The organism is Pontibacter locisalis (assembly GCF_042684605.1).
GTDB lineage: Bacteria > Bacteroidota > Bacteroidia > Cytophagales > Hymenobacteraceae > Pontibacter > Pontibacter locisalis.
On sequence record NZ_JBHULU010000009.1, the window covers coordinates 128,303 to 185,973 of the forward strand.

The following is a 57,671-nucleotide window of genomic DNA, read 5'->3' on the forward strand; positions in this document are numbered from 1 at the left end:
AGTAGTAGCGGCTGCTTCACTCGCTTCACAACTGTTGGTATATCAAGCCGGTATTTGTTCTCGATGAAGTTTTCCACTATCTGATAATACAGCGGCATCTCGATGCCAGTGCGGGCATTCTGCACGTACTGAACTCCTCTTTCCTTCCACTCATCCATCTGGAGCTCATCCCAACGGTTGTCATACCTGTTCACGGCCGCCCAGGTGGCTACGGCCTTTACCCGAGGCTCCTCAGCGGCCTTTAATATTACAGCACCTCCACCACGGCTATGTCCAACAAGGTAGATCCGGTTTAAATCTAGTTCCTGCTTTTCAATGGGAGGATTGTCGGAGTGAAGTAGCTCAATCAGCGCCTGCATGTCATCTAGCTCCAGGCTGAAGTTGTTTTGCCCGAACGCTTCTATGTCATGCATGTCAGAATAATTATCTACAGAAGTACCGTTGTAGGCGAAATTAAATTTAATGAAAACGAATCCTTGTTTAGCGAAGTAAGTAGCCAGGTGGTTAAAGTGCCCCCAGTCTTTAAACCCCTTGAAGCCATGGGCAAAGATTACGATGGGTTTTGAATTACTATCGGGCCAATAGGTAGCATCAGCAGTAAAAGGGCGTCCATGGTCTGGATATACTACAAAGTCTACTTTCATCTGTATGATGGTTATGGGTATAAGTAGCTAAAGAATTTAATGTAAGTAAGGTTTACTGTTTACCAAAACGGGCAGTAAAGAAAAAATGATGAACAATTTTAGCGAACAGCAATTTAATAATTAAACGCGGTTTTGCTAACACACGTTTGGAAACCACTTTTGCAGGCTGTAATATTGTAGACTTAACACATGAGCATCAGCCTAAAGGATATACAAGCACCCATTGCGCCCGAGATGGAGCTGTTCGAAAAGAAGTTCAGGGCCTCGATGAAAACGAGAGTTTTGCTTCTGGATCGGATCATGAGCTATATCGTGAAGCGCAAAGGAAAGCAGATGCGTCCGATGTTCGTGTTTTTTACTGCCAAGCTCTTCCACGAGAAAATCGACGAGCCTACTTATAGGGGGGCTGCACTTATCGAACTACTGCACACTGCCACGCTGGTTCATGATGATGTGGTGGATGATGCCAACTACCGTCGTGGGTTCTTCTCTGTAAATGCTCTCTGGAAAAATAAGATCGCTGTTCTGGTAGGTGATTACCTGCTTTCCAAGGGATTGCTCCTCTCATTGCAGAATGATGATTACGAGCTGCTTAAGATCGTGTCTAATGCAGTGAAGGAAATGAGTGAGGGAGAGCTGCTGCAGATTGAGAAAGCCCGAAAGCTGGATATTAACGAAAGCATCTATTTTGACATTATCCGTCAGAAAACCGCTTCCCTGATTGCTTCCTGTTGTGCGGTTGGAGCAGCCTCTGCAGGTGCTTCTAAAGAAGATATAGAGAAGGCCCGTTTATTTGGCGAAAAGGTTGGAATTGCTTTTCAGATCAAAGACGATCTTTTTGACTATGGCACAGCCGAGATTGGTAAGCCTTTAGGAATTGATATCAAAGAGAAGAAAATGACCCTGCCGCTTATCCATGCCCTTCGCGAGGCTGACTGGATAACGAAGCGCCGTGTAATTTATAATGTAAAGAACAACAACGGGGATAATAAGCGGGTGCAGCAGGTAATTGAATTTGTAAAAAGCTCCGGCGGTATTGATTATACGATTGAGCTTATGAACCGGTACCATGCCGAGGCCCTGGCCATTCTACATACTTTCCCGGAGTCCCCTTCACGCACCTCCCTGGAGCAACTCATTGCCTATACTATTGAGCGGGAGAAATAGCACCTAATAGTATTTCATCATTTTTCAAGGAGGCTAAGTCAGTATTAAATGCCTTTCTCTCGCTTGGAGAGCAAGTTTTTGATTGTAGCAGAAGTTAGAAAAGTTGTAAACCTAAACCAGAATTTTGTAATGCAGTAGACAAGTGCAGAAGGTAGTTTTGCTCAACCAAAATAACTATGAAATGAGCCTGAACACGAACACCTGGAACCGCTTGCGGTATACATTGTACCTACCCGTTTACGACCTGATTGCAGATCGCGTCTTTCGTAAATACCGTAAACGCTCCGTTGATCTTTTAGCCGCCAAACCCGCCGATGCCATACTTTTACTTGGCGCCGGAACCGGTTTGGATCTACCTTATCTAAAAGGCTACACGAACCTTACTGCCATTGATATTACACCCGGCATGATTGCCAGGCTGAAGGAGAGGGCAGAGGAGTTACAGGTGCCTGTTAACGCACAGGTGATGAACGGCCAGCAACTTGTATTTGCGGACAACAGTTTCGATGCGGTTATACTTCACCTTATACTTGCCGTTATTCCGGACCCAGTAGCCTGTATAAAAGAGGTGGAACGGGTGCTAAAGCCAGGTGGCACTGTGATGGTGTTCGATAAGTTTTTACCCGATGGACAGAAGCCTTCGCTGCTTCGCCGTTTTTTGAATCAGATTGCCAGCACCCTCTTTTCCGATATTAACCGTAGCATCGGCAGCATTATCAGTCACACCTCGCTACGGCAGGAATTAAATGAGCCAGCAGCACTAGGAGGTACATTTAGGTTAATCAGGTTAAGGAAGAGGGAAGAGTAAGAATTTTACTGTAGTCCTGGTTGCACTCATTGCTGCAAACAAAGAAGCCGTTACTTCTTCAGTAGCGGCTTCTGCTTTGTCTAGCATGTAACAACTTATGTTACTTCTCCGCCAGCAGCTGCTCCATGGTTTTGTTAAAATCAGCTACCCACTCTTCGTAATACTTACCAGTGCCGGGGCCAGAGAAACCAGTGTGTATCTTGCGTACTTTCCCGTCACGGCCAATGAAGATGGTAGTCGGGAAAGAGAGTACGTGATTGAGTGCTGGCAGGGCTTTAGCGGCCACTTCTTTATCCGCTATACCACCATAAAGCAAGTCATACTCAATGTTGAAACGTTCCTGCATTTTCTTCAGTCTTGGCACAGCCTGTTCGTATCCTGGGGTTCTTTCGAAGCCTAAGCCAATTATCTCCAGGCCTCGGTCCTTGTTCTTTGTATAGTAAGGCGCCAGGAATTTAGTTTCGTCCATGCAATTAGGGCACCATGAGCCTAGCAGCTGCACCAGTACTACTTTACCCTTATACTTTTCATCCGAAAGCGATACCTGCTTACCGTTCACATCAGGGAAGGTAAACGACAGCGACTCATAACCCGGCTTCAGGTAAGTCAGCTCATCCGCCTTGGCCAGTTCAGCATTCTCGTTGCGTTTAGCAGTCCAGGTTTCATGGTCGTAGAGGCCGGCAAAGTACTCGCCTTTTATTGTGTTCTCCTCACTCGGTGAAGCCGTGAAAAGGTAATCGTGGTTGCCATCAAAAGTAGATAGTTTGAGTTGGTTGCCTTCTACTTGTCCCTCCAGGTAACGATAATCGCCGGTTTCAGTAAGGAAAGTGCCTGTTACGTAATTGTCTTTTTGCTTGAACACGCCAATAGCAGGGTAAGTTTTGCCGTCTTTTTTCGTGAAGGCTACTTCCCACTTTCCATCAAAATTATAAGTGGCTGGGTCCGGGTTTTCCTTAAAGCGATTGCTTTTGCCATGCTCCGCCGTAAAAGGGACAGAGTAGCGCTTGTCCAGGTCATTGCGGGTAAAGCGCCCGGCCATCTTGTCGCCGCTTACTTTCGCTATCAAATCGGCATCAAAAATATGTAGTCTGATCTTTACCGAATCGCTTTCCGTTTTGATGTCATCCACCAGAATGCGCTCTTCGCCATTTATCAGGTATAAAACGGTACTGTCGCCTTTTGCTTCGGCTTCCATGATAAATGGAATTTCCTGGCCCTGAGCCTGCAAAGCTACACGCCAAGGTCCCGGCTTGATTGTATGATTAGTGGATGTGGAAGAAGTACAGGAAGTTATAACTTGCGTTAATGCCAACGCCAACAACAAAATTAGCCTGGCAGGGGTATTAAATAAATATCTGTTCATAAGGCAAAGTTAGGACAAAGCGTATGCAAAAGCTACTTTCAGCGAAAGACTGCGCTTTTGAATTAGACATACAGTATATTCATCCTGACGAATGTTGTTCAAAATACCTTATATTTCGTACATTTGTGAACTTTATAAAGAAGAGTTTAAAACACTAACAATAGCAAAACTATGGCATTTGATTTAGAAATGATCAAGGCAGTTTATGCCGGCATGGAAGAGCGTGTGTCTGCTGCACGTACAAAAGTTGGCAGGCCGCTTACCCTGACAGAAAAGATCCTGTACTCACACCTTTATGAGGGTCCTGCCAGAGGAGCACATGAGCGTGGCCAGTCTTACGTAGACTTCGCACCGGACAGGGTAGCCATGCAGGATGCCACGGCACAAATGGCCTTGCTTCAGTTCATGCAAGCTGGTAAAGCCCAAGCGGCTGTACCTTCTACTGTGCATTGCGATCACCTGATCCAGGCGCGCGTAGGTGCTGATTCTGACCTGCAGGACGCATACACTGAAAACAAAGAGGTATATGATTTCCTTGCTTCAGTTTCAAACAAATATGGTATCGGCTTCTGGAAGCCAGGTGCGGGTATTATACACCAGGTAGTTCTGGAGAACTATGCGTTCCCGGGCGGTATGATGATCGGTACTGACTCGCACACACCAAATGCTGGTGGTCTGGGTATGGTAGCGATTGGTGTTGGTGGTGCTGATGCCGTAGACGTGATGGCAGGTATGCCTTGGGAGCTAAAATTCCCGAAAGTGATCGGTGTAAAGCTGACCGGTAAAATGAGCGGATGGACCTCACCTAAGGACGTAATCCTGAAAGTGGCTGGTATCCTTACAGTAAAAGGTGGTACTGGTGCTATTGTGGAGTATTTTGGGGAAGGTGCTGAGTCTATGTCTTGTACTGGTAAAGGTACAATTTGTAACATGGGTGCTGAGATCGGTGCGACTACATCTGTTTTCGCTTATGACAACAGCATGCGTGCTTATCTGAACTCAACCAAGCGTGAGGAAGTAGTAGAACTGGCTGACGAAGTTGCGCAACATCTGCGTGCCGATGATGAAGTGTACGCTGACCCTGCTTCATTCTATGATCAGCTGATTGAGATCGATCTGTCTACACTGGAGCCACACGTAAACGGACCATTCACACCAGATGCAGCCTGGCCAATTTCTCAGTTTGCTGCTGTAGTTAAAGAGCACAACTGGCCAGCAAAACTGGAGGTAGGTTTGATCGGTTCTTGTACAAACTCTTCTTACGAGGATATCACACGTGCTGCTTCTATTGCAAAGCAAGCTGTTGATAAGAACCTGACTGCCCAAGCAGAATTCACGATCACGCCTGGCTCTGAAATGGTACGCTACACAACTGCCCGCGATGGCTTGCTAGATACTTTTGCTGAGATGGGTGGTGTGGTGTTGGCAAACGCTTGCGGTCCGTGTATCGGTCAGTGGGCTCGTCACACAGATGATCCAACGCGTAAGAACTCTATCATCACTTCATTCAACCGTAACTTTGCAAAGCGTAATGATGGTAACCCGAACACACATGCGTTCGTGGCATCACCGGAAATTGTAACTGCTTTCGCTATTGCCGGTGATCTGACCTTTAACCCATTGACAGATACGCTTACTACCAAAGATGGCCAGCAGGTAAAACTGGATGAGCCAAGAGGTGTTGAGCTGCCAGCTAAAGGTTTTGCGGTTGAGGATGCTGGTTATATTGCTCCGGCAGAAGACGGTAGTAAAGTAGAGGTTGCTGTTGATCCGAAGTCTGACCGTCTGCAGTTACTGGAGGGCTTTAAGCCTTGGGAAGGTACTGATCTGAAAGGCTTGAAGCTGCTGATCAAAGCGCAGGGCAAATGTACAACTGACCACATTTCTATGGCTGGTCCGTGGTTAAAGTACCGTGGTCACCTGGATAACATTTCTAATAACATGTTGATCGGTGCTATCAACGCTTTCAACGGTGAGTCTAACAGCGTGTATAACGATATGACCCGTGGTTACGATGCAGTACCAGCTACAGCACGTACCTACAAGGCTGCTAATATCGGTACAGTGGTAGTAGGTGACGAAAACTATGGCGAGGGTTCATCTCGTGAGCATGCTGCCATGGAACCACGCCATTTAGGTGTTCGTGCGGTTATTGTGAAGTCTTTCGCGCGTATCCACGAAACTAACCTGAAGAAGCAAGGTATGTTAGCCCTTACATTCGCAAACAAAGCGGATTATGACCTGATTGAGGAGACAGATACATTTGATATCCTTGGTCTTGAAGACTTCCAGGAGGGTAAGCCACTTAAAGTTGTGTTAACGCACAAAGATGGCAGCCAGGATAGCTTTACAGTAAACCATACTTACAACCAAGGACAAATTGCCTGGTTTAAAGCTGGTTCAGCCCTTAACCTGATCCGTTTACAGCAGAAGCAAGCAGCTAACGCTTAACAATTAGCTGAATAAAATAAAAAGGGCCTTTCCATTCGGAGAGGCCCTTTTTATTTAGATACTTAAAGATTATCACTGCCGTAAACAATGATCGGTTTTATTTCTTTGTTACTATGATTCGTTTGATGAACGAGGTGTTATTATACGAAATCTTTGCCAGGTACACTCCTGCAGGCAACACAGACAGATCAGCTACTAATTCACCACTCTTTTGCTCCAGCCTTGGTTTAATATTTCTACCTGTTATGTCTAATATAGAAACCTGCGGCATTGCTTGCGGAGTCAAATGGTTATTTCCTGTATAGCGGATGTAAAGCTGCCCGGAAGTTGGATTAGGGTATAATACAAAATACGGGTCTTCTGTACCTGTCACTCCTGTTGGAGAGGCAGCCTTTACCTCAACCACCTTTGTTACAGAAGCTTCTGTACAGCCAAATCTGTCTACTACAGTTAAACTGACCGGGTAAGAACCTGGTTCATTAAAAGTATAATCAAAGTTCTTTTCAGTAAAAGGTGTTACACCTCCATAGTCCCAGCGCCATTCTTTGCTATTTGTGCTGTTGTTTATGAAGGCAACAGGTTGGCCTGCAAAAATTTCTGTTGGCTCATAAGTGAAGTCAGCTGCAGGAGCCAATGGTAAAGAAAAAGTAGCAGGTGCTGCAGCACTTTCAAATACAGAGTCTATACCTGCGGCGTAAATTGTTGTTTGCTGTGAAAAGTTTTCCAGCGTGTAAGACGGGCCAGTGGCTAATAAGGTCTGCTTCTGCGAATCAGCATAGAAATTGAATCTGGTGCCCCTTTCCGGAGTCCAGGTGACGTTTGTGCCTGCACAGGCAGTGTCAGCTAGTGCTACAGGCGTTTGACTGGTTCTGAAGCTGATATATTTTTGTTGTGCAGCAGCAGCATTCTGTTTCAACGCTGGCAAGTTATCCGCAACAAGCATGGCAAAGGCCACTATTTTTGTTTCACCGGGAGCCAGGTTATTAACGGTGGCACCAACTACATGCGAAACATTATTTCCACCCTGAATTCCTGCTGTTTTGCGCCTTATACCATTGGCTAGCGTCCTGTATTTCTCAGCTGTAGTGAAATCATCTTCTATCACAAGATTATCATCGTTTGCTCCCAGGTTATCGATAGCGTAATAGCTCGGACTGTCGTTAGTAAGGAGCTTAAAGCCGGCATAAGGAAGCGGTCTCGAAACATGATGTACATAACCCAATCTGTTTTCGTCATCCCAATTCGCGACATTTAAATTATGTTCGCCAATGTCCCAATCTGCAAACACACCAGCGTGAAGGTTTTGAAAAGGAGTATCGGTAGTGTTCTTTATATGATACTCCAGAATAACGAAGTTCTGGTTTGCCGCATCTTGCCACGCATAGGAAATCTGCTTGACCTGCACACCTACTTTAGCCTCATCAGGTGAAGTATGTCCATCATGCATAAGCGATCTAATTTCCTGCGTAGCAAGAGGGGTGTTGAGGTGGCGCTTAGCAATACTTACAGGAATAAAATCCTCGTCATTCTTCCACATTTGTGAACGAAGATTATCAGACACCTGTGTAGCTGATGTAGAGATCATCAACCCACCTTCAAACAGGAGAGGGTTACCTTTTTTATATTTTATACCTTCACCCTGTGTAAAGTTAAATCCATTGTATCCAAAGTTTCCTTTGCTGTTAACAGTTACCTCCAGGTTATTGGCATCAAGCGCAACATAATCCGGGTTTACCATTACTACAAAGTACTGAAAGTCCTCATAGGTACCATCTTTATAAGACAGGCGGAATGGTATCAGGGTGTTGGCAGGTGTGTTTTCTGCTACGCTAAAAGTAAACAGAGAACCTGTGTTAGCTTTGCTTGACATCGTGCCCATGCTACCAGCGGCAAGTCTGTTTTGTGTTATAGTAACATAAGGAGAGGAACTTGTAAGGGTAATAGCTAAATTGGAAACAGGATCAAGGTAATTTTTAAAAATAGCGTTTATAGACGCCTGTGAACCGGCAGGAGGGGCATATTTACTTTCAAGTTCAAAAGAAATGCACCTAACGGACTTCAGCTGCTGTTGCTTTAATGCTCTTTTTATGTTCACGCGTCCCCGACCAAGCATCTCAAAGTACTGCTGATTACCTGCCAGACCGTAAATGTTATCAGTGGTAACCCGCAGGCGTTCGATTACCTGCCAGGCATTAAGTTCGGGATACTTTGATCTAACTAAAGCAGCGCAGGCTGCTACAATTGGAGAGCCAAAGGATGTCCCATTGGCGTTTCCATACCCTGCATCGCCAGCTGGTGAAGCTGTGTAGACACTCCTGCTTGGAGCGGCCAAATCTATATTATAACTGTGGGTGTAACCAGAGTGTTTTACATCTTTTGAATCTGTACCTCCAACGGAAAGCACATTAGCATAAGAAGCAGGATAAATGTCTACATAACCAGGTGTATTGCCACCTGCGGCAACAATAACTGCATCTTTTTCTAATACCGCATAATTTATTATATCCTGCTCATACTGAGAGAATCCTTGACCACCCCAGGATAGATTGATGACCTTACATCCTTTGTCAGCGGCATAGACAATCGCTTCGTAGCCGCCAAAGCCACCCTGTGGAGTCGAATTGAAAACTTTTAGTGGTAAGAACTTAATGTTATAGCCAACACCTGCCATACCAACTGAGTTATTAGCCGCCGCCGCCGCCGCTGCCGCCACACTTGTGCCATGGCCGCCATATAATTGGTTATCAACCACATCATTGTCCCAGTCGCCAAAGTCCCATCCGGCGAAGTTATCAACGTATCCATCGCCATCATTGTCCAGGCCATCAATAGGATCTCTATAATTTCTCTTGACTTTGGTATCAAGATCCTGATGAGTCAGGCGAAATCCAGTGTCCAATACGCCTATTACTACGTTTGTGTCTCCTTTTTCAACTCCCCAAGCTTCATATGCGCCTATCAGCTTAAGGTAAAACTGGGTAGTCAAGGTAGAATCAGCGGCTGGGTCATTGGGCTGGTGCAAGGGAACACGCTCATAAAGCGGCTCCACGTAGTCCACCTGGCCAGTAGCAAGCAGTAAGTTCTTTACTTTTTCAAAACTTAGCTGAGGAGAATATTTTAGCTCATAAATTCTGCTTAGCTCAGGACTGCCAGCTCTTCGGGCATTTTGAGATACATTTACATGCGGAAACTTTCTTTTTACACCTGCTGCCCCAACTCTCTGGAGAGTCAGTTGCAAAGCCTCACTGGAAGTGCGCTGGTGTTCATCCTGTTGCTTTAGTTTATAAACAACGGTGTATGGTTTTGTTGCTGTTCCTACGCCTTTGGCTTTTTGGGCAAATAAGAAAGGTGCATGTAAAAGAAGGGCAAAGAAGAGATATAGAAACCGCCTCAGCATCGTTCTGTCTGTAAACATTTAATCAGTGGCTCGTAAAGTTTTGAGTTAGACCATTTGATGGAGGCTTTTGATGGCAAAAAGATGCCAACTAATCTCAAAGATAAATTGAAATTCAATAGCAGCTCCCGAAAATTTTAGTTTTTTTACGTAACTTTCAGGGACAAAGTCGAAAAATATAGGAAAATAATTATATAAAACTGGAACTATGAAATTAGACTTGCTTAACAAGCACCAGGACGCAATCAACACAGCTGTGAAAGCTATACACGAGAGAACGTTCTTCGCCCATTACCCTGAAAATCCTTCTCCTGAAATTTATGGAGAAAACGCCGATAAAGAAGGCCGTGAAAAGTACAAGGCTCACCTGAACAGTAAGTTTGATGAGTTGCTGCAGAAAGACCCTGAGCAATGGGTAGGCCAGGAGGAGTCTCCTTACGAGCAGCAGGCCCTGAACGTTAAATACCCTTTCTTCTCACCTGAAACATTAGTAAACAGAGCAGAAGAAGCTTACCATCAGTGGCGCAAAGTAAAGCCTGCTGATCGTGCAGCGCTACTTGTGGAATCGTTGGAGAGGGTAAAGACTCGTTTCTTTGAAGTGGCCTATGCCACCATGCATACAACGGGACAGGCTTACATGATGTCTTTCCAGGCATCCGGTCCTCATGCGGCTGACAGGGCCTTGGAGGCTATAGCAGCCGGTTTTGAGGAGCAGACCCGTTTTCCGGAGGCAACGGAGTGGGAGAAGCCAATGGGCAAATATAACCTGAAGCTGAATAAAACATGGAAAGCAGTTCCGAAAGGTGTAGCGCTTGTGATTGGCTGCTCTACTTTCCCTACCTGGAATTCGGTGCCGGGAATGTACGCCAGCCTGGTTACAGGTAACCCTGTGATTGTGAAGCCGCATCCAAAAGCAGTATTGCCGATTGCCATTTTCGTGGCAGAAGTTCAGAAAGTGTTGGAGGAGAATGGTCTGAACCCGAACATTTGCCAGTTGGCAGTTGATGCAGATGATCGCCTGATCACTAAAGACCTGGCAGAGCATCCGAAAGTAAAATTGATTGACTACACGGGAGGTACTGAGTTTGGTAACTACGTGGAAGGCCTGAAAGGGAAAACTGTGTTTACAGAGAAAACTGGAGTTAACTCTATTATCCTGGACTCTGTGGAGGATCTGGATAAAGTGGCGCAGAATTTGGCTTTCTCCGTAAGCTTGTACTCCGGACAGATGTGTACGGCTCCTCAAAACTTCTTTATTCCTGAAAGAGGTATCAAAGTAGGTGGTGAGCAGGTACCTTTCGATGATGTAGTAAAGAAATTAACTGATGCCGTGACAGGTTTGGTTAACAATCCTAAAGCTGCTCCACACATTTTAGGTGCTATACAAAATCCGGCTACAGCAGAGCGTGTAAAAAGTGCGTCTTCTGTAAAGGGTAAAGAGGTGCTTAGTACCTGCGACTTTGACCACCCGATGTTTGCCAATGCCCGCACTTGCACACCAGTTGTGTATGAAGTAGATGCTTCTGAAAAAGAGAGCTATAGCAGGGAATTATTCGGTCCAATCATGTTGATCATCAAAACAAAAGATACAGATCAGTCCATTGAGCTGGCAAAGGAGATGGCTATGGAGTATGGCGCAATTTCCTGCGGAGCTTATACTACAAACTCTGAAGTGAAGGAGAAAATAATGGATGAAATGAGTTTGGCTGGTACACCGGTATCTTTCAACCTGACAGGTGGAATCTATGTGAATCAGAATGCTAGTTTCTCCGATTTCCATGTTACAGGTGGTAATCCGGCAGGTAATGCTTCTTTTACAAACCCTGAATTTGTAATTAAAAGGTTTACGTGGGTAGGCTTTAGAGAGCCTGCACTTGGTTAATACTGAAACAGAAACAAAAATCCCGGTCCATTAAATGGCCCGGGATTTTTGTTTCCTAAATATCTTCTGATTTTTACTTTATGATATTGTCCGCATCGTTGTGCAGGTTGTTAATATTGTTGTGCAGGTCCTGCCACTTTTGCTGCGTATCATCGGACTCATTCATTTTGCTGGCGATAAGTTCGCGCTTTCTTTCAAGAGCAGCAATGTGTTCGTGGTAGGTATTGTTAGAGTCCGCAGTAGTAGCGTTGATACGGCCACGCAACGTTTTGATTTTACTATCCAGTTCTTCCAGGCTTTTCTGTACCTCTTCACGGGTAAGGTGATTTGGAGCCCTCATGTTTTCAGGTTTCAAATTATAAGTATCCATAGGTGTTGTATTAAATCAAACTTTTTCAAAAAGCTTCTTTTTGTTTAGATACATGAAATTGTATCAAAAGGATTTAAGCTTCAACCCTATAGTATCTTTGGGTGAGTAAAACAGAACCTGCTCAATTAGTTAAAGATGCAACTAGGGCGATACCTTACAGTTGTTTAGGTGCAGATTTAATAATGATGGGAAGCTATTGTTTGTTTATAACAAAAGACGATATTTGTACTATCAAACAAGAAGAGGGTACAATTTTATACCCATTTTAAAAGAGTCAGGAAGAAAAGGATGGATGTTTACAATGAACCCCTGGAACTGGTGATGTTAGTAGATGATGATAACACTACTAATTATCTGAATGAACGGTTGCTGCGGGAAATGAAAGTAGCGAAGAAGTTCGTAATAGTGAAGAATGGGAGGGAGGCTATAGATTATCTTAAATCGGCTGCTGCTGGTACAGAAGGTGTTATCTCTCCGAACTTGATCTTTCTGGATATTAAAATGCCAGTGATGGATGGCTTTTCTTTTTTGGATGAGTATCAGAAAGAGGGTCTTGATGCATCTGATCAGGTGATTATCCTCATGCTTACTTCTTCAGCAAGTTTCTATGATCTGGAGAGACTCAGAAATTATAAGAAGGTGAAAAAGCACTATTCAAAAGCACTCACAAAACACGATGTTCGTGAATTAATGGAAACTTACTTTTCCTCTAAAAAATAAAAAAGAAGGGCTGGAACACAGCCCTTCTTTTTTATTCTTCATTGTCTTTTACCAGATCATCCGCCGGCCAGGTAAATAAGAACCTGCTGCCACGACCATTCGATTCTACCCACACGTTGCCCCCTTTTTCTGTCACGATCTTCTTCACGATCGACAGTCCCAAACCTGTGCTACCCGCTAGTCCGTTGTTGATTCCCCGCTCAAACATATTAAATATTTGAGGCTGGTATTCATCTCCAATGCCAGGCCCATTGTCTTCCACCGAAAATAAAAGACGGTCAGGGTGTCGCTCATAATTGATAGTAATGTTCCCCTGCTCCGGAGCATCATGATACTTCACAGCATTTCCGATTAAGTTACCTAGCACCTGTTCCATGTAAATTGCCTGGGTGTACAGGTTTGGTAAATCAGATTGAACTTCAACATGAAATCCTGGAGGAAGCTTAAGGGAAGCTATAACCTGCTGAAGCAACGTGTTCATTTCTACAAATCTTCGTTGGATATCATGGTGGCCAGCTAAAGAATAGGTTAGTATGCCTGTTATAAGCTTGTCCATTTTATCTGTTTGTTCACGCAGCATGGGCAGCAGCACATTTACTTCATCCGCCTGATTTGAAAGTATGCTGGTTTCTAACGCTGCACTTATCCCATCAATGTTCTGTAGCGGCGCCCGGAGGTCATGTGACACTGTGTGTGCAAAAGCATCTAATTCATCATTGATTTTTTGCAGGAGGCGGTTCTTTTCATTCCGTTCATCCAACAACTTGCTGACCTCTGTGTTTGACTGTTGTAGTTTTATGTTCAGCCTTTTAATTTCCTGCAATTGCTGCTCTGCTTCCAGGTTCCGGATACGAAGTTGCTCCAGCAGTTCCAATAATTGCATGTTCTGTTTTTTTAGTTCGGCATAAGGCGAAATATTGGTCTCCTGCTCAAACTCATATGTCCATTGGTCTAGTACAGCTTTGGTTACAAGTGTCGCTTTAGCAGGAATCTTACGGCGTAGGATAACCTTAGTGCCTTTTTCAGACTCTGTTTCTATATGAAACTGATCAACAAGTTTTTTTGAATTAATAATGCCTGATCCACGGCTGTTACCAAACTTGTTGGTTTGTTTGAGAATAAGATCAAGATTACCGATGCCACGCCCTCTATCGCTGATAACAGCTTCAAGAAAATTGACACCTGCTTCTTCTAAAAAGTTAAAATGAATGATGCCACTGCCTACATACTCCACTACATTGCGACATATCTCAGAAACGGCTGTTGCAAATTTAGTTTGATTGCCAAGAGCAACCCCCAGCCTTTCAGATAACTGTATTGCCCTCTTGTAAGCAAGCACAACGTCTAGTTCATTATTAATATTTATTTTAAGAATGTTCCGTAGCATAGCTAACTACAATTTTGCTTTACACACTACTACAAGGGTATCATCGGTATGGCGGCTGTGATCTAAATAAAGTACGGATGCAATGGTTGTAGGGTGGTGCCGTAGTAGGTTTGTATATTTATTTAAGTCCCAACGCGACTTAATACCATCTGAGTGCAGCACCAGCGTTTTGTTTCGTACCCACTCCAGTTGCTGATTGTTTAGCGTTGTGGGTATGTTATGACCAAGTATACCGTTATAAGAAATTATGTTTTTATACTGTGCACCCAACAAGGAGGCCTCCATTGTAAAAAGCTTACCGCTGATATTGCCAATACCGCAATACTCTATTGTATTATTGTGAATAGTTGCTGCAAGCCCGACAGCACCACGCGTCTTTTTAATGCTATTATGGATTGCACGCATTCTATTAGCAGGATCCAGGCTTAGATGTTCTCTAAAAGCTTTTGTAGCCTGTTGAGATGCTTCATGAGCATGAGCGCCGTGTCCAAGTCCGTCCAATACCAAAAGGTCGGTGCGGGTGTTAGATATAGAAATATCAAAACCATCTCCACAAAAGATTTCTTTGGACAAAGGAACCATGATAAAGCCAACCTCCAACTTCGGAGACGGCTGTACAATTTTTGTTGCAGGCTTGCCTTTGGATATATGAACAAGTACTACTGTGCCAAATCCTGGAAGTGTATATAGGTCAAACAGGGAAGACTGCCTTTTTATAGCACCCAAACCCTCGCCAGCAGAACCATAAGTGGAAACACCATCTTCCTGCATCCGCACTGGTTCATCCATTCCAGGTCCTTTATCCAGACTTATTATTTCAAGCGTGTCTATTGGTTGCCCTATTGGCCGTACAAGAATTTCACCTCCCTGGGGGGAGAATTTTATAAGATTTGTAACTAGTTCAGAGACAGCAATGTTTATTTTGCCTATTTCAACCTCAGAAAATCCCCAATCTAACGCTAGTTTAGCTATATCACGTTTTGTAATACTTACAAAACTTCTGTCAGGTATGGCAAAACGTAAGTGATGATTAGCGCCCATGTTTCCAGTGAATTACAGTAACTATAGTGCCAGAACCAGGCGCACTTTTAAGATCAAATTCATTTACAAGCCTTTTAGCGCCAGGTAAACCAAGCCCCAGGCTTTTGCCTGTAGTAAAACCATCCTGCATGGCCAGACTTATATCAGCTATACCAGGGCCCTCATCTATAAAAGTAAGCCTTACACCAGTTTGAGCGCTCTTGCTAATGATTTCAAGAACAACTTTGCCGCCATTAGCATACTTAAGCATGTTACGAACCAGTTCACTGGCAGCTGTTATAAGTTTTGTCTGGTTTACCAGACTCATGCCAATTTTAACTGCAAATTCTCTTACTCTGTTTCTGAAAGGTACTACATCCTGTTCCCGTACGATTTGCATCGTGTCTTTAGTCATTACAATCATCGGGCTCTTCCTCATCGTCTTCTGTTGAGTCAGGTTGCGAACCAATCATGGTTTGCAAAAGCTCCATGCCTCTTTCTACATTTAGTGCCGTATGCACTCCCTGTAAGGTAAGGCCAAGTTCGACCAAGGTAATAGCCACAGCCGGCTGCATGCCAACTACTACAGTTTCTGCATCCATAATACGAGACATAGATGCAATATTTCCGAGTATACGACCCATAAATGAGTCGACAATACTTACAGCTGATATATCGATAAGTACACCTCTTGCTTCGGTTTTACTTACCATAGAGATCAGGTCATTTTCAAGATTAAGGGCCAGCCTATCATACAAGTCTATCTGTATAGTAACAAGTAGGTAAGGCCCCATCTTTAGAATAGGGATTCTTTCCATCTTAAATATTATCTGGCCCAGCCAGTGCCTGTGTTCTTATTTATTTTTCTCACCTCAACGTTTCGCATGCTAAAGGCTAGTTGTAAAGCGCTAGCAAGGCTTGCTTTTGTTTTGATGTTAGACAAATCGATACCCAGGTGAACGATTGTTTGTGCAATCTCAGCACGAATTCCGCTGATGATACATTCTGCACCCATCAGTCTAGTTGCACTAACAGTTTTAATCAAATGCTGTGCAACCAGTGAGTCTACTGCAGGTACACCGGAAATGTCCAGAATAGCTATAGTACTTCCTGTGTTAACAATCTCCTGTAGCAGGTTCTCCATTACTATCTGGGTGCGCGCGCTGTCTAGTGTTCCTATGATCGGAAGCGCAAGTATGCCATCCCAAACCCGGATAACAGGCGTTGAAATTTCATTGATCTCGTCTGTTTGCCGGATAATAACTTCCTCACGGCCTTTGATAAAAGTCTCGAAGGTAATAATGCTTAGTTGATCGAGCAGGTTATTGATTGTGCTGATCTCTTTGTAAAGAACCTCCGGTTGATCGCTGTATTCTTTCTCCATTACAGTCTGTATAGCTTGTTTCAAGCTCAATACATACATGCCGGTTTCGCGTGGGCTAAACCCCTGTCGGGCACGTGTAATCGAAACATCACTTAAAATCTCAGTTATCTGGTCGAATTCAGATGCATAGATGTTATCTGTGTTACCAGACTTTACGGCACGCGCAAGTGCATCTAATAATTCATCGGACTGCTTTAACAGTTCGTCATTCGTCATCAGGTCATCTCGAAATGTGCTATCCTTTAATTGGTTTTGCATCCAGATTTCAAGTATTTTCTTTTTTTGCTTTTGCAAGAGTTTAGATGTAGTGTCCATGTTGTCAGGAATGAACGGGTGTAGGTAGTTATTAAAGTAATAGATTGTAGTATAGCCTAAGGCACAGCTGCGAGTAGGAATAGTCTAAAGGTAGTTAAATAATGTTATAAGAGCTGATAAATTATAGATGATTAACTTTTATACCAAACTTCCTTATGCTTTATGTGTAACAAAAATCACGCTGTGAGACCAATCGGAGTAATACTACCGTATCCTAAATCCCCCTTAATTGTGGGTGATGGTTACATATAGTAGGTCTGCATTTGTTTGGCTAAATTATATTACATGAAACTTTATGTAGCTGCGTATATTAACAAGCTGATCTAAGTAAATTTTAAAGAAAAAAAACTAGTAACCGATTCAAAATATGGAATGGATCTTTGAAAGAAGGCTTTATGGACGAAAATATAGCTACTGAAGTTTTTAAAGAATACATGCATGTTTCTAGTAAAGTAGGATTTACTTATGATGTAGAAACAGGCAGGTTTGTTTTTTTGAGTGATGGATTTGAAAAAGTGTGGCAGCTTTCAAAACAAGATGCCCTGCGCAATCCTTCCCTTCTGTTAAGTACTATTCATGCGGAGGATATTGATTATTTAACAAATGAATACCAGGATATTTTGAAAGGTAAGCCAGGAGAAAACATCGAGTTTAGGATCAGACAGGACAATGGGGAGGTAAAGTGGTTATTAACTCATGTCATGCTATTTAATGGCGACAATGGGCAATGCCTGATAACAGGAGTAGTGGATGATATAACTACATTAAAAAATAATATCAGCACCCTCCAAAAGTTTGCAGCAAAAAAGAATGCCATCCTGGAAGTGCTGTCTCACGACCTTGCAGGTCCGCTTGCCAATATTAAAAATCTTTCCGGGCAGCTTACCAAACATCTGGATGACTACAAAAGTGAGGATATTACTAATATCTTGCGCATAATTTATGAGAGCAGTGCCCGTAGTGTGAGGCTGATCAGAGACTTTGTAGATCAGGAGTTCATTGAGTCAACTAATCCTGGCTTAATAAAGATCAGGATGAATCTGGTTGAAAAGCTAAAGGAGATTGTAGAGGAATATGTAGAAGCAGAAAGTTTGATCAAAAAGAAGGTAAAGTTTATACCTTCCAGCAAACGAATTTATGTTTACATAGACCAGGGGAAGTTTATGCAGGTTATAAACAACCTGATTTCCAATGGCATCAAATTTACCCATGATGGAGGCAATATTACCATTGAACTTATCGAACAAGAGGACACGGTAATGATATTGGTGACTGACGATGGGGTAGGAATACCTGTGGAGCACCAGAGCGAGCTATTTGAAAAGTTTACCAAGGCAAGGCGGCAAGGGCTAAAAGGGGAGCCAACTGTCGGTTTGGGCATGTCCATTATCAAAACAATAGTGGAGTGGCACGGTGGCAGGATCTGGTTCAAAAGCAAAGAAAATGAAGGCACTACTTTCTATATAGAGTTACCTAAAAAGTAACGGTCATATAGGCGCAGTATATCGATAAGCTGTAAGGTTAGTTCTTGTAAAATCAAATTAGTTCATTAAGTTCATACAGCACAAAAGCCTGACAGTTACCTGCCAGGCCTTCAGAATAAGTTACAAACTAATCTTTATACCTCCGTTAATCACCCTGCCATCTACCGGCGCATAGATTTCATTGAAAACAGGACTTGTTATGCTGCCACTAAAGATGCTGTCAAACCTGCTTTGCCTGGTGTCAAATATGTTCTCGAAGTTCAGGAACAGGGAAAACTTAGGAAACATTTTCTCAATCATTACCCCGTTTATCCAATAATCACGTCCTTTGCTGCCATCGGTGAGCCTTTGCGGACTAAAATAATAGGCTTCCAATCCTATTCTAAAATTGTCTTCCTTCTCCAGCATCAACACATTGTTCACCCTGTGCTTTGGAGTTAAAGGCATGTTACTAACGATGCCATTATAATGCTGCCGTGCATCGGTGTAAGTATAGCCAAGAAATAGTTTCACCCACTCATAGCCAAACTTTATGTTAGTCTCTACTCCTTTCGTATCAATGTAACCGTTTGCATTGCGGAACTCATAGAGGTTATCAGGCCGTAGCGTGAGGATCAAGGGGTTATCGAGGTAAGTGTAAAAGAACATGTGGTTGATGCTGAAGGTGATCTTTTCACCGATAAGCGTGCTGTAATTGATATCTGCGTTACCACCTATAGATGTCTCAGCTGCTGTCTGGCTGGCGTTGAGAGGTAGAATGTTTCGGAAGGTAACATTCTCTGCCTCCTGGGTAAAGATGGTAGGGGTTTTGTAGCCCATGCCCCCTCCGACACGGGAGGATAGGTTTTCGCTTATCCTGAAGAGAGCAGAAACTCTTGGCAGTACAAATAACCCTTTCGACTTATTGGCTGGCTCAGGTGTTACATAATCAGTACGTAGCCCTGTCTCCAGTGAGAGCCACTCGGTGGGTGTGAAGGTGTTCTGCGCAAAGGCTCCGATAATGGTGCTGTTATAATCGCGTGCACCTGCGGTACCTTCATTTTGCTCTGAGAACTTATCAGTCCAGATGTTTGTGCCGAAAATCCACTCCAGCCTGTCTCTGTTGAGGGAATATGTTACCTCGCTAAAGCTGGAAGTCTGGTTACCTTCAAAATTATAATCCGGAACGGCTATGTCTCTTTTGAAAAAGCTAAGGCTGTTTTTAACTGAGAGGATACCGTCATCTGAAAGTATGTGCTCCAGGTTGAATTGAGTAGATAGCCGTTTTGTGTTATTCAGTTCAAAATAGTAGTTGCCTTCGCTGTTGTCTATGTAGCGAAGATCCCCTCCCAGACGTTCTTCCTGTGAGGCATTTACTCCCAGGTAAAGCTGGGTCTGGTCACTTGGGTAGAAATATATGCGTGGGTTAACAGTGTACCTTTCAAATTCGGGAATAGCAGAGAAGCCTATATCAGCCGGATCATAAGCCTTGTTGCTGTTTCTTGATGCAAAAACCGTTACCCCAAATTTGCCAAACTTCTTGCCATAGAAGCTACTTAAATCCCAGCCTCCGGCACTTGTAGCATTAGCCATAAAGCTTAGTTCACCTTCTTCTGTTGGTCTTTTGGTGATAAGGTTGACCAGTCCTGCTATGGCACCGCCACCGTAAAGGGTAGAGGAACTTCCCTTTATAACTTCTACCTGATACAGGTTAAGCGGTGGTATCTGCATAATGCTAAGCCCACTCGAGAAGCCGGCATACAATGGAAAACCGTCCTGAAGAATTTGTGTGTAACGCCCGTCGAGCCCCTGTATCCGGATATTTGCGTTAGCACTGATCGCAGAAGTTTGCTGTGTCTGAATGCCTGTGCTCTCACTTAGCAACATTCTGATATCTCCAGGTTTCATATTCGCTTTTTCACCGAGCTCTTCCAGTGTGATGGCCTCCACGCGTGTAGGAATATCTTCAATGGTGCGGCTGCTACGCGTAGTAGAAATTACCACTTCCTCCAGTTCTTCTCCGGCAGGCTCCAATTGAATAACTAATGGAGCAGCTTGATTGAGAGGGAAGGTTAATGTCTCCTGCCTGTCCTGGTACCCGACATAGCTGAACAGGATTACCTGCTGTCCGTCGGGAATTCCATTCAGAATTAATGCTCCATTGGCATCAGAGCTGGCACCAACAGTGGTGCCTTTAATTGAGGCTGTAGCTCCTATAAGAGGTGCCTGCGTTTCGCTGTCTTTGATGATAGCTTTTAAAGTGTTTTGGCTAAAAGCCAGTGTATTGCTCAGGAAGAAGAGCAATACAAATACGTATTTCTTCATTTTACTTAGATAATGCTGAATAACAGTTTTGCGCAGTATGGTTGTAAAGCGCAGCTAATGTGAAAAAAGCACGGGTGTTATATCAGCCTATCTTTGGTGGTTGCCAAATTGCGTGATGGAAGCTTGAGAAGAAAGAAGCAGGTTGTCTAGTGTAAACAAGTGGTTTAGTAGCCTCAAATACTGCCTCTGCGATGGAAGGACCTGCTAATGTAAAGCCGATACAGGCAGCACAACTATAGAAAGGAGAACATACTTCTCCTTCTTGTGTGTGATCATCTGGAGCGTTTTGTTCAGTTATACTTTTTTCGTCTGTACAGCTGTCGGTTGGGCAGCAGGGCAGCACTGAAATTATACCTATCAGTAGGGCTAGTATGGTAGTTAGCACTTTCACTGTGCAAATATACAAATCGTTTCCTTGTTTGTAAAATGAGCATGAGTAGGCATGAGCCAGTTTAGGAGATGGGCTGCCTTAAATCTGAATCATCTCAAGCGAATTTCTACCTCTGCAACAGAAAAGCAAAATAGTAAAAGCGGCACAAATAAAGCTGACCGGCGTACAAATTAGCTGAATCATTAAATAAGGATGTCATGATAAAGCGTTTCTGTATTTTTTACTTCTTAGTGCTGGTTTTTATTTTCGGTTGCTCACCTGTAATACACACAAGTTCTGAGGCTGCCGAAGGATTTGATTTATCAGAATATGAGACTTTTGCCTTCTATGAAACAGATGCTTCGCGAAGTGGTATTGGCGCAGGATATAATACGCAGGTAGACTACATAAAAGAAGAAATTGCCAAACAACTGGAGCAGCGGGGGCTAAGACGTACTACTGACAACCCTGATTTGTTGGTAAACCTTGGCATAGTGGTAAGAGATACTACACAGACAAGGGAAACTAACATCCTGACAGATCCGCCTTTTTATGTGGGGCAGCGGCGCTACACCTGGAAGAGTGAGGATGTTGTGGTCAGGCGCTACAAGGCCGGAACCATTTCGGTGCACCTGGTAGACCATGAAAGGAATGAATTGGTCTGGCAGGGAGCGGCAGAGGGAGCTGTGGAAAAGAAAACAGAAGAAGTGAGGGAGCAGATTCAGAAGGGAATGGAGAAGCTTTTTAAGGAAATAGATCAATAAGCCTGAAAAATGCGTAACGCCAGTGTATGGTATTTTACCAACAGCACTGGCGTTACGCATTTTTCAGTCGGAGTGGCGGGATTCGAACCCACGACCTCCAGCACCCCATGCTGGCGCGATACCAGGCTACGCTACACCCCGAATTTTAAGCAAATATAAGTACTGGACGAAAATTTAAAAGAGAATTCAGGTGATTTAATCAGCCTGCTAACACAGGTTTAGTTTTACTCTTTCAGCCAATCCAGTGCCTCCGTCATAGAGGCAAAATTCTGGAGTTCGAAAGGTAATGCAGTAGATTCCTGCAGATGTTTCAGATTTCCCTGTGCGGTCTTTTCTACTGTAACGCTTGGCGACTGTATCCGTGCAACTTTCTGAACCCGTGTTCGGGTAAGGCCAGAAGCCAGATAAACTGCCACTTCCCTGCTTTCCTCATCACTTACCGATATCAGTGTACTGGTTGAGTCCAGCAACAGTTTCTTCACATCATAATTTTTTATTATATCAATCATGATGTCTATGCTATGCTTTATCTCAGGCAGAAGAAAATCATGTAAGTCGGGATACTTTACATCTAATATGTCTGTAGCAGGATTGTAATCTAATTTTAAAATACTGTTTTCAAACAGGATCATCTTGTAAATAACTTGAGTTAGTGTAAGAGTACGGAAGTTTTGATGCTATTGATATTCTGTTGCAAGCAGAAGACCAAAGATAAATTCAATCGTTCCTATTGGATAAAGGGAAGCTAGCTTTTCATAAGCAGCTCTAAGCAAAAACGCTGATCACCATGATAGAGATCAGCGTTTTTGTTTGGTTGTGCACCCGAGAGGATTCGAACCCCTAACCCTCGGAGCCGAAATCCGATATTCTATCCAATTGAACTACGGGTGCAGAATGTTTGCAAAAATAGGAAGTATGGCAACAAAAGGAAACTTTAACCTCGAAAAATATCGCTTTATTATTTATTAAGCTATTTTTTTACTTGTAAGGCCTTATATGTCAAAACATTCCTCTTCTTTCAGTAGTTATACTTACTACCATCTTGCAAGATAAATAAAAATTAGTAACCTATGGAAAAACTGTATACGGCAGAAGTAACTGCTACTGGAGGACGTAAAGGTCATGTTACATCATCAGATGGAGTGCTTGATATGCCACTGGCACTACCAGAGGGGTTAGGCGGTGAAAAAGGAAGAACCAATCCTGAGCAATTGTTTGCAGCCGGCTATGCAGCCTGTTTTCAAAGTGCTTTATTAGTGGTAGCAGGTAAGCATCATGAGCGCCTGAATCCTGAGTCTACTGTTACAGCTCACGTAGATTTGAATAGGGTTGAATCAGGAAAATATGGGCTTACCGTTAAGCTGGCTGTTGACCTAAAAGGTATGGACAAAGAGAAGGCGGAGCAGTTTGTGGAAGAAGCACACCAAATCTGTCCTTACTCTATAGGAGTACAGGGGAATATTGATGTACAACTGGAAGTGGTTTAGTATATTAGCATTAACCATATAAAACAGAAAAGGCTGCCAATTTTGGCAGCCTTTTCTGTTTTATGATTTTGTTGAATTAAGCTTCAGCTAAAACCTGCTTTACTTTTTCAGCAGCTTCTTTCAGAACTACCGCTGAGTAAACCTTAAGGCCAGACTCATCAATGATGCGAGCACCTTCTTCAGCGTTTGTACCTTGCAGACGAACAATGATCGGAACATTGATATTACCGATATTCTTGTAAGCTTCCACAACACCGTTAGCCACTCTGTCGCAACGAACGATACCACCAAAGATGTTAATCAGAATAGCCTTTACGTTCGGGTCTTTCAGGATGATACGGAAACCAGCTTCAACAGTCTGTGCGTTTGCCCCACCACCCACGTCAAGGAAGTTAGCAGGCTCACCGCCAGAAAGCTTGATGATGTCCATCGTAGCCATTGCCAGACCAGCACCGTTTACCATACAGCCAACGTTACCGTCAAGCTTCACATAGTTCAGGTTGTGCTCACCTGCTTCAACCTCCAAAGGATCTTCCTCCGAGATATCGCGCAGGGCTGCCAGGTTCTTATGACGGAACAGGGCATTGTCATCTAAATCAACTTTCGCATCAACAGCAAGGATCTTGTTGTCTGAAGTCTTCAACACAGGGTTGATCTCAAACATAGAAGAATCAGTTTCAACATACGCCTTGTAAAGGTTGGTTACAAACTTTACCATCTCCTTGAAAGCCTCGCCTTCTAAACCGAAAGCGAAAGCTACCTTACGAGCCTGAAAGCCTTGCAGTCCAACTGCAGGATCTATCCACTCTTTGATGATCTTCTCCGGAGACTTCTCAGCTACTTCTTCGATGTCCATACCACCTTCAGTAGATGCCATGATCACGTTTCTGCCTTTCGCGCGGTCCAGCAGGATGCTCAGATAGAACTCTTTTGGCTCAGAGTCACCAGGATAATAAACGTCCTGTGCAACAAGAACTTTCTGTACCAGCTTTCCTTCCGGGCCAGTCTGGTGCGTTACCAGCGTCATACCCAGGATCTGGTCAGCTATTTCTTTAACCTGGTCCAGGTTTTTCGCCAGCTTAACGCCGCCACCTTTACCACGGCCACCTGCATGTATCTGTGCTTTGATCACATGCCAGCTTGTACCTGTTTCCTCAGTAAGTTTTTTAGCAGCTTCAACTGCCTGCTCTGGCGTTTCAGCTACAATACCCTCCTGGATACGTACGCCATAGCTCTTTAAAATGTCTTTAGCCTGATATTCGTGTATGTTCATGCTTTCAGTTTTAATGGACGCACGAAAGTACGCCTTTATCGCCTTAAATTCAAGTAATGGATTTTTAAAATATTGTCTTTGCCTTGCCCGCTTTCCTTACTGCTGTAACGGAGTAGTATGTTAATGAGTATTAACAAATATTAATTAATGAAGATAGCTTCAGATATGAGAGAGAACTATGCAAAACATTCATAGATACGCAAAGCGGGTCACCATAGCTGCCTTTATTGTGCTGCTTATTGCCACCATCTTTTACACGTTCAACCGCCACCTGTATTTTTTCTTACTAGTATTTGCGGGTATACTGCTGGCTGTGCTGCTCTCTGGTATTACTAATTGGTTCGTGAACAAGCTTCATGTCAGGAGAGAAGTTGGACTATTGATCTCCTCAATCCTCTTTTTCGGTTCTATAATCGGAGCCTTTTGGTTACTAGCACCAACGGTGGGCAAGCAGGTGCAGGAAATGCGCAGTACTGTTCCGGAGGTAGTAACACAGCTGGAGGGATGGCTCAGCCAGTATGGCTGGGGACAAAAGATTGTGGAGCAGATGCCAAATGACATGAGCAAGGTGCTTCCCCAGCAACAGGCGCTGTTCTCCAGACTTTCAGGTGTTGTTTCTTCCACGCTTAGTTTTCTGGCTGATCTTCTGATTGTTATTATAACAGGATTGTTCTTTGCCGCTAATCCTCCCTTATACACCCGGGGAGTTGCCAAGCTGTTCCCTGTGAGGTACAGATCACGGGTGCTGGAGGTGCTTCAGAAGTGCTATGAAACGTTGAAGCTTTGGCTGGTCGGCATGTTGGCCGCTATGACCATCATTGGCATAAGTACAGCTATCGGTTACAGCCTGATTGGTTTAAATTTGGCGTTTGCCCTGGCATTCATAGCCTTTCTTTTTGCCTTCATACCCAACATAGGTCCCTGGATAGCCGGTATTCCTGTGGTGCTGGTAAGTTTAACGCAAGGGCCTCAGATGGTGCTTTATAGCTTACTGGTGTATGGTGGTATTCAGCTTGTAGAAAGCTATTGGATTACTCCTATCATCTTTCAGAAAACAGTAGACCTGCCGCCGGCACTGTTGCTTTTTGTGCAGGTGCTGTTTGGTATAGTGCAGGGTGGGTTAGGGCTGCTGCTTGCTGCCCCGATCTTAGCTGTTATAATAGTGGTGGTAGACGAGTTTTACGTAAAGGATTTTTTGGAATCAGATCTGCAGGCGCCATCTGTTGAGACTAAGAGTGGCTGATGTAACAGGGCTAAACTGCTACACCATTGCCTTTTGTAACACGGCAGGTTATTGCTGAGTATCTCTAGAAGAAAACTGACTTAAAATAGAAAGCCACACCTATGATGAATATATACATGTACGCCAAAAGAGTTGCCATTGCAGCTTTCATCCTGCTGCTGATGGTCCTGGGTTTTTACCTTGTCGGGTGGCATCTATATTTCTTTCTGTTAATTTTTGCCGCTGTTTTAGTGGCAGTCATGTTCTGCGGCATTACAACCTGGATTGTGGATAAAACACAAATGAACCGGGGGCTTGCCTTGTTTCTGTCTGTGATATTAGTGTTTGGAGTGATTATCGGCGCTTTCTGGCTTATAGCTCCAACGGTGGCGGACCAGTTTGAGCAGATGCGGAGCAGTATTCCTAAGGGTATTAAACAGGTGCAGGAATGGCTAAGCCAGTATGGATGGGGGAATACGCTGCTGCAAAAAGTGCCTGATGATCTCTCTTTATCTGGGCTTATGTCCGGTCAGGCAACCTCGTTTTTGTCTAGTCCGGGTTCATTGTTCTCAAAGGTAACAGGTTGGATATCATCCACCTTTAGCTTTGTGATTGATTTTTTTATTGTGTTGATTACGGCGCTGTTTTTTGCTGCCTCTCCAAAACTATACACTGAAGGATTTGCCAGCCTATTTCCACTCCGAAACCAGGATCGTGTACTGGATTTGCTGGACGAGCTATACAAGACGATTAAAAAGTGGCTGGTGGCGGTGCTGATTTCCATGACAGTGGTAGGTGTAACCACGGTCATTGCTTTCAAGATAATAGGTATTCCGATGGCATATGCCCTGGGGGTACTGGCTTTCTTTTTTGAGTTTGTACCTAACATCGGACCATGGCTCGCGGGTATTCCAGCGGTACTGATCGGCTTAACGCAAAGTACGCAGACAGCCATTATTGTAGCCGTCGTTTATTTTGGAATTCAGCTGCTTGAGAGCTATGTGTTTATGCCACTGATCTTTAAACGGGCTATTGATCTGCCACCTGCTTTGCTTCTCTTTTTCCAGGTATTGCTCGGTATTCTAGCTGGTGCTCTAGGCTTATTGCTTGCTGCGCCTCTTCTAGCCGTAATAATGGTTGTAGTAAGGGAGCTTTGGGTTAAAGATGTGATAAGAGCTGAACCTGTTGATGCGGCTGAAGAGCACATAGGGAATAGCGAAGATCAGGGGGGAAGAACCCGGCTGATTAGAAGGAAAATCGTCAGGAAAAGCTAAAGGCTGTTTTATTGAGCTGTGGTGTAGAAGTATTAAGGTATGTTTTGTAGCTTTGACAGTTTAATATATTCCTCTACATACTCACCTACATATATTCGTTGTGCTGCAGGTAACTAACATCCATAAAAAATACGGTTCGCTGGAGGTTCTGAAAGGTATAGATATGTCTATAGCTGCCGGCGAAGTAGTTTCTATAGTAGGGGCTTCCGGTGCCGGTAAAAGTACTCTGCTTCACATCTTAGGAACCCTGGATACAGCCGATTCCGGTGAGGTAATTTTTGAAGGACGGAACATTGCTAAACTTAATGCCACGGATATGGCCAGGTTCCGGAACAGGCATATTGGCTTTATCTTTCAGTTCCATAACCTGCTCCCTGAGTTCACTGCCTTAGAAAATGCCAGCTTACCAGGCCTGCTAGCCGGAAGACCTGAGAAAGAGGTAAAGGAACAGGCTGAGAATCTGCTCGACATGCTTGGCCTCACAAGCCGCCTGCACCATAAACCGTCTGAACTGTCGGGTGGGGAGCAGCAGCGTACAGCAGTTGCCAGGGCATTGATTAATTCTCCTCAGATTATCTTTGCCGATGAGCCAAGCGGTAACCTGGACTCCAAGAATGCACAGGAACTGCATGACATATTCTTCCGCCTTCGTAGTGAGTTCAACCAAACCTTCGTCATCGTTACCCACAATGAGCAGCTGGCAGAAATGGCAGACCGGACACTGGTAATGAAGGACGGAATGATTGTGCAGGAGTCGCACATCATTTAAAGCAAATACCCCATCCTGCTGTATTTCTATTCTCCCTGCCAATTACAGGGGGCGCTGCTTATATGCATTTGCTTCGTTAGGCTTTAAGTAAAACTCCCTTACCTAAACCTCATTTCTTACGTACTAATTCTTTACCCTTTGCACAATTTTTAGCTATTGGCGATAGCTGGAGCAGTGGCGTAAAACTTGATGAAAAATATTTTGTAAGTAACTGATAATCAGTTAAATAAAACAGATATTTTTTTTGATTTTTTGCACTATTTGCTGTACAGCTATGTTTGATATATGTACAACAAACATGAAAGCTAATTTATTATGAATCAACCAAATAAAGAGACGAAGGTGCAAAAGAAACCGAAGGTCGAAAGCTACGACATAGCCAAGTCTGACGAAACACTTCATTTGGCTGTTGATCTGGCAAAATTTATAAAAGAAAACAAGTTATACCAGAATATACAGGGTAAGGAGTATGTAAACGTAGAGGGTTGGCAGTATGCCGGTTCGCGTTTAGGTATTTTGCCTGTAGTGGAACATGTGGTTAACATCAGTACAGACGATGAGATCAAATACCAGGCAAAGGTTAATTTGCTTGACCTGCGCAGTCAGCAGGTAGTAGGCGCTGGTTTTGCGATTTGCTCTAACCGTGAGCAGGGTAAAAAGTATTATCAGGAGTTTGCAATTGCCTCTATGGCGCAGACCAGGGCAATCGGTAAAGCTTATCGTAATATTCTGGCCTGGGTTATTCGTGCTGCCGGTTATGAACCAACTCCTTCTGAGGAAATGGATTATGGCGGCAACGAGCAAGCAGCCAAGCCTGCGGTGCCAACTGAAAAGAAAGCTACTATGAAATCGGCTGCTGCTGCAGAAGCAAAAGCTGAAGCTGAAGAGCTAAGTACCAGTGTACGATATGCCTCTGCAAAGCAGAAGGAAGAGATCATCAGCTTGCTGAACAATCCGACAATCACACGTCAGGAAAAGACGAAGATGCTCTTGAACATCAACCGTTTTGACGAGGAGCGTGCGGCACAGGCAATCGAGAAACTGAAAAAAGTTATCGAGGATCGTGAAGACGGTCAGTCAGCTGCAGCTTAATTAATGTTTGATTACCAGTAGTTATGGCCCCGCTTCGAAAGAAGTGGGGCTTTTTTTGTGTCTGAATTCTGCTGTGTATCCTTTATCTTCGCACAAAAGCACTCTCCTTGCAAGACATCCGGCACATACTCAAAACTTACTGGGGCTATGACACCTTCAGGCCTTTACAGGAGGATATTATCTATTCAGTGCTGGGAGGGCATGATACACTGGCCCTGCTACCTACTGGTGGAGGAAAGTCCGTGTGCTTTCAGGTGCCTGCCATTGCCCTGGATGGTCTTTGCCTGGTAATAACCCCACTGATCGCCCTGATGAAGGACCAGGTAGCGCAACTAAAGCAACGTGGTATAAATGCAGTAGCTATTTATTCTGGGATGAGCCGCCGGGAAATCGATGTTACCCTGGATAACTGCGTGTATGGCAATGTGAAGTTTCTGTACTTGTCACCAGAGCGTTTGCTTACAGATCTGTTCCAGGAGCGGGTTAAAAGAATGAAGATTAGCTTGCTGGCCGTGGATGAAGCACACTGTATTTCGCAGTGGGGGTATGACTTCCGGCCTCCCTACCTGCAACTAGCGGAGCTGAGGGAGGTACTTTCCGGTGTTCCTGTAATTGCCTTAACTGCCACTGCCACCGAAGAGGTAAAACAAGACATCCAGCAGAAACTCAAGTTTCCGAAGGCTAATGTATTTCAAAAGAGCTTCGCGCGCTCCAACCTGTCCTATTCCTGCCTCTACACTGAAAACAAGACAAATCGGTTATTGGAGATACTACAGCGCATGCCAGGGCAAAGTATTGTGTATGTGCGCAGCCGCAGGCAAACGGTTGAAATGGCCAAATTCCTGCAAAGCCGGCTCATTTCGGCAGCAGCATATCATGCAGGGCTTAAGTTTGAGGACCGAAGCGCTGTGCAGCAAGCCTGGATAGACGACAAAGTACGGGTAATGGTGGCTACCAATGCTTTCGGAATGGGTATTGATAAGCCGGATGTGCGGCTGGTAGTGCACCTTGACCTGCCGGAGAGCCTGGAAGCTTACTACCAGGAAGCAGGTCGTGCAGGAAGGGATGAGAAATATGCTTATGCTACCATACTCTTTGGGCCAAACGATACTGCTGAGCTAATAAGCAAGATTGAGGATGCGCATCCACCTGTCGACTTTATCAGGAGAGTATATCAATGCCTGGCAAACTATTACCAGTTAGCAGTCGGCAGTGGATTCATGAGCAGCTTCGATTTTGATCTTGCTTCCTTTGCAAAAAACTATAAACTACCCGCTCTCCAGGCGCACCATGCTGTGAAACGGCTTGAGTCGGAGGGGTATGTACAGTTGAATGAAGGGTGTTATGCTCCGTCAAGGCTAAACCTGGCAATGGATAATACCGCGCTATACGATTTTCAGTTAAAGAACCCGGACCACGACAAGCTTATCCAGATGATACTTCGGATATATGGAGGAGAAGCTTTTGCTTCATTTGTGAAAATATCCGAGAGTAAAATGGCGCAACAGCTTAAGATTCAGGAACAGGAGTTGCGCCGTAAGCTGGAATACCTGCATAAATTGCAGGTGCTGGTATATGAGCCGCAGCGCGATTCACCTCAGATCACTTTTACCAAACCCCGTGAAGGTGCAGGTTCTTTGCCTCTGAACATAAACAAGCTAAACCAGCTGCGCGAGAGGGCAGAGGTACAGGCAAAAGAGATGGCCCGCTACGTAGAAACAAATAACAGGTGCCGTACCCAGCTACTGTTGGAATACTTCGGGGAGATAACTGATGCGCGTTGCCGCGTATGTGATTTCTGTCTTGCTGAGCGGAAAAAGGAGCGGGAAGAAAAGGACGAAAGTCGTCTGCGTGATAAAGTGCTGGAGCTGGTAAAAGAAAAGCCTTATTTACCCAGAGATCTGGTAAGCCTGTTCGAGCCAAAGCACTCAGAGGCGGTCTCTGTACTTATTCGTGAAATGGTAGATTTGGGTAATCTGAAGTATAAAGAATCAGGTCAGTTAATGTTAGGGTAACCTGTTTTCCTGTTTAACGTGTTCTTTGTACAAAGCTTTGTAGTGATACTTGTTTCTGTAAATGATCTACTTCCTGTCTCTGTTGCCGATTATTGTTCTTGTAGCGCTTTCGCTCCTCAGAGGGGTGAAGGAGGCAGTGACAGTGGGTTGGCTGGTGACAACCCTCCTTTTTTTCTTCTGGGGAGCAGACATTAATCAATATCTTGGTGCGCTGGGAGTATCTATGCTTACGACCATTAACATCCTCATGATTGTGCTTGGGGCTGTATTTCTGTACAATATAATGCAGCACACGGGAATGATAGAGCAAATTAGTCATTCTCTGGACAGGCTGCATCCGTCTAAAGAGATACGCTTTTTCCTGCTTGCGTTGGGGCTTACTGCTTTTTTCGAAGGTGTGGCCGGTTTCGGTACACCAGGAGCCATTGTACCGCTCATTCTTGTGGCTTTGGGTTTCGGGGCAATTCTGTCGGTGTCGGTGGTGCTGCTGTTTGATGGACTGGTAGCTTTGTTTGGAGCTGTTGGAACCCCTGTTTTAACGGGGTTACAGGTGCCGCTTGGCCTTTCTGAAAGTCAGGTTTACAACATAGCTATCACCGCAGCCCTACTTGTTGCACTGGCAGGTGTGTTGGTGCTGCTGCTGGTATTCCGGATGGTAACAAGGGAGCATGGCCTGTTGGAGCATAGAAAAGAGGTACTCCTCCTGTATACTTTTTTTGCTGTACCCTTTTGCTTTTTTGCGTGGCTTGTTCCTGAGCTGGCAACTGTACTGGGTTCATTAACCATGCTGGGGCTTTCAGTGCTTTATTTGGGGCGGGGCAAAAGGCCGGTTAATTTAAAGCCATGGCTACCCTATGCCGTGCTGGCGTTTTTACTCTTATTGCCAAAGCTTTGGGAGCCTTTAAAAGGTTGGATAGGCATGGAGCTTGTTTTTCCGGGGATGTTCGGTACAACTATTGACGGCGCAATCAAACCACTGCAATCGCCGTTGCTGCCTTTTTTAGTAGTAGGTATGGGAGTTGCTTTCTTTAAGAAAAGTGAGTCGCTCTATCTGGGTGAACTACTAATGAAGATCGGGAGAGTGTTTGTAGTGCTTTTCCCTTCGGTTGCAATTGCACAGCTTATGATTCACTCCGGTGTCACACAGCCATCTATGGTGCGCTATATTGCAGAGCTGATGAGCTCACTTGGCACTGCCTATGTAGTAGTAGCTCCCTTTATCGGGGTGTTGGGCGCTTTCATCACTGGCAGCACCACGATTTCTAACATTGTGTTCGGTGCGTCTCAGTTAGAAACCGCTGTTGCTTTAAACATTGAACCTGTAACCATGTTAGCGCTTCAGTTATCGGGAGCCTCTATGGGGAATGCCATCTGCCTTTTTAACATCATTGCGGCAGCTTCTGTTGCCAACATAAAAGAGTATCGCTTAATACTCTCTAACAACATGGGACCTACATTACTGGCCACTTTGTTGGTGGGCCTGCTTGGGATGGTCCTGTTCTTTTTATAGTAACAAAAAAGCCCCTCTGCAAAATAGAGGGGCTTAAGATTAGTTAGTGTTATAGATTTGCTAGTTGTAAAGTGTATTTTGTTAAGCAGAAAGCTTAGCTCCTTTATGAGCATGTATCACAGCCTCAGAAAACCGCTCCATTTCTTCCAGTTGCGGACTGCACTGCAGTAAGAAGAAATCAACCCCAACTGCCTCAAATGCAGCAATTCTATCCTGCACCTTTGCCGGAGTGCCTACTAAACCGGAGCGCAAGCCACGGTTAGATACAGAGTACTCCTGTAGTGAGAGTTGCCCTTCCAATTGAGTGCCTGCCAGCCATTGCTGGTAGTTATCAAATCCTGCAGCTGTATTGTTTACATCAGTGATGCGTGCGAGCTCCTTTTTTACTTCCAGTTCATTATCACGGACTATACTATAAGCTGCCACACCAAATTTCATCGGAGGCAGACCCAGTGCTTCTCTTCTTTCTCGCATGTTGGCAATGCGCCTGCCTATGAGTTCAGGAGAGTCCCCGTGCATTACGTATCCATCGCATTGGCTCGATATCAGAGCCTTAGCGGCTTCTGACTCACCTCCAGCGTAGATGAATGGCTTCTTAACCGGCTTGGGCTGCAGTATGTTATCCTCTACATTATAATAGTTGCCATTGTAAGAAAAGTGGTCTTTTGCCCAAACGCTTGTTACTATATCGAGCCACTCTTTCGTACGGGCGTACCGATCGTCGTGCTGCTCAAAGTGAATACCATACTTTGTCGCTTCATCGCGCCACCAGGAGGAAACTACATTAAGTGAAAGCCTGCCTCCACTTATGTTAGCGATATTCGCGGCCTGCTTCGCCAGGATGGCAGGATTGTGAAAAGTTGGTCGCACTGCCACCATTATCTCTAGTTGCTCTGTTACAGCAGCCAGAGCTGCCGCTGTTGACCAGGCATCCAGCGATGGTGCTTCTTTGCCTTTGATGTCGTTCAGGTACAGCTCAGCAATAAGGGACAAGCTGTACCCCCAGTCTTCGCTGCGCTGTGCCAGCTTTTTTACATAATTCCAGGAAGTGTCCATGCCTTCGTCAGGCACGTTGCGGAGCCAGCCTCCAAAAACGGGTAACCAATATCCGAATTCCATTTTATACCTCCTGTAGTTTAAGTTGAGCTTTAGTTTCCAGGAAATCCACCAGACGTGCATGCGGGTTGAAGCCAATCACGTTCACTGCGTCTGCCACAAAATTGGAAAGGGCATTCACGTCGTAATAATATAATTGCCCATCGCGGTCGTCGATGATGTATTCTATGCCACCTACATCTATGCCTGATGACTGTACAATCAACTCAATAGCATTAATCACTTCCTGTGAGGGTGTAAACCCTTCTACCTTCATTCCATTTTTCGGAGCATCAATGGCGCAGGCATTTCTCACCAGTTCTTTACCACCTGTTGTCTGGCAGATGTCGGCAGGGCAGAGGTTAAAGCTTTCACCGGTAGTATATACCTTTATGGCGTAAAGGTATTTCCCTCCCAAAGTCTCTACTCTGTTAATGTGACCGTCGCGGGCAGGAATAAACTCCTGTACAAGAGCCGTATGATCAATGCCCAGTTTCACATCACCGGCTGCAACTGCCGAAGCAAGTTCTTCCGGTGAATCGTAGCGCACGATGCCCGCACCGCTTCCGCCAATATTAGCTTTTACAACCACCGGGTAACGCAAAGCTTCGGCTGTTGCCACTGCCTGTGAGGCATGGTTGATAACACGCGACTTAGGGTAGGGCAAGCCAAGTTTTTCCAACAGGGTTAGCTGTAGTGCTTTTGATGCCTCATACTGAAATGCTTTATAGCCATTTACTACAGGCACTCCCTTAGCTTCTAAATGTGCCAGCAGGCCAAGTGTGTAAAAGATGCCGTTCTCATTGTTGCGCAGGTAAGCCGATGGGCTCATGCGGTTAAAGAAGGCGCTGTAAGGTACCTCCTTCTCTGCCAGGTCATAAGAATGTACAGCAGCGTTCAGGCGCACATAAGGAATGCCCCGTGCATCCAGTTCGTTGAACAACGGCTTAAACCATTCCTGGTGCTCATGAAAAATGGCAACCGGTTTTATAGATGATGATGTTGACATAAAATTGTTTTTTCAGGTATAGGTGTAGTGTTACAGGTGATGTAAAATCACCGGGTTAAAACAATAACAATAGGTATAGGTGAGTAGTGAACAACCTCCACCCATGCCCGTTTGAAAAGGGTATAGTAGGAAAGAGAGCCATATCTGCACAAGCAAAAAGGCTACAGTAGTTCAGGGAATTGCAAAAGATTTATTACTGCGATGTTCTAAAGCGCAGCAAATACCAGAATAATTGCAGTTGAACTAACAACAACAGCAACAACAACAGGTTATAACAGAAGACAGCGAATAAACGCCAAATGATGATTGGTTGAAAATGTTTGCCGGAGCGGCAGTAAGCTGGTAAGCTGAAATTTCCATTTTTGTGAATTTATATCCCCTAATTATTTTAGGCAGGAATTAGCACCTGGTACCAAGACTGGTTGCTAGAAGTTCATAGAGCCTGTTCTCTCCCTTCTTCTTTATAAATCAAATCCTTGTGAGGATAATTGACTTTACGATGACAAAGGTCGTAGCTAATTTTTAGAAAAGCAAATATTATAAGATAAATAATGTAGGTACATGTAAAAAAGTGCGAGGCAGCAGCTTATTGAGTCTTTCTGCTTCTGCGCAGGGTGTACAGGTATAGGCTCTCCACCTTCTCACGTGCCCAGGGTGTTTTGCGCAAAAACGTTAAACTTGATTTTATACTTGGGTTACTCTTAAAGCAGTTGATGTTGATTTTATGGCTGAGCTCCTCCCAACCATAATAATCCACGAGGTGTTCCAGTATCGCCTGCAGGGTTTTACCATGCAGCGGGTTGTTCTTTTGTACTTCTGCCATAGGGTGCAAAATTAAGTAAATATCCCGACTCCTGCTTATAAAGGACTCCCCCTTACTGCTCGTTGTGCGGCGGTATAAAAGTTACTTCAACTATTTTCCCATCCTTCACACGGTATACGGCAATGGCATCCGTCCGGGGTTTGTCTTTCACTCGCTGTACCTTCTCATGGTCAATAACCACGTCTCCGGCAATAATTCTGTTAACCACCTCGCAATGTAAGTCAGGAGTGGCGGCAAACATGGCTCCATATCTTTTGCGCAGTTCTTCCTTCCCCTGGTAGGTTAAAACTCCCGGCTGCCGATAAACCTTCACACTATCGCTGAAAGCCTGTACAAAGGTGTCAATATCACGGTTGTTATAGCCTTCCAATTGTAATTTTACGGGAGCTTCTACAGAGGGAGTTGGAGACTGGTTTTGGCTTTGTGCTGACATTACAGTAAGTATAAACAGAACAACAAGTGTAAAATGCTTCATATAGGTAATTGTAGGAGAACCACTGCAAGATAAAGTATAAAACAGAAAATCCTGGTGCTTAGGTTTAGCTGTCTGATTAAAAATCAAAACATGAAGATCCCAATTAGCTATAAAAACAAATCTGATTGGGGTTTTATAACGAGATGCCTTAACTTTAAAAACTATATCTGCTGCATAAGTATGCAGCTTACTGTTTATCTAACTTTAAACTACCTTCTTACTCATGCTAAAGTCTTACAAGGTTATAAGCTTAGGTTTGCTTATGGCACTTACACAGGCTTCCTGTTCCAGTACTAAAACCGCTACTTCTCAAAAAGGAACGGCTAGTAGTGTGGAAGCAGAAAAGCCAAAGCCTTCTAAAAACGGCATCAAAAGCTATGGTGAAGTTATTACAAAAGATGCAAAATCAGATGCCGGTGTTTTCACAGTTCATAAAGTAGCAGATAAGTATTACTACGAAATACCTGATACGTTGCTAAACCGCGACTTTTTGTGGATCAGCAGGTTTGCTAATCTTCCTTCCGGCCTTGGCGGGGGGTATGTGAATGCAGGTTCTTCTGTGAATGAGCAGATGGTAGAGTGGCAGAAAGTAGACAATAAGATCGTACTGAAAACGAAATCTTATAGTGCTATAGCAGCAGACTCCCTTCCGATCAACCTGTCAGTGAAGGCTAATAATTACCAGCCTACCCTGTATGCTTTCGACATTGCCGCTTTTTCAAAAGATTCCAGTGCCTATGTAATTGATGTTACAAAGTTTTTCCTGAGTGACATCAAAGCAATCAGTGGATTGGACTCAGATATGCGCAAGAACTATAAGGTAAGTAAGCTGGATGATAACCGAAGCTTCATCAACAGTGTGAAGAGCTTTCCGCTGAACATCGAGGTGAAGCAGGACTTTACTTACGATGCTGCAGAGCCACCTTCAAACTCTGAAACTGGTGCCATCAGCCTGATGATGAACCAGTCGATGGTGCTGCTGCCTAAAGTGCCGATGCAACCACGCATGTACGACGACCGCGTGGGTTACTTTAATATTCGCCAGATTGACTACGGATCGGAGGCCTACAAAGCGGACGAGAAATCTTTTGTTCGTAGATGGAGATTAGTGCCAAAGGATATGGCTGCCTACAAGCGGGGTGAGTTAGTTGAGCCGGTGAAGCCAATTGTTTACTACCTGGATCCTGCTACTCCGGAAAAGCTGCGCCCCTACATAAAAGCAGGGGTGGAGCAATGGAATAAAGCCTTCGAAACTGCGGGCTTCAAAAATGCCATACTTGCAAAAGACCCGCCAACAAAAGAGGAAGACCCGGATTTCAGCCCGGAGGATGTACGTTACTCGGTAATTCGTTACGTTGCCAGCACTACCCGAAATGCCATGGGGCCGAGCGTGTCTGATCCTCGCTCCGGCGAAATCATTGAAAGTGATATTATCTGGTACCACAACCACCTTCGCTCTTACAGAAACAGGTACTTGTTGGAGACAGGTGCAGCTAACCCGAGTGCCCGCACCCTGAATACACCCATGGAAGACCTGGGTGAGATGATGCTGGAAGTGATTACCCACGAAGTAGGGCATGCGTTAGGCTTACCACACAACATGAAAGCCAGCTTTGCCTACGATACAGACTCCCTTCGCTCCGGTACCTTTACGCAGGAGTATGGTATTGCTGCTACCATCATGGACTATGCCCGTTACAACTACGTAGCGCAGCCTGGTGACAAAGATATTCGTTTCGTGCGCCAGTTAGGTCCTTATGACCATTATGCCATTAACTGGGGTTATCGTTACCTGCCGGATGCCAAAAGCCCGGAGGAAGAGATTCCTACACTTTCCAAATGGATAGAAGCTACCAATAACGACCCTGTTTACCAGTTCGGAAGCGGCAGCGGTGGGTATGATCCTGCAAGCCAGACAGAGGGTATTGGTGATGATCCGATCAAAGCAAGTACCTACGGCCTAAGGAATCTGAAACTGGTAGCGCCACAACTCACAAAATGGACAGCAGTAGAAACGAATGACTACAATGACCTGGACGAGCTTTACGGTGAGCTGCTAGGGGTGTGGAGCCGCTACATCGGCCACGTTGTAACAAACGTTGGCGGGGTGTATGAGAACCGCCTGAAGCCAAATCAGAAAGGTTTTGTGTATACGCCGGTGCCGGCTAAAATGCAGGCGGCATCTATTAACTGGGTGCTGGACAATGCCTTTGCCTCTCCGGAGTGGCTGCATCATTCCCAGATCAGCAGAAATATTCACCATGCTAGCCACGTGGAGGGTATCAGAAGTCTGCAGGTACGCCACCTGAACAACCTGCTTTCTGCCGATAGAATGGCTCGCCTGATGGAGAATGAGGTTAACAACGTAGACTACAATGCATTGGATATGGTAAGCCAGTTGCAGCGAGGTATCTGGAGTGAAATATACAGCGGCAAGAACATTGATATCTACCGCCGGAATTTACAGAAAGCTTACCTGGACCGCATGAACTTCCTGATCAATGAGGAGCCGTCCAGAAGCAGTCGCTTTGGAACACCCGTTGATCTGAGCCAGTCTGATATCCGTTCTATTGCCAGGGGAGAGCTGGTGAAGCTGGAAAAGCAGTTAAAAGCCGTAAGAGCTAGGAATACCAACCAACTGACAAAATACCACATAGAGGATGCATTAGTCCGTATCAAGAACATTTTAGAAGCTGAGAAAGCCTGATTATTGTTCACTTACCATAAAAGAGCCCCTGTTGCAGGGGCTTTTTTTATGACCACTCCGCTGCATATTTTAACTGCCCTTAGTTTGTTTTGCACTCATCGTTGAATCTCGTCTTTATCAGGAAAAATTGAAACTTCTGAGGATAAGGAATGAGTTGAGGGATCGTTATTTCACTTTCATGAATCCTGCTTCAGGCAAACCAGGACATTTTTGTTAGTCTTTTGCCGGAGAAGTGAGGTTTTGTTACTTCTTGATATTGTTCTGATGAAATTATCTTTACGCTGTAAGAGAGGGCTGTTTTTAGCAGTTGTTGGCTTAAGTATGTGTTTTGTGGCTAAGGCACAGAATTCTAAGTTTGAAGTGGGAGCACATGGAAGTGCCTTTATTTATCAAGGTGATTTAACTCCTTCTGCACTTGGATCCATAGAGACAACAAGGGGTGGCTTTGGGGTATTTGGCAGTGTGAAAATGGTTGGGCCACTGGCGCTAAGGATAAATCTGGCAAAGGGCAGCCTGAGCGGTGATGACTCAAAGTATGCTAATCCATCCTGGCGCAGGGAACGCAATTTCAAGTTTAATACTCCTGTTACTGAAGTATCTGCTCAGGTTGTCTGGAACATTGTGAACGTGGGCAATTTTATACGTAATGTTAATCTGACTCCTTATGTATTGGGAGGCTTCGGTAATACCAGGCTGAATATTGAGCGTGATTTTTCTGAAACCCAGTTTAAACAATCTGCTGGTCTGGATGAAGATCTGGCACATCCCCTTCCGAACAATATTCCGGTTGCCCTGGCAGGAGGCGGTCTCCGTTATGCTGTTTCTCCTACACTTTCAGTAAACGCAGAGGCCTCTTATCGTTTTGCCTCCTTCACCGATTACCTGGATGGTTTCAGTAAGTCTGGCAACCCTGATAAAGATGACCATTACTATATCACCTCCTTAGGATTGATCTATAGCATTCCTCAGAGCAAAGGCAACAGAAACAGGCGCAAGAAGCCGACTTGTCCGGCGTATCAGTAAAAGCAGCAGTACAGGGTATCCAGATGCCAAGCGGTGCGTATAGGTGCTCTATGATAGAAGAACTGATCATCAGAACCCTATGTGATACCCTCCCCTCTAAGCCTGCAGATGCTGTCTTTCTGTTCGGCCAGACAGAAGATAACCAGCAGTCTGTTTTCGGTACGTCCGTGGATCTGTACAGAAATAGAAAGGTAAATAAGCTTTTATTCCTTCAGACAGAAGCTATGAGCGGCTATCCAGGGTTTGAAGTATGGAAAAAGGAGCTTGTAAGGTTAGAAGTGGGAGAGGCCATTGAGCCTGTTCTGCTTTCACGGGAAAGGGAGCAGCTTAACACTCGTATCGAAGCAGAGGCCATGGTACTTCATGCCAGGGAAAAAGAGTATCAGCAAATAGTTGTAACAGCCTCGCCTTTTCAGCAACCACGTGCCTTTATGGCGGCAGTAACTGCTGCCCTTGAGTTTTACCCATCCCTCAAGTTGTATAGTTCTCCTGGAAAAGTCCTGGATTGGAACGAAGAGGTAAAGCACTCACAGGGAAAGGTAAAAGGTACCCGCGCCGGCCTTATTCCTGGAGAGATGGAGCGAATACAAAAATACAATGCCAAAGGCGACCTGGCAGAAGTGCACACAGTGCTTGGATACCTGAGCAGGAGAGAGGCAGGTAAGTTATAATTGCTTTCTGCAGGATTAAAGTTCGGGTGGTGTAATCCTTTCCCTTACTTCCAGCCTGTTTACTGTTAACGTATCAATTTCCAGTTCATCAATTCTAAGCTTTCGTACCCGGGAATCAGCTACAGCCATTTTACCTATGGCTATAGTACCGATAGCGATAGCGCCGACAGCCAGCGCACCACAGGCAAAAGCTCCCACTGCCAAAGCGCCCGATGAAAGTGCACCAGCGGCTACTTTTTTTACTTTAAGGTTCTTGTTCTTTAGTTTTAAGGTTTTCTTCATAGCTGCAAGTAAATATTAAACCAACATCGAATGTTCTAATAAACGGGAAGATGATACAGATGTTGATGAAATTTTGCGGATTAGGCAGCTTTGACTGAGTAGAAAAGTATATTGCAACTGCTTGCCAGGCACATAATTGTAAACAGACGGTTCTAAAATGCCGCAGCCCCTGCTAGATGTAAGCAAGGGCTGCGGAAGGGTATAAAAGGTAACTTATTTTACTGTTTGCTGATAAGCATTCTTCTCCCAGAGTACCTTGCCATCTTTGTTTTCAATTTTGATGCCGGCAAACTCATCTTTATTTCCAAAGACCCCACTGTTGGCCTCTGCCCTGCCCAGGAGCATGCGTCCTCCTTCATAGGCTATCTGCATGCCCTTTGTGCCATCCTCCAGCAGGAACAGGTGCAACGCTTCGCCTACATTCGGATCGTCCATGCCAAACACAACGCGGTACTTTTCTTCCTGTGTTTTCGAAATACCTAAACCACCGCGCTCATAACCTTCATCGTCGTTAAAAGAGAAGCCGGCTGCTTTTACAAGGCGCTTGCCTGTGTTTGGGTCCCCAACATTTTCTGCTAATACCAGTTTATCATAACCTTGTTCGTTCAGGAAGATGATGCCGTTTTCGCCATGCTCATAAGTAGCGTAATTCTTCATGTACTTTTCACCGCCCATGCTCTTGGCCCAGGTTTCGCGCACTTTTTCAGGATTCGTTCTGACTCTGTCTTTAGAAGGAGGGATGGTTGCACCGATCAAAATCCTGTCGCGCCCCAGGCTGTCTTCGATAATAATGCCTTTAGCCCGGATCACATCACTTTTCTTAGAGGACATGCTGAGCATCATGAAAGCCATGAAGAAGGTGCTGCTGATGACAGCATAGTACTTTAGCCAACTGAGCTGGCGTTTTACCTGGGTTAGTTCTTTTTCCATAGTTTTAGAAGTATTGTTTCTGCTACCTTTAAAAGGCATGTAAGGTAGATGCAGAAAGTATACTTCAGGTTGCTTCTGAAAAAGGAAAAAACTAAATGTGACTATCGACTAATCTTCGTAAAATTCTATAATGGCTCCAAAGTAGGCTTCGTCCCAGCCTTCCACAATGTCTTCATAGTCTTCGTCAGGAATATTGGTGTGTCTTAACTCGGCGGAAGTGCCATACTTGTGGGGGTGCAGCTTGATGGTAACAACAGAAGGCTCCTCCTGCTCTCCGAAATACCACTGCTGCTCTATCTTTTTTCCTTCTTCAAAGGCCAGGTTCTTTCCGACTATACTTCCCTCAAACAGCTCAAACTCAGTACCCGGCTCTGCCGACATAACTGCTTTTTCGCCTGACCAGAGTTGAATGGTAAGAGGATTGGTTAGAGCTGCATATACTTCTTCAGGTGAAGCTGGTATAATGTAATATTTCTTGTAGTCTTTCATGGGTATATTTTCTGCAAAGTAAATGATATTGGTACACATGTCAGGCTTTTTTAGGCTCACCTTTTGTTACCAATGCCAGGTATTCCTTTGGTGTCATGCTTTCAAAAGTCTTAAACACCCTTTGGAATGTTGCCAGGGAGTTAAAGCCTGAGTCATAGGCAATACCGGCAATAGTCAGGGATTGGTTTTCAGGTTTAGCCATCCTTTGCTTTACCTCTTCAATCCTATAGTAGTTTACAAACTCATTAAAACCTTTCTGCATGTGCTGGTTCAAAACAGCAGAGATCGTTTTCGGGCTTAACCGGACATGATCCGCCAGTTTGTTTACACTCAGATCAGTTTCCAGATACAGTTTGTCCTGCTCCATGGCTTTTACCAGGGCCTTTTCACATTCTTGTAGCGTGTCAGCAGGAATGCTTTCAAAGAAAGCATTCGAATTACTTTGGGTTTCTACATGTACCACTTTTATCCGGTAGAAACCAGTAATTCCAAGCCAATAAATAAACAGCACTTGCAGTACTTCTATAGGATAGTAATAGTTATTGTTAGTTGCTTTTACAACAACCGGGTAAATGGTAGTAGCAGCCCATGCTGTCCCCAAAATGAGCATACAGATAAAAAGGGACCTCATCCACTTAAAAGCCTCCTGCTCTTCAGGTGTTACATTATCCAGCTCTTTCTGGTAAAGCCAGATCTCACGGGAAGACAGGGACAGGTAGAGCCAGAAAATGACCACGCTCAAGTTGTCAGAGACGACAGTATGTAAATTATCCAGGTCTGCACTCCAAAGTTCTACATAGGTGCCGCTTGTATTTAAAACAGCAATACCCAGAATGATCAGCCTTATCAGGAACATGAAAGCAACAATGGCAAAATGTTTTGCTATCAGCTCTCTGGTAAGTGATTCCGGGCGTGTGAAGGATCTGAGGTAGAGATATAGGCAGGGGCCTAAACCATAAATCAGTACGTTTGAAAACAGGTTGAAAAAATAGTGGTAGTGCGTAAAAGCAGAACTCCAGCTAAATGTTTCTAACCCATTATATACCAAAATCAGCAGTAAAAGCGCCAGGAAATAGTTCTTGCCTGTAGTTTGCTCAACAGGTTTGGAGAAAAACAGCACCAGGCTAAGAATAAGGCCCTGTAATGCACCGAAAAGGATAATAATATCAAAAAAGTTTAAGTACATGTTTTCCAATCAAGTGCTCAGGAACTGCAACAAGTAAGATAATAATCTACTATGATTTCTTAAGTATCCGAAACATAGGGACTATAATTTATAAGAAATTCAGGAGAAAATTAAGAAGCAGCTAAGTTTTGATTGCTTTTTAGAGTGAATCAACGCCTCAGCGCTTTAGTAGAAGCTGAATACTTTATGTCCAATTTATTCAAACTAGTGGGTAATTATTTGGAAGGCAATAAGATAACCTTTTGCAGCTAGTCAAGTTCAAAAGAATACGTTCTATTGTAAACCTGAAAGATTAAACACTATGAAAGCGATTGTAATAACTGAACCAGGGGGAGTTGAAAAGCTTAAAGTACAGGATGTGGAAAAGCCCTCTCCAAAGAAAAATGAGGTGTTGGTGCGAGTACATGCTTTGAGCGTAAATCCCGTTGACACTAAAGTGCGGGAGGGAAAAGGGCTTTATGAAAAGCTGAAGGAGGACTCACCTGTTATTCTAGGCTGGGATATCTCTGGTACAGTGGAGGCTGTAGGAGAGGATGTAAGCTATTTTAAGGAGGGTGACGAGGTGTTTGGGATGGTTAACTTCCCTGGTCATGGCAAAGCCTACGCTGAGTATGTAGTGGCGCCGGAGGATCACCTGGCGCATAAACCTGCCAACATACCCCACCACGAAGCAGCTGCTGCTACTTTAGCTGCTTTAACAGCCTGGCAGGTGCTGGTGCATGAGGCAGGAATAAAAGCCGGCCAACGTGTTCTCATTCATGCAGCTGCGGGTGGGGTAGGTCATTTTGCCGTTCAGATAGCACGGTATTTTAAGGCTTCTGTAATCGGTACAGCCTCTGCCGAGAACCATGATTTTATTCGGAATATGGGGGCTGATGAGCAGATTGACTACCATGCGTACAACCCTGCCGAGGTCGTGATGGATGCTGACATTGTACTGGACTCTTTGGGAGAGGAAAACACAAGGAATTCACTAAAAGCCCTGAAAAACGGAGGTAAAATCATTTCTATACTCGGAGGTGCTAAAGAAGGAGTTCAGGAAGAGGCAAAGAAGCGCAACATAGAAGCGAAGAACTACCTGGTGCATTCCAGCGGCGAGGATCAGAGCCAGATTGCGGAACTGATGCGGGATGGGCATATACGGCCACATGTCTCGCATGTTTATGAGTTTGAAGATATGGCCGAGGCCCATAAGCAGATTGAAACCCGCAAGACGAATGGAAAGGTTGTTGTAAATGTGATTTAACAGTGATCATCAAAAAACGCCTGCTATGTAAAAGACAGCAGGCGTTTTTCTTTAGTAAAAGCTCCAGCCAAGGAGCTTCAGCGTAGATAAACAGGGTTCTATAAGTCCTGCTTTTCAACTTTTACCTTTTTTAGATACCACTCATCTTCATCAATAACAGGAGTTTGCTTTGAGTTAACAATAACAGGTTTATTAGAGAGCTCAAGCCGTTGAACACCGCTGTCCGTTCTTACATCCATAGGCAACGAGAAGTTTATGTTCGGTATCTGGACAGTATATGTCTCATCCCCGGTTTGCTTCACCAGCACTTCAGGCAATTTGGTTGTGCGCAGGTACATGTCAAACACAGGCGTGATGTTATGATCTGTGTTCACATTGATATAGTTCTGCAGATCAAATGTTTTTATCTGATTCTCATACGTATAGGCAGGATCGGTTACAAAGTTTTTGATTGTTTTGAAAAAGACCTCATCCCCCAGGATGTAGCGGAGTGTATGCATTACATAAGCTCCTTTGGTATAGATGTCGCCGTGGTAGGCCTCATCAGATGAAGCGAATTCTTTTACAATAACAGGCTTTTGGTTGCGGATATTCCTGCCTACTTGTTTTACCTGATCCAGGTAAGCTTTATGCCCCCCGTGTTCCTCTATGAAAAGCCAGTCGCCGTAGGTAGTCAAGCCTTCCTGTACCCAAAAATCAGCCCAGTCTTTTACACTTACTTTATTACCCCACCATTCATGCCCGAGTTCGTGGTACAGCAGCCAGTCATGGGTAGTAGTGTCAACTTTAGTAAATTTGTAGTTGTTGCCATAGGCATTTATTGTCTGGTGCTCCATGCCCAGGTAAGGCGTCTCTACAATGCCGATCTTATCTTTCCAGAAAGGAAACTCCCCGAAATATTTTTCCTGCGTTTTTACGCTGTTTTCAAGAACCGCCATAAGCTCCGGTGCTTTGGATTCATTCTGCTTTAGAAGGTAAAGAACCATTGGTACTTTGTTTCCATTTACAGTGGTATATTCCTTCTGAGCTACAGCAAAGTCACCAACTGTAAAGTTTATGCCATAGTTATTGATAGGGTAATCGGTTTTCCAGTGATAAGTGATGTTATTACCTTTCTGTTCTTTTGAGATCAGAACTCCGTTGGCTGCCACTTGGTATGGTGCTGGTACAGTAATGAACTGCTCCACACCTTCGTCAGGTTCATCGGATGGATGATCTTTGGCAGGCATGAAAATTTTAGCACCTTCGTTTTGGGAGGAGAGGCCAATCCAATGTTTCCCAGTCGCATCTTTACTAAAGGTAAAGCCACCCTGCCAGGGCGGATTTACAGCCTCCGGTGTAGTGCCAGCATAATCAACGCTTACTGTTACTCTTTCTCCTGGTTTATACTGCTCTTTTAGCTGTACAATCAATTGATCTTTTGTTCTGGTAAATTTTGCCTTTTTGCCGTTTACCCGTACCTGGCTCACTTTATATTGGTCTATCAGGTCCAGTTTTATGCGGTCGATGGGCGAAATGATTTTTACCACAGCATCTGCAGAACCCGATATCGATTTATTTTCAGGGTCTACTGCCAGGTTCAGGGTATAGTGCTTCACATCATAGGCAGCCTGTGCAGGATCCAACTGTCCTCCCCAGGTCCAGTTGTTATCCTGAGCTTGCGCATTTAAAAGTTTTATGCTGAAAAATGCGAGCAATAAGAGTTTCTTCATATGAGCAGGGTTAAAAGCTTTATACGTATCCTGTCGGAGAACTATTGAAGATAGTGAACTTATACTAAGCTAAAAAGGTGCCGGAATATTAGTATGTAAATTTGATGATTTATTTTGCCTTTTTAATGCATATATTGCTTTTGTGATTATCTTTCCTGCATGAAAGCGGCGAAGCAAATTTTTGCAGCCTGCATCGCTTTATTAGGCTTATTTTTAGCCTCTTGCGAATGCGAAGATATCTATCTGGGCGAGATAGAACTCAATGGAACTCTGGATAGCTTTGTGCCGGCTATTGAAAAGGAAGAAAACCTGACTGTTCTGTTTAATAACAAAGTAGGTAACCTGGGGTACAGAACTTCAAGAGATACTTTCCTGGAAACTGTTCCTGTGGAGAAAGCAGGTAAGAGGACACACGGTAAAGGAGCGGTTTCTGACTGCGTGGAATACTACAATGCCCAGAATAAGTGGATCGGAGCTTATTCAAATACAAACCCGCTCCCTCTGGACATAAGTATACTGTTGACTAAAAATTACAAGCCGCAAGGCTACAGTGAGATAGAGAATAAGGAAAGTGTAGATGATGTTGTTCATTTTTCGTTGGTGTACGAAACGAATTTTCCAGTGGCGGTAACTAAAGGGTCGAATACCTACAACAGTTATAAGACGGTCAGAACCTTCGCCTTCTCACTAAATCCTGACAAGCTTGTTTATAAACCGCATGATGTAAAGCAGGAGTACTTTTCAAGCATCAATCTTGATGGTGTGCAACATGAAAAAGTATATCACTTGTACCTCGCGTCGCCACAGTTTTCAGAGGATGAAGCATACTTTAACGGTTTCTATCCGCTTTCATACATCCAGGGAATCTACATCAAGGAAGGCTTCGGTCTGATCCGGGCTTATACTTCAACAAATCAGAAAATAGATTTCAGGTCACGGTAGGCTCTGCCTGAGGTTTATTTTTTGCTAGCTGTTTCACCTGAGTTAGTTGCTTCATTGACTAAAATCTTACCATGCTTAACAACAAAATCAGCTTTGTTAAATATGGCTTCAAAGTCTTTTTCTAGATCTCCCTTATAAGCTACGATGTCAGCGAAAGCATTTGGCTTTAGTACACCTAGTTTGTCTTTTGCACCTATAAAGTCAGCGGCATTGATAGTGGCGTACTGCAGTACTTTATGTGGCGGTATACCTGCATCCATATAGGCTTTAAAAACATTTTTGGCTGCATCTCCTCTAGGCATCTCAAAATCAATATAGATATCAGAGCCAAAAACAATTTTTACGTTCTGCTTCTCTGCTGACCTCAGGCGGTTATTCAGAACTTTCTTAAAGCCGTTCGCCTGCTCATCCGTCCAACCGCCTTTTTTGTGATAAGCAATGCCGATAGGGGCGACATGATAATCTGTAGGCACCAGGTACACGTTGTGCTTAGCCATCAGAGCAAGCGTAGCATCATCTATACGATAGCCGTGTTCAATACCGTCTACTCCTGCGAGAACAGCATTCGAAATAGAGGCAGGACTGTTAGCATGCGCAGTTACTTTTTTGCCAAAGCCGTGCGCCATCTCCACAATTGCCTGCATCTCTTCACGGGTAAGAGCGGTATTATTTGGTGAATTGTCGGCACATATTTTTATCAAATCGGCACCATAGTTTATATGCTCTCTTACTGCAAAGCGTGCGTCATCCGGACTTTTAATGATACGGTATTCTGTAGCTGCTTAAATGACCATAGTCGTGTGAAAGCCCTGGAAACTGGCCTCCCACAGAGCTTAAGATAGGCCCTGAAGCAAACATTCTTGGGCCTCTGACAAAGTTGTTATCAATGGCTTTTTTCAAGGAGATATCCAGAAACATGCCCGAGTTGCCCAAGTCTTTCACAGAAGTGAAACCAGCAGCCAGGTAAGATTCCAGGAACTGAACGCTTCTCAGAGAACGGTAAGCACCATCCTGTGTGGTGATGTATTCAACAGTTCCTCCGATAGTATTATTATCCTGCGCAAGATCTGTAAGTAGATGCGTGTGAGAATCAATTAATCCGGGAATGACAGTATAAGAGGAGAGATCAATAACCTTCACGTCATTTCCTGCTTTTAAATTTTTCCCGACGCCCTTTATGATATTATTTTCTACTAAAATATCCTGTGATTTGATAAAAACACCCTTTTCCGAGTCGAAAATTTTACCTGCTCTGATCAGATAAGTATCTGATTTTTGAGCGAGTAAAGTGAAGGTGCTAACAAAGAAAACTAGGAGAGTAATGAGGAGGTTTTTCATGTTTCGGTAAGACTTTAAAAGGAACATGTTCTGAAGATCCAGACACGAACCGGGATCAGAACTTAACTTAGCAAACAAGCTTCTTATCAAAGAAGTCTGTTTGCTAAGTTATAAAAAAAAAGCAACTCTACTTTATGCTTCACCTGTGCGATAGGCTTTGAATGCTAAAGGTTCTATTTCCCTGCTACTTTCTCACTAAACTTTACCGGTGGCTTACGATGCTTTGTTCCCTGTTCGTAGGAGTAAGTATATTTTATTAAAGCAGGTTCATCAAACATGCGGCCGAGGAACTGGATGCCGGCGGGTAAGTTCCCATACGTGTAACCCATCGGAACAGTAAAGGCAGGCTGACCGGTATGTGGAGCTATTATCTGGCTGTTGTCTCCTTTATATCCTTCAAAATCGCCAACCTTAGCAGGAGGGTTATTCCAGGTAGGGTAAATGATGGCGTCTACTTTGTATTGGTCCATCGCTCTCTCCACAGCATTTCTGAAAGCTATTCTTTTCGGATCCTGGTAAGCATCTCCGCAGGCAAGGGAGCCCTCTGCCCAAACAACCTGGTTCTTTTGGAAGTACTTGAGGTTTTCCTCTATGTATGGCGAGTACTTTCCCGTAGCAACAATTTCATTTAAGCTTTTTACTGGTACAGCGTCTCCCTGAGCAGAAAGGTAGTCATTTAGGTCTTTTTGAAAAACATCGCACCACTGGTCTTTGCGGAGACTATCGAAGTTGGCTATCTCAAAAGGATCTACAATTACTGCTCCTAAAGCTTTAAGGTCGGTGATGGCTTGTTCGAAAAGCACTTTTACCTGTGGATCAGGATCCTTTTCGCTCAGGGTCCGGAACACTCCGATGCGGGCCCCTCTCAGGCCATCCTTATCCAGGAACTGTGTATAGTTCTGGGGCACCTTTCCCTGGCTGTGTTTTGTGAGCGGGTCCGCAGGGTCATAACCGGCAATTACTTCAAGTACTTTTGTGGCATCCTCTACAGTTCGGGCCATAGGTCCGCCCACATCATTGCGAAGGTAAAGTGGCACAATACCATGACGACTTGTTAGGCCAAGTGTGGAGCGGAAGCCTACGAGTGCATTATGAGAAGAAGGGCCTCTGATGGAGTTGCCTGTGTCTGTACCCAGACCTACCGTGCCGAAGTTAGCGGCCACAGCGGCAGCCGTTCCCCCACTTGAGCCTGCCGGTACATGTTCCAGGTTGTAAGGGTTCAGAGTCTCACCGGCAATGGAACTGATCGATACCATAGGGCTAAAGGCCCACTCCGCCATATTGGATTTTGCAAGAACAATTGCACCGGCCTTCTTTAGCTCCCGCACCTGGTAAGCATCCTCAGCGGGTATGAATCCCTTCAGTGCCAGCGAACCGGCTGCTGTCTGCAGCTCCTCGGTGTTGTAGTTGTCTTTTACGATTACTGGAATGCAGTGCAATGGGCGCAGTCGTTTTGTCTTGTTGTACTCTTCATCCAGTTGGCGGGCTCTTGCAAGGGCATCAGGATTTGTGACTACAATGGCTTTTAGTTTCGTTGGCTGGTCATACTTTTCTATGCGGCTCAGGTAGGCAGATACCAGTTGCTGGCATGAGCAGGTTTCGTCTTTTAGGGCTTGGTGAATTTCTGAGATAGTTGCCTCCTGAAGCTCAAAGGTATCAGCTGTAGAGGAGGAAGTTGCTTCGGGGCTGCACCTGCTAAATAGCAAGAGGCAGAGAAGCAGATTTGCTACATAAGTAAGTTTCATGGGTGTAGGTGTGGATCAGTGAACGATTGTAAATATATTTCCAGAACAATATAAACAAAAATCCCCTGTCACTTTACAGTAACAGGGGATTTTCTATCTATAAAGTAACCCTTAGTAGTTGTCGCGCTCGATGGCAGCAACTCCCGGAAGGGTTTTTCCTTCCATGTATTCCAGCAAGGCACCACCACCTGTTGATACATAAGAAACCTTGTCGGCATAACCCAATTGGTTTACAGCCGCAGCAGAGTCTCCGCCTCCTATCAGGGAGTATGCTCCACGGCGAGTGGCCTCTACAACAGCTTCGGCTACAGCCTCAGTGCCTACTGAGAAGTTTGACATTTCAAAAACACCCATTGGGCCGTTCCAGAGTATTGTTTTTGAATTCGCGATTACATCCGCGTACTGCTCGCGGGCATCCGGACCAATGTCAAGACCCATCCACATCGGTTTGATATGATGGCTCAGGCAGGTGTCCACGTTTGCATCATTGCTGAACGCATCGGCAACCACGGAGTCAATTGGCAGCATCAGCTTCACTCCCTTTTCACGGGCCATGCCGATCAGGCGTTTAGCTAAATCCAGCTTGTCTGCCTCAACAAGAGAGGAGCCAACTTCACCGCCATCTGCTTTTATGAATGTATAAGACATGCCACCACCGATCAATAGGTTATCCACCTTATTCATCAGCTGTTCGATGATCATAATCTTATCAGAAATCTTTGCTCCGCCCATGATAGCTGTAAACGGACGCTCCGCATTATCCAGGATACGGCTGGCATTATCAAGCTCTGCGTGCATCACATAGCCCATAACCTTGTCGTTAGGGAAGTAACGTGCTATAACAGCAGTGGAAGCGTGCTCACGGTGGGCTGTTCCGAAGGCATCGTTCACATATACATCACCCAGCTTGGCCAGTTCCTCTGCAAACTCCGGATCACCTTTTTCCTCGGCTTTATGGAAGCGCAGGTTCTCCAGCAAAAGGATCTCACGCGGTCTTAGCTCTGCCGCCATTTGCTGCGGTTCAGGACCTACAGCGTCTGTTGAGAAGCGCACTACCGTGTCAAACTCCTCTTCCAATCTGCTAATGAGGTGGCGCAGGGAGTATTTTTCTTCTGGTCCGTTCTTAGGGCGACCAAGGTGCGACATAAGGATAACAGCACCGCCATCGTTCATTATTTTATGGATGGTTGGCACTGCCGCACGGATTCGGGTGTCGTCCGTAATGCGGTATTCATTATCAAGCGGCACGTTAAAATCAACACGCACCAATGCCTTCTTTCCGGCAAAGTTATACTGGTCTGCAGTTCTCATGAGGTAAATAAAGTTTCGTTATGCGTTACTCGTTGTTCGTTTTCTGCCGGATTTTGTTGTTGCTCTCCGGCCATAAGGCAAATATAGTGAAATGGCTATAATGTTGTAGGTTTACGATTTTGCCGCTTATTGGTTAATAGACCTTGGTGTTAAATTTGCGCACATTTGAACGTGAACGTGGTAAATGCCCGGAAACACCCGGCCAGAACTGAAAAACAAGGCTAAACAACATTTCACGCCTCATTTTAATATCTTAACTTTATACCTGTTTTATTACCTTTGCATTAATGAAAGTAGGAATAATCTTTGGAGGGCCATCGCGTGAGCGTGAGATCTCGTTTGCGGGAGGCCGTACAGTATATGATAATTTAGATAAGTCACTGTTTGAGGCAGTTCCGGTTTTCGTGGACAGCCTTGGTAACTTTATACTCCTGGACTGGCAGTACATTTACAAGGGCACTATCCGTGACTTTTACCCTCCGGTTGAGGCTCTTCCGGAAAGTGAGCATGGACTGCAGATTTACCTGGAGTCTCTGGGAGAGCTAAGTATAGCCGAACAGGATGCGATTATTGCAAAGGCAGGTAAGCGCCTGCAGCCAAACGAATTTAAAGAGCATTTTGAGTTCGCTTTCCTGGCACTGCATGGGCCTTATGGCGAAGATGGCAGCATTCAGGGACTACTGGAGTGGTACCATATCCCTTATTCCGGCTCAGGCATACTTCCTTCAGCTATTGGTATTGATAAGGCTGCGCAGAAAGAGATGCTGAAGCAGCATGGTTTCCCTACACCTGATTACAGAACAATACAGTATGCTGACTGGTCAAACCAGAGCCAGCGGCAAAGTATCTTTCATAAACTGGTAGCAGATCTAGGTTTGCCGCTGGTGTTGAAGGCCCCGCATCAGGGATCTTCTATTGGCGTCTCCATCATTAAAGAAAATGATTTTGCCGCTTTTGAGGCCGGGGTAGAACGCAGCTTCTTTACCAAGACTATCTATAAGAGCCAGTGGATGGCCTTAAGTGAAGAAAAGCAGCTGATGAGTATGAAGCAGCTTGTTGATATTCGCGAGGGAATAGGTATGCCGGTAATGCTACAGGATGGTAAAATTATTTATCACCCGGAAGAGCTGCTGAACCACATTAACCATACGTTTGACAGTTCTGCCACCGATAGCATCACCTTAACCAATGTGGAGCATGAGCAGCAGATATTGGTAGAAGCTTTCATACAAGGTAAGGAGTTCTCCTGTATTGTGGTGCAGGACGAGCAGGGGCAGCCAATTGCCCTGCCTCCAACCGAGATCGTGAAGGGCAGCGAAGTGTTTGACTATCGTTCGAAGTACCTGCCGGGTCTGAGCCGTAAGATCACACCAATTAACCTGCCAACAGAGCAGATCCAGGATATCAGGAAAGCTACCAGCAGGTTGTTTGCTGCATTTGGATTTAATGTGTATGCACGTCTGGATGGCTTTATTACCGATTCCGGGGAAATATTCCTGAACGACCCCAACACTACTTCGGGTATGTTGCCTTCGTCTTTCTTTTTTCACCAGGCAGCTGAGATCGGGCTGAACCCATCACAGTTCCTTACTTACATTATCCGCACATCGGTTGCAGAGCGCCTGAAAGCAGGAAAAGATACAGTGAAGCTGACGCGATTATTGGCTAAGCTGGACAAAGCTATAAAAGAAGAGCAGGCGCACCGTCATGATAAAATAAGAGTAGGGGTGATTATGGGAGGTTATTCTTCTGAGCGCCATATTTCAGTGGAGAGTGGCCGTAACATTTACGAGAAGCTTGCCTCATCTACAAAGTATGAGCCGCTGCCTATCTTCCTGACAGGCAGTAACGAGGAGCACCGCTTGTACATGATCCCTATTAACATCATGCTGAAGGATAATGCGGATGATATAAAGGAGAAGGTACAGTATTTCGAGAAAGGCGGAAAGCCGCACCCGGTACTGGCGCAGATTGTGCAGGAGGCCGAGAGCATTACCAGAAAGTATACAGGGCGTAGCCTGCAGGATCCTCAGCGAATAACCTATAGCCAGCTTAAAAACCTGGTGGACGTTGTGTTCATTGCCTTGCATGGTCGTCCGGGTGAGGATGGTGCTATGCAGGCGGAACTAGAGGAGCTACACATCCCTTACAACGGGTCCGGTATTCTTTCATCCAGAGTTACCATTAACAAGTATGAAACAAATGAGATACTTGCGCAGCACGGTGTGCCGGTTGCCAAGCATGCTATGGCGCTAAAGGAAGACTGGCTAAATAACTCTGATGAGTTCTTCAGGAAAATAGAGGCAGAGTTTGACTATCCCTTCATTGCGAAGCCTGCGGATGATGGATGCAGTTCAGCAGTGAAAAAGATCAAGAACAGGGCTGAGCTGGAAGCGTTCGCGAAGTTAATGTTTCGGGAAATGGAAGAGCTTGATACCGAATGTGCCAGAACTTTGTCACTTGGCTTTAAGGAGGAATTTCCGAACAAAGCCGGCTTCCTGGTAGAAACGCTGATTTCAAGAAACGGAGCAAAACATTTCTTAGAAATTACGGGTGGTTTGCTGACGAATTATAGCCCGGATGGCACAGTAAATTATGAGGTGTTTGAGGCTTCTGAAGCATTGGCCGAGGGAGAGGTGTTATCTTTGGAAGAAAAATTCCTGGCCGGAGAAGGACAAAATATTACGCCGGCGCGTTATGCTAACAACCCGGAGCGCCGCCAGAAGATTTCTGATAAGGTGAAGGAAGATCTGAAGCATGTGGCGCAGATTTTGAATATTGAGGGCTATGCGCGTATCGATGCTTTTGTGCGGGTACTGGAAAACGACGAGGTGGAAACAATCATTATTGAGGTAAACTCACTGCCAGGTATGACGCCAGCCACCTGTATCTTTCATCAGACGGCCATTAACGGTTATAAGCCTTACGACTTTATTGACCGCATTTTACAGTACGGCATCGAGCGTACAAAGAAGAAATTAGAGATATAATAAGTTAAAAAGTTAGATGGCTGCGGATCTAAACCCTTCCAGCCATTTAACAATTAAATTCACCCATGTTTAAAGCAAATTCTTTTGTAGATGTTCTAAAACATCTGGCCGTGATGGCAGCCATTGTTGCTGTTCTGGTAATTGGCTTCTTTTATGTTTACTTGCCTACTACCACTAATCATGGTGAGACGATCTCTGTTCCAAGGATAGAGGGCATGCAGTTGGCAGATGCGGAAGAGCTTCTGGAGGATCAGAACCTGCGCTATTTTATTAATGACTCTACTTATAAGCAAGACCAGAAGCCGTTCGAAATCCTGACACAGGATCCTGCTCCCGGAGCAAAAGTGAAGGAGAACCGTAAGATATACATCTCCATAAACATGAAGAACCCGCCGATGATCAAGATGCCTAACCTGATCGATGGTTCAGTTAAAAATGCAGAATTGATTCTGAAAAGCTATGAGCTAAAGAAAGGGGAAATTACTTATGTGCCTGACTTGCAGGAGAATGCGGTGCTGAAGCAGTTTGTTAATGGAAAAGAAGTAAAACCAGGCGGTCTGGTGCCAAAAGGAGCTGTGGTAGACCTGCATGTAGGCAATGGCTTGGGTAATACAGAGTTTGAAGTGCCTGAAGTGATTGGTATGCCTGTGGATGAGGCTTCTGTGCTGTTGGTAGGGCAGGGCTTGCAGATAGGGAACATAATTTATGTACAGGGCAGCAATGAACCAACGGGGACAGTTCTGAAGCAGCGCCCGTTTGCCGAGGTTGGCGCCAAGATCCGTGTAGGAGAATTTGTTGACCTTTGGGTGGCCGGTGAAGAACCTATTCAGGGAATAGAGTAGAAAATTTTGAAATTAACGAAAGCGCCTACCAGAAATGGTGGGCGCTTTCGTTAATACTATAGATTGTAATTCTGTAGAACAGATAATCTTCAGAGAAACTTTCGGTTAAACCAAAACAAGGTAAATTAGAAGGTGAAAATATCATCTTTCAAACATCATCAAATACCTGAATTAGCACTATGAGAAATACGCTGGCGCTTATTGTTGTTTTATTAATGGCGGGTGTGGGGGCCATGGCTCAGGTCGTACTTACGCCATTGCAGCAGGAGCCGCGCCAGCAGGAAAGGTGGGATATAGAAATGCGTACCACCACTAACGCACTTTCACTACCTTTCTTTGATGACTTTGCTGCCTCATATCCTGTTCCGGACCCGGATCGATGGAAGAATGGCGGTGTGTACATTAGCTATCGGTATGCCTTCGAACCGATCACAAAGAATGTAGCTTCTTTTGATGGACTCAACGCTAAAGGTATGCCATATGCGCCCGGTTCTGTAGGAACCGGTCCGTCTGATACCTTAACCTCCCAACCAATTTTGCTTGGTGGGCTTAATCCCGCAGATTCTGTTTACTTGAGCTTTTACTGGCAGTCAGGTGGCTTAGGTGATATCCCTGACAGGCTAGAACAGGTGAGCCTGCTGGTGGAATTTAAAGATGCCTCTGGTAACTGGCAGCAAGTATGGAGGCAGCCGGGTTTAGGAGAGGCCACTTCCTTTGCACAATCTTTTATAGGCGTTAGGGATGCAAAGTTTTTTCATGATGATTTCCAATTCAGGTTTCGCAGCATTGGTCAGCGTAACGGTTTAGCCGATGTCTGGAATGTAGATTACGTTGTGCTGGACAAGAACCGGCGCAGAGGTCAGAATGTTACCCGCGACATAGCCATTAGTGAAGGCATAAGCAAACTGCTAAAACACTATACAGCCATGCCTGCCAAACAGTTTTTACTGAATCCTGCGGGGGAGCTGGCAGAGGAGGTCACAGCTACAGTCAACAACCTTGGCGGGCTGCCGGGGGCCATCAGCTGGAGAGGGTACATCAAGAGGTTAAATACAACAGCCGCTGATACCTTTCTGCGTAACCAGGCATTGATCCCGTCGCAGGCGAGGCAGTTTCCTGTTTCAGGTACGCCAACTCTCGCCAATCTGATGCTTCCACAAGACCAGTTTGCGTTGGTGCACGGTATCATTCTTAACACGAACGAATTGGATATACGACAGCGTGCCAACGACAGCACCGAGCGTAAGACAGAGTTTGCCAACTACTATGCCTACGATGATGGCACGGCAGAGGCGGGTTTTAGCTTTGTTGGCTCATCCAGTACCCAGGTTGCGCAGCGCTATGACCTGAACCAGCCGGACCAGGTGGAGGCTTTCCGAATTTATTTCCCGAGGGTTCGCACTAACCTGGCAGGAACTTCACTTACATTCAAAGTATGGGATGATGAGGATGGGGTACCTGGCAAAATTTTGTACCAGCAAAACTTCCAGATACAGTACAGCGATTCTCTGAATCAGTTTTATGAGGTACAACTATCGAAACTAGTGCCTGTAGAAGGTCGGTTTTATATAGGATGGCAACAGCCTGGCAGCTTGTTTGTAAATGTCGGCTTCGATAGGAATGAGAGAGCAACAGGCCGCCGCTTTTTATTTACAGCCTCGAATAATTGGACTGAGGAAACAGAATTAGATGGAGCCATTATGATGCGTCCGGTTATGGCTGGGGAAGCCCTTGGTGTAGAGGAAGAATTAGAGGCTGCCAGAATAAAGGTATTTCCAAATCCTTCAACCGGCAAAGTGTTTATAGAAGGTGAGTATGAGAGCCTCCGCGTTTATGATATTACAGGCCGTGAGGTGTACCGACATAAGTTTTCAGGTGAAAACACTCCCTTAACCTTAAATGGGCTTGCACCTGGCCTCTATACTTTGCGTATTCAAACTAGAAGAGCTTTAATAACAAAAAAAATAATACTTACTAAACTATGATTACATCATCAGACATTACAGTAGAAGAATTAAAGGAGCGCCTCAATAAAGGAGAGACTCCTGTAATTATAGATGTGCGGGAAGATTGGGAGTACCAGGAGGCCAATATTGCAGGGGCAAAGAACATACCGCTAGGCGCTCTGCCTAATCAACTCGAGGATCTGGAGGACCTGAAGGATCAGGAAGTGATTGTGCAGTGCCGTTCCGGTGCCCGATCTGCCAATGCCAAGGCATTCCTGCAGCAGCAGGGTTTCAAAAATGTACGCAATCTTTTGGGCGGTATTCTGGCTTATCAGGGATAACCAAAATAAAATAGCAAATACAGAAAGGCTGTAGGGGAATACCTCTACAGCCTTTTTGCTTAATCAAATTCTTGCCTGGTATTCACAAAAAATGTCTCT

General features: G+C 44.7%; 49 protein-coding genes, 2 tRNA genes and 1 riboswitch (1 of these 52 cut by a window edge). Of the genes, 23 read left to right on the forward strand and 28 right to left on the reverse strand.

All coding sequences use genetic code 11. From position 1 onward, the window contains the following. Positions 1-644: the 5' portion of an alpha/beta hydrolase family protein gene (locus tag ACFSRY_RS06250; protein WP_377504149.1), read on the reverse strand. It extends 202 nt beyond the left edge of the window; only the first 644 of its 846 coding nucleotides appear in the window; the start codon lies at positions 642-644; the stop codon falls past the left edge of the window. A gap of 189 nt (positions 645-833) precedes the next feature. Here ACFSRY_RS06250 and ACFSRY_RS06255 point away from each other — a divergent pair, with 189 nt between their 5' ends. Both ACFSRY_RS06255 and ACFSRY_RS06260 read left to right on the forward strand, forming a co-directional pair. Then, entirely contained in the window at positions 834-1,811 is a 978-nt protein-coding gene (locus tag ACFSRY_RS06255) for a polyprenyl synthetase family protein (RefSeq protein ID WP_377504151.1), read from the forward strand. A gap of 181 nt (positions 1,812-1,992) precedes the next feature. After that, positions 1,993-2,619: a class I SAM-dependent methyltransferase gene (locus ACFSRY_RS06260; RefSeq protein ID WP_377504153.1), complete on the forward strand. Its 627-nt coding sequence runs from the start codon at positions 1,993-1,995 to the stop codon at positions 2,617-2,619. A gap of 100 nt (positions 2,620-2,719) precedes the next feature. Here ACFSRY_RS06260 and ACFSRY_RS06265 read toward each other — a convergent pair whose 3' ends face one another. Continuing rightward, positions 2,720-3,982 (reverse strand): peroxiredoxin family protein, encoded by a 1,263-nt coding sequence (locus ACFSRY_RS06265; RefSeq protein WP_377504155.1) that lies wholly within the window; start codon positions 3,980-3,982, stop codon positions 2,720-2,722. A gap of 171 nt (positions 3,983-4,153) precedes the next feature. Here ACFSRY_RS06265 and ACFSRY_RS06270 point away from each other — a divergent pair, with 171 nt between their 5' ends. Next, a complete protein-coding gene (locus ACFSRY_RS06270) occupies positions 4,154-6,433 on the forward strand; it encodes an aconitate hydratase (protein ID WP_377504157.1) in 2,280 nt (759 codons plus the stop codon). A 97-nt stretch (positions 6,434-6,530) separates the two neighbouring features. On the opposite strand, the gene ACFSRY_RS06275 is transcribed toward ACFSRY_RS06270, so the two are convergent. Beyond that, a complete protein-coding gene (locus tag ACFSRY_RS06275; RefSeq protein WP_377504159.1) occupies positions 6,531-9,848 on the reverse strand; it encodes a S8 family serine peptidase in 3,318 nt (1,105 codons plus the stop codon). Positions 9,849-10,035: 187 nt separating this feature from the next. Here ACFSRY_RS06275 and paaN point away from each other — a divergent pair, with 187 nt between their 5' ends. Continuing rightward, complete coding sequence (paaN, locus tag ACFSRY_RS06280) at positions 10,036-11,709, forward strand: phenylacetic acid degradation protein PaaN (protein WP_377504161.1); 1,674 nt, start codon at positions 10,036-10,038, stop codon at positions 11,707-11,709. A 73-nt stretch (positions 11,710-11,782) separates the two neighbouring features. On the opposite strand, the gene ACFSRY_RS06285 is transcribed toward paaN, so the two are convergent. Beyond that, entirely contained in the window at positions 11,783-12,079 is a 297-nt protein-coding gene (locus ACFSRY_RS06285) for a hypothetical protein (RefSeq protein WP_377504163.1), read from the reverse strand. A 288-nt stretch (positions 12,080-12,367) separates the two neighbouring features. Between ACFSRY_RS06285 and ACFSRY_RS06290 the strand changes: the two genes are divergently transcribed. After that, positions 12,368-12,799, forward strand: a complete 432-nt coding sequence (locus ACFSRY_RS06290) for a response regulator (RefSeq protein ID WP_377504165.1) — start codon at positions 12,368-12,370, stop codon at positions 12,797-12,799. 31 nt (positions 12,800-12,830) lie between these two features. Here the strand turns inward: ACFSRY_RS06290 and ACFSRY_RS06295 are convergent, their stop codons facing one another. Genes ACFSRY_RS06295 through ACFSRY_RS06315 form a run of 5 tightly spaced genes read right to left on the reverse strand, consistent with a single transcriptional unit; the run spans position 12,831 to position 16,905 of the window. Beyond that, positions 12,831-14,186 carry an ATP-binding protein gene (locus ACFSRY_RS06295; protein WP_377504167.1) on the reverse strand — a complete coding sequence of 452 codons (1,356 nt, stop codon included), beginning with the start codon at positions 14,184-14,186 and terminating at the stop codon, positions 12,831-12,833. A gap of 6 nt (positions 14,187-14,192) precedes the next feature. Further along, positions 14,193-15,227, reverse strand: a complete 1,035-nt coding sequence (locus ACFSRY_RS06300; RefSeq protein WP_377504169.1) for a stage II sporulation protein E — start codon at positions 15,225-15,227, stop codon at positions 14,193-14,195. After that, positions 15,217-15,621, reverse strand: coding sequence for an anti-sigma regulatory factor (locus tag ACFSRY_RS06305; RefSeq protein WP_377504424.1), 405 nt, complete (start codon positions 15,619-15,621; stop codon positions 15,217-15,219). Before ACFSRY_RS06305 ends, ACFSRY_RS06300 begins: the two co-directional genes overlap by 11 nt. Continuing rightward, positions 15,614-16,024 carry an STAS domain-containing protein gene (locus ACFSRY_RS06310; protein ID WP_377504171.1) on the reverse strand — a complete coding sequence of 137 codons (411 nt, stop codon included), beginning with the start codon at positions 16,022-16,024 and terminating at the stop codon, positions 15,614-15,616. The genes ACFSRY_RS06305 and ACFSRY_RS06310 overlap by 8 nt, the downstream gene beginning before the upstream one ends. An 8-nt stretch (positions 16,025-16,032) precedes the next feature. Continuing rightward, positions 16,033-16,905 carry an STAS domain-containing protein gene (locus ACFSRY_RS06315; protein WP_377504173.1) on the reverse strand — a complete coding sequence of 291 codons (873 nt, stop codon included), beginning with the start codon at positions 16,903-16,905 and terminating at the stop codon, positions 16,033-16,035. 395 nt (positions 16,906-17,300) lie between these two features. Here ACFSRY_RS06315 and ACFSRY_RS06320 point away from each other — a divergent pair, with 395 nt between their 5' ends. After that, positions 17,301-18,389, forward strand: a complete 1,089-nt coding sequence (locus tag ACFSRY_RS06320; protein WP_377504175.1) for a PAS domain-containing sensor histidine kinase — start codon at positions 17,301-17,303, stop codon at positions 18,387-18,389. Positions 18,390-18,509: 120 nt separating this feature from the next. On the opposite strand, the gene ACFSRY_RS06325 is transcribed toward ACFSRY_RS06320, so the two are convergent. Further along, positions 18,510-20,693, reverse strand: coding sequence for a TonB-dependent receptor (locus ACFSRY_RS06325; protein WP_377504177.1), 2,184 nt, complete (start codon positions 20,691-20,693; stop codon positions 18,510-18,512). An 82-nt stretch (positions 20,694-20,775) separates the two neighbouring features. After that, positions 20,776-21,084 (reverse strand): DUF6660 family protein, encoded by a 309-nt coding sequence (locus tag ACFSRY_RS06330; RefSeq protein ID WP_377504179.1) that lies wholly within the window; start codon positions 21,082-21,084, stop codon positions 20,776-20,778. A gap of 197 nt (positions 21,085-21,281) precedes the next feature. Between ACFSRY_RS06330 and ACFSRY_RS06335 the strand changes: the two genes are divergently transcribed. Beyond that, entirely contained in the window at positions 21,282-21,827 is a 546-nt protein-coding gene (locus ACFSRY_RS06335; RefSeq protein ID WP_377504181.1) for a DUF4136 domain-containing protein, read from the forward strand. 67 nt (positions 21,828-21,894) lie between these two features. On the opposite strand, the gene ACFSRY_RS06340 is transcribed toward ACFSRY_RS06335, so the two are convergent. The 3 genes from ACFSRY_RS06340 to ACFSRY_RS06350 all read right to left on the reverse strand — a co-directional run bounded on the left by ACFSRY_RS06340 (position 21,895) and on the right by ACFSRY_RS06350 (position 22,718). Beyond that, positions 21,895-21,968 (reverse strand) — tRNA-Pro (locus ACFSRY_RS06340). 83 nt (positions 21,969-22,051) lie between these two features. Continuing rightward, the gene (locus tag ACFSRY_RS06345) at positions 22,052-22,459 is read right to left on the reverse strand and encodes a hypothetical protein (protein WP_377504183.1); all 408 of its coding nucleotides are present in this window, start codon (positions 22,457-22,459) and stop codon (positions 22,052-22,054) included. Positions 22,460-22,644: 185 nt separating this feature from the next. Beyond that, positions 22,645-22,718 (reverse strand) — tRNA-Arg (locus tag ACFSRY_RS06350). A 179-nt stretch (positions 22,719-22,897) separates the two neighbouring features. On the opposite strand from ACFSRY_RS06350, the gene ACFSRY_RS06355 reads away from it, so the two are divergent. Then, positions 22,898-23,314 (forward strand): organic hydroperoxide resistance protein, encoded by a 417-nt coding sequence (locus ACFSRY_RS06355; protein WP_377504185.1) that lies wholly within the window; start codon positions 22,898-22,900, stop codon positions 23,312-23,314. A gap of 76 nt (positions 23,315-23,390) precedes the next feature. Here the strand turns inward: ACFSRY_RS06355 and sucC are convergent, their stop codons facing one another. After that, positions 23,391-24,587: an ADP-forming succinate--CoA ligase subunit beta gene (gene sucC / locus ACFSRY_RS06360; protein ID WP_377504187.1), complete on the reverse strand. Its 1,197-nt coding sequence runs from the start codon at positions 24,585-24,587 to the stop codon at positions 23,391-23,393. A 178-nt stretch (positions 24,588-24,765) separates the two neighbouring features. Between sucC and ACFSRY_RS06365 the strand changes: the two genes are divergently transcribed. The 6 genes from ACFSRY_RS06365 to ACFSRY_RS06390 all read left to right on the forward strand — a co-directional run bounded on the left by ACFSRY_RS06365 (position 24,766) and on the right by ACFSRY_RS06390 (position 32,469). Then, a complete protein-coding gene (locus tag ACFSRY_RS06365) occupies positions 24,766-25,830 on the forward strand; it encodes an AI-2E family transporter (protein WP_377504189.1) in 1,065 nt (354 codons plus the stop codon). A gap of 101 nt (positions 25,831-25,931) precedes the next feature. Further along, a complete protein-coding gene (locus ACFSRY_RS06370) occupies positions 25,932-27,083 on the forward strand; it encodes an AI-2E family transporter (protein ID WP_377504192.1) in 1,152 nt (383 codons plus the stop codon). Positions 27,084-27,183: 100 nt separating this feature from the next. Next, positions 27,184-27,852, forward strand: coding sequence for an ABC transporter ATP-binding protein (locus ACFSRY_RS06375; protein WP_377504194.1), 669 nt, complete (start codon positions 27,184-27,186; stop codon positions 27,850-27,852). Between the two features lie 315 nt (positions 27,853-28,167). Continuing rightward, positions 28,168-28,944, forward strand: a complete 777-nt coding sequence (locus ACFSRY_RS06380) for a hypothetical protein (protein WP_377504196.1) — start codon at positions 28,168-28,170, stop codon at positions 28,942-28,944. Positions 28,945-29,051: 107 nt separating this feature from the next. Next, complete coding sequence (locus tag ACFSRY_RS06385; protein ID WP_377504198.1) at positions 29,052-30,959, forward strand: RecQ family ATP-dependent DNA helicase; 1,908 nt, start codon at positions 29,052-29,054, stop codon at positions 30,957-30,959. 61 nt (positions 30,960-31,020) lie between these two features. Beyond that, on the forward strand, positions 31,021-32,469 hold the full coding sequence (locus ACFSRY_RS06390; RefSeq protein WP_377504200.1) for an L-lactate permease: 1,449 nt from the start codon (positions 31,021-31,023) through the stop codon (positions 32,467-32,469). A gap of 81 nt (positions 32,470-32,550) precedes the next feature. Here ACFSRY_RS06390 and ACFSRY_RS06395 read toward each other — a convergent pair whose 3' ends face one another. From ACFSRY_RS06395 to ACFSRY_RS06410, 4 genes are all read right to left on the reverse strand, one after another. Next, positions 32,551-33,588, reverse strand: a complete 1,038-nt coding sequence (locus tag ACFSRY_RS06395; RefSeq protein WP_377504202.1) for an LLM class flavin-dependent oxidoreductase — start codon at positions 33,586-33,588, stop codon at positions 32,551-32,553. Position 33,589: 1 nt separating this feature from the next. Then, positions 33,590-34,573, reverse strand: coding sequence for an ATP-grasp domain-containing protein (locus tag ACFSRY_RS06400; protein ID WP_377504204.1), 984 nt, complete (start codon positions 34,571-34,573; stop codon positions 33,590-33,592). A gap of 367 nt (positions 34,574-34,940) precedes the next feature. Continuing rightward, positions 34,941-35,043: riboswitch (SAM riboswitch) on the reverse strand. Between the two features lie 116 nt (positions 35,044-35,159). Continuing rightward, positions 35,160-35,396 (reverse strand): VF530 family protein, encoded by a 237-nt coding sequence (locus ACFSRY_RS06405; RefSeq protein WP_377504206.1) that lies wholly within the window; start codon positions 35,394-35,396, stop codon positions 35,160-35,162. 52 nt (positions 35,397-35,448) lie between these two features. Beyond that, positions 35,449-35,871 carry a nuclear transport factor 2 family protein gene (locus ACFSRY_RS06410; RefSeq protein WP_377504208.1) on the reverse strand — a complete coding sequence of 141 codons (423 nt, stop codon included), beginning with the start codon at positions 35,869-35,871 and terminating at the stop codon, positions 35,449-35,451. 262 nt (positions 35,872-36,133) lie between these two features. Between ACFSRY_RS06410 and ACFSRY_RS06415 the strand changes: the two genes are divergently transcribed. From ACFSRY_RS06415 to ACFSRY_RS06425, 3 genes are all read left to right on the forward strand, one after another. Beyond that, positions 36,134-38,578 (forward strand): zinc-dependent metalloprotease, encoded by a 2,445-nt coding sequence (locus tag ACFSRY_RS06415; protein WP_377504210.1) that lies wholly within the window; start codon positions 36,134-36,136, stop codon positions 38,576-38,578. Positions 38,579-38,842: 264 nt separating this feature from the next. Beyond that, positions 38,843-39,601: an outer membrane protein gene (locus tag ACFSRY_RS06420; protein WP_377504212.1), complete on the forward strand. Its 759-nt coding sequence runs from the start codon at positions 38,843-38,845 to the stop codon at positions 39,599-39,601. A 50-nt stretch (positions 39,602-39,651) separates the two neighbouring features. Continuing rightward, positions 39,652-40,272, forward strand: a complete 621-nt coding sequence (locus ACFSRY_RS06425; protein ID WP_377504214.1) for a YdcF family protein — start codon at positions 39,652-39,654, stop codon at positions 40,270-40,272. 15 nt (positions 40,273-40,287) lie between these two features. Here the strand turns inward: ACFSRY_RS06425 and ACFSRY_RS06430 are convergent, their stop codons facing one another. The 4 genes from ACFSRY_RS06430 to ACFSRY_RS06445 all read right to left on the reverse strand — a co-directional run bounded on the left by ACFSRY_RS06430 (position 40,288) and on the right by ACFSRY_RS06445 (position 43,159). Beyond that, positions 40,288-40,554, reverse strand: a complete 267-nt coding sequence (locus tag ACFSRY_RS06430) for a hypothetical protein (RefSeq protein ID WP_377504216.1) — start codon at positions 40,552-40,554, stop codon at positions 40,288-40,290. 213 nt (positions 40,555-40,767) lie between these two features. Continuing rightward, positions 40,768-41,484 carry a hypothetical protein gene (locus ACFSRY_RS06435; RefSeq protein WP_377504218.1) on the reverse strand — a complete coding sequence of 239 codons (717 nt, stop codon included), beginning with the start codon at positions 41,482-41,484 and terminating at the stop codon, positions 40,768-40,770. A gap of 108 nt (positions 41,485-41,592) precedes the next feature. Continuing rightward, positions 41,593-41,973: an SRPBCC domain-containing protein gene (locus ACFSRY_RS06440; RefSeq protein WP_377504220.1), complete on the reverse strand. Its 381-nt coding sequence runs from the start codon at positions 41,971-41,973 to the stop codon at positions 41,593-41,595. Positions 41,974-42,013: 40 nt separating this feature from the next. Then, positions 42,014-43,159 carry a helix-turn-helix domain-containing protein gene (locus ACFSRY_RS06445; protein WP_377504222.1) on the reverse strand — a complete coding sequence of 382 codons (1,146 nt, stop codon included), beginning with the start codon at positions 43,157-43,159 and terminating at the stop codon, positions 42,014-42,016. Positions 43,160-43,460: 301 nt separating this feature from the next. On the opposite strand from ACFSRY_RS06445, the gene ACFSRY_RS06450 reads away from it, so the two are divergent. Beyond that, a complete protein-coding gene (locus tag ACFSRY_RS06450; RefSeq protein ID WP_377504224.1) occupies positions 43,461-44,405 on the forward strand; it encodes an NADP-dependent oxidoreductase in 945 nt (314 codons plus the stop codon). 98 nt (positions 44,406-44,503) lie between these two features. Here the strand turns inward: ACFSRY_RS06450 and ACFSRY_RS06455 are convergent, their stop codons facing one another. Then, entirely contained in the window at positions 44,504-46,117 is a 1,614-nt protein-coding gene (locus tag ACFSRY_RS06455; protein WP_377504226.1) for a M1 family metallopeptidase, read from the reverse strand. A 159-nt stretch (positions 46,118-46,276) separates the two neighbouring features. Between ACFSRY_RS06455 and ACFSRY_RS06460 the strand changes: the two genes are divergently transcribed. Beyond that, positions 46,277-47,059 carry a hypothetical protein gene (locus ACFSRY_RS06460; RefSeq protein ID WP_377504228.1) on the forward strand — a complete coding sequence of 261 codons (783 nt, stop codon included), beginning with the start codon at positions 46,277-46,279 and terminating at the stop codon, positions 47,057-47,059. A 14-nt stretch (positions 47,060-47,073) separates the two neighbouring features. On the opposite strand, the gene ACFSRY_RS06465 is transcribed toward ACFSRY_RS06460, so the two are convergent. The 4 genes from ACFSRY_RS06465 to ACFSRY_RS06480 all read right to left on the reverse strand — a co-directional run bounded on the left by ACFSRY_RS06465 (position 47,074) and on the right by ACFSRY_RS06480 (position 51,453). Beyond that, positions 47,074-47,823, reverse strand: coding sequence for an amidohydrolase family protein (locus ACFSRY_RS06465; protein WP_377504427.1), 750 nt, complete (start codon positions 47,821-47,823; stop codon positions 47,074-47,076). Further along, a complete protein-coding gene (locus ACFSRY_RS06470) occupies positions 47,816-48,397 on the reverse strand; it encodes an amidohydrolase family protein (protein ID WP_377504230.1) in 582 nt (193 codons plus the stop codon). Before ACFSRY_RS06470 ends, ACFSRY_RS06465 begins: the two co-directional genes overlap by 8 nt. A 173-nt stretch (positions 48,398-48,570) precedes the next feature. Next, a complete protein-coding gene (locus ACFSRY_RS06475; RefSeq protein ID WP_377504232.1) occupies positions 48,571-50,142 on the reverse strand; it encodes an amidase family protein in 1,572 nt (523 codons plus the stop codon). Positions 50,143-50,253: 111 nt separating this feature from the next. Then, a complete protein-coding gene (locus ACFSRY_RS06480; protein WP_377504234.1) occupies positions 50,254-51,453 on the reverse strand; it encodes a phosphoglycerate kinase in 1,200 nt (399 codons plus the stop codon). A gap of 287 nt (positions 51,454-51,740) precedes the next feature. Between ACFSRY_RS06480 and ACFSRY_RS06485 the strand changes: the two genes are divergently transcribed. From ACFSRY_RS06485 to ACFSRY_RS06500, 4 genes are all read left to right on the forward strand, one after another. Continuing rightward, on the forward strand, positions 51,741-54,443 hold the full coding sequence (locus tag ACFSRY_RS06485; protein ID WP_377504236.1) for a D-alanine--D-alanine ligase family protein: 2,703 nt from the start codon (positions 51,741-51,743) through the stop codon (positions 54,441-54,443). A gap of 65 nt (positions 54,444-54,508) precedes the next feature. Continuing rightward, entirely contained in the window at positions 54,509-55,285 is a 777-nt protein-coding gene (locus ACFSRY_RS06490; protein WP_377504238.1) for a PASTA domain-containing protein, read from the forward strand. A gap of 179 nt (positions 55,286-55,464) precedes the next feature. Continuing rightward, the gene (locus tag ACFSRY_RS06495; RefSeq protein ID WP_377504240.1) at positions 55,465-57,270 is read left to right on the forward strand and encodes a T9SS type A sorting domain-containing protein; all 1,806 of its coding nucleotides are present in this window, start codon (positions 55,465-55,467) and stop codon (positions 57,268-57,270) included. Beyond that, complete coding sequence (locus ACFSRY_RS06500; RefSeq protein ID WP_377504242.1) at positions 57,267-57,572, forward strand: rhodanese-like domain-containing protein; 306 nt, start codon at positions 57,267-57,269, stop codon at positions 57,570-57,572. The genes ACFSRY_RS06495 and ACFSRY_RS06500 overlap by 4 nt, the downstream gene beginning before the upstream one ends. Positions 57,573-57,671: the final 99 nt, after the last annotated feature.

Coding starts and splice junctions, on each gene's coding strand:
- ACFSRY_RS06255 (WP_377504151.1), top strand. CDS start 834: ATGAGCATCAGCCTAAAGGATATACAAGCACCCATTGCGCCCGAGATG.
- ACFSRY_RS06260 (WP_377504153.1), top strand. CDS start 1,993: ATGAGCCTGAACACGAACACCTGGAACCGCTTGCGGTATACATTGTAC.
- ACFSRY_RS06265 (WP_377504155.1), bottom strand. CDS start 3,982: ATGAACAGATATTTATTTAATACCCCTGCCAGGCTAATTTTGTTGTTG.
- ACFSRY_RS06270 (WP_377504157.1), top strand. CDS start 4,154: ATGGCATTTGATTTAGAAATGATCAAGGCAGTTTATGCCGGCATGGAA.
- ACFSRY_RS06275 (WP_377504159.1), bottom strand. CDS start 9,848: ATGTTTACAGACAGAACGATGCTGAGGCGGTTTCTATATCTCTTCTTT.
- paaN (WP_377504161.1), top strand. CDS start 10,036: ATGAAATTAGACTTGCTTAACAAGCACCAGGACGCAATCAACACAGCT.
- ACFSRY_RS06285 (WP_377504163.1), bottom strand. CDS start 12,079: ATGGATACTTATAATTTGAAACCTGAAAACATGAGGGCTCCAAATCAC.
- ACFSRY_RS06290 (WP_377504165.1), top strand. CDS start 12,368: ATGGATGTTTACAATGAACCCCTGGAACTGGTGATGTTAGTAGATGAT.
- ACFSRY_RS06295 (WP_377504167.1), bottom strand. CDS start 14,186: ATGCTACGGAACATTCTTAAAATAAATATTAATAATGAACTAGACGTT.
- ACFSRY_RS06300 (WP_377504169.1), bottom strand. CDS start 15,227: ATGGGCGCTAATCATCACTTACGTTTTGCCATACCTGACAGAAGTTTT.
- ACFSRY_RS06305 (WP_377504424.1), bottom strand. CDS start 15,621: ATGACTAAAGACACGATGCAAATCGTACGGGAACAGGATGTAGTACCT.
- ACFSRY_RS06310 (WP_377504171.1), bottom strand. CDS start 16,024: ATGGAAAGAATCCCTATTCTAAAGATGGGGCCTTACCTACTTGTTACT.
- ACFSRY_RS06315 (WP_377504173.1), bottom strand. CDS start 16,905: ATGGACACTACATCTAAACTCTTGCAAAAGCAAAAAAAGAAAATACTT.
- ACFSRY_RS06320 (WP_377504175.1), top strand. CDS start 17,301: ATGGACGAAAATATAGCTACTGAAGTTTTTAAAGAATACATGCATGTT.
- ACFSRY_RS06325 (WP_377504177.1), bottom strand. CDS start 20,693: ATGAAGAAATACGTATTTGTATTGCTCTTCTTCCTGAGCAATACACTG.
- ACFSRY_RS06335 (WP_377504181.1), top strand. CDS start 21,282: ATGATAAAGCGTTTCTGTATTTTTTACTTCTTAGTGCTGGTTTTTATT.
- ACFSRY_RS06345 (WP_377504183.1), bottom strand. CDS start 22,459: ATGATCCTGTTTGAAAACAGTATTTTAAAATTAGATTACAATCCTGCT.
- ACFSRY_RS06355 (WP_377504185.1), top strand. CDS start 22,898: ATGGAAAAACTGTATACGGCAGAAGTAACTGCTACTGGAGGACGTAAA.
- sucC (WP_377504187.1), bottom strand. CDS start 24,587: ATGAACATACACGAATATCAGGCTAAAGACATTTTAAAGAGCTATGGC.
- ACFSRY_RS06365 (WP_377504189.1), top strand. CDS start 24,766: ATGCAAAACATTCATAGATACGCAAAGCGGGTCACCATAGCTGCCTTT.
- ACFSRY_RS06370 (WP_377504192.1), top strand. CDS start 25,932: ATGATGAATATATACATGTACGCCAAAAGAGTTGCCATTGCAGCTTTC.
- ACFSRY_RS06380 (WP_377504196.1), top strand. CDS start 28,168: ATGAATCAACCAAATAAAGAGACGAAGGTGCAAAAGAAACCGAAGGTC.
- ACFSRY_RS06390 (WP_377504200.1), top strand. CDS start 31,021: ATGATCTACTTCCTGTCTCTGTTGCCGATTATTGTTCTTGTAGCGCTT.
- ACFSRY_RS06395 (WP_377504202.1), bottom strand. CDS start 33,588: ATGGAATTCGGATATTGGTTACCCGTTTTTGGAGGCTGGCTCCGCAAC.
- ACFSRY_RS06400 (WP_377504204.1), bottom strand. CDS start 34,573: ATGTCAACATCATCATCTATAAAACCGGTTGCCATTTTTCATGAGCAC.
- ACFSRY_RS06405 (WP_377504206.1), bottom strand. CDS start 35,396: ATGGCAGAAGTACAAAAGAACAACCCGCTGCATGGTAAAACCCTGCAG.
- ACFSRY_RS06410 (WP_377504208.1), bottom strand. CDS start 35,871: ATGAAGCATTTTACACTTGTTGTTCTGTTTATACTTACTGTAATGTCA.
- ACFSRY_RS06415 (WP_377504210.1), top strand. CDS start 36,134: ATGGCACTTACACAGGCTTCCTGTTCCAGTACTAAAACCGCTACTTCT.
- ACFSRY_RS06420 (WP_377504212.1), top strand. CDS start 38,843: ATGAAATTATCTTTACGCTGTAAGAGAGGGCTGTTTTTAGCAGTTGTT.
- ACFSRY_RS06425 (WP_377504214.1), top strand. CDS start 39,652: ATGATAGAAGAACTGATCATCAGAACCCTATGTGATACCCTCCCCTCT.
- ACFSRY_RS06430 (WP_377504216.1), bottom strand. CDS start 40,554: ATGAAGAAAACCTTAAAACTAAAGAACAAGAACCTTAAAGTAAAAAAA.
- ACFSRY_RS06435 (WP_377504218.1), bottom strand. CDS start 41,484: ATGGAAAAAGAACTAACCCAGGTAAAACGCCAGCTCAGTTGGCTAAAG.
- ACFSRY_RS06440 (WP_377504220.1), bottom strand. CDS start 41,973: ATGAAAGACTACAAGAAATATTACATTATACCAGCTTCACCTGAAGAA.
- ACFSRY_RS06445 (WP_377504222.1), bottom strand. CDS start 43,159: ATGTACTTAAACTTTTTTGATATTATTATCCTTTTCGGTGCATTACAG.
- ACFSRY_RS06450 (WP_377504224.1), top strand. CDS start 43,461: ATGAAAGCGATTGTAATAACTGAACCAGGGGGAGTTGAAAAGCTTAAA.
- ACFSRY_RS06455 (WP_377504226.1), bottom strand. CDS start 46,117: ATGAAGAAACTCTTATTGCTCGCATTTTTCAGCATAAAACTTTTAAAT.
- ACFSRY_RS06460 (WP_377504228.1), top strand. CDS start 46,277: ATGAAAGCGGCGAAGCAAATTTTTGCAGCCTGCATCGCTTTATTAGGC.
- ACFSRY_RS06470 (WP_377504230.1), bottom strand. CDS start 48,397: ATGAAAAACCTCCTCATTACTCTCCTAGTTTTCTTTGTTAGCACCTTC.
- ACFSRY_RS06475 (WP_377504232.1), bottom strand. CDS start 50,142: ATGAAACTTACTTATGTAGCAAATCTGCTTCTCTGCCTCTTGCTATTT.
- ACFSRY_RS06480 (WP_377504234.1), bottom strand. CDS start 51,453: ATGAGAACTGCAGACCAGTATAACTTTGCCGGAAAGAAGGCATTGGTG.
- ACFSRY_RS06485 (WP_377504236.1), top strand. CDS start 51,741: ATGAAAGTAGGAATAATCTTTGGAGGGCCATCGCGTGAGCGTGAGATC.
- ACFSRY_RS06490 (WP_377504238.1), top strand. CDS start 54,509: ATGTTTAAAGCAAATTCTTTTGTAGATGTTCTAAAACATCTGGCCGTG.
- ACFSRY_RS06495 (WP_377504240.1), top strand. CDS start 55,465: ATGAGAAATACGCTGGCGCTTATTGTTGTTTTATTAATGGCGGGTGTG.
- ACFSRY_RS06500 (WP_377504242.1), top strand. CDS start 57,267: ATGATTACATCATCAGACATTACAGTAGAAGAATTAAAGGAGCGCCTC.